This is a genomic window from Cellulomonas sp. Leaf334 (assembly GCF_001424195.1).
In the GTDB taxonomy this organism is placed as follows: Bacteria; Actinomycetota; Actinomycetes; order Actinomycetales; family Cellulomonadaceae; genus Cellulomonas.
Genome location: NZ_LMOO01000001.1, coordinates 1,704,998 through 1,762,668 on the forward strand (window position 1 = coordinate 1,704,998; position 57,671 = coordinate 1,762,668).

Annotated in this window: 50 protein-coding genes and 1 pseudogene (2 of these 51 running past the window's edge); 27 read left to right on the forward strand and 24 right to left on the reverse strand. The window is 70.4% G+C overall.

The window, feature by feature from the left end:
- The 6 genes from yidC to ASF78_RS07735 form a co-directional block, all read left to right on the forward strand.
- A protein-coding gene (yidC, locus tag ASF78_RS07710) for a membrane protein insertase YidC (protein WP_082494848.1) crosses the window boundary here: on the forward strand, nt 1–836 show its 3' portion. 223 nt of this gene lie to the left of the window's left edge; only the last 836 of its 1,059 coding nucleotides appear in the window; its start codon lies off the left edge, out of view; its stop codon occupies nt 834–836.
- A 35-nt stretch (nt 837–871) separates the two neighbouring features.
- A complete protein-coding gene (locus tag ASF78_RS07715) occupies nt 872–1,387 on the forward strand; it encodes a R3H domain-containing nucleic acid-binding protein (protein WP_056586391.1) in 516 nt (171 codons plus the stop codon).
- Between the two features lie 3,247 nt (nt 1,388–4,634).
- Complete coding sequence (locus tag ASF78_RS07720; protein WP_056586394.1) at nt 4,635–4,925, forward strand: hypothetical protein; 291 nt, start codon at nt 4,635–4,637, stop codon at nt 4,923–4,925.
- A gap of 1,071 nt (nt 4,926–5,996) precedes the next feature.
- Nucleotides 5,997–6,671: a 16S rRNA (guanine(527)-N(7))-methyltransferase RsmG gene (gene rsmG / locus ASF78_RS07725; protein WP_056586397.1), complete on the forward strand. Its 675-nt coding sequence runs from the start codon at nt 5,997–5,999 to the stop codon at nt 6,669–6,671.
- A 1,117-nt stretch (nt 6,672–7,788) separates the two neighbouring features.
- Entirely contained in the window at nt 7,789–8,844 is a 1,056-nt protein-coding gene (locus ASF78_RS07730; RefSeq protein WP_082494964.1) for a ParA family protein, read from the forward strand.
- Nucleotides 8,841–10,019, forward strand: a complete 1,179-nt coding sequence (locus ASF78_RS07735; protein WP_056586400.1) for a ParB/RepB/Spo0J family partition protein — start codon at nt 8,841–8,843, stop codon at nt 10,017–10,019. Before ASF78_RS07730 ends, ASF78_RS07735 begins: the two co-directional genes overlap by 4 nt.
- A 50-nt stretch (nt 10,020–10,069) precedes the next feature.
- On the opposite strand, the gene ASF78_RS07740 is transcribed toward ASF78_RS07735, so the two are convergent.
- From ASF78_RS07740 to ASF78_RS07775, 8 genes are all read right to left on the reverse strand, one after another.
- On the reverse strand, nt 10,070–11,020 hold the full coding sequence (locus tag ASF78_RS07740; protein WP_056586403.1) for a D-alanine--D-alanine ligase: 951 nt from the start codon (nt 11,018–11,020) through the stop codon (nt 10,070–10,072).
- 114 nt (nt 11,021–11,134) lie between these two features.
- Complete coding sequence (locus ASF78_RS07745) at nt 11,135–12,481, reverse strand: PLP-dependent aminotransferase family protein (protein ID WP_056586406.1); 1,347 nt, start codon at nt 12,479–12,481, stop codon at nt 11,135–11,137.
- A 97-nt stretch (nt 12,482–12,578) separates the two neighbouring features.
- On the reverse strand, nt 12,579–12,911 hold the full coding sequence (gene trxA / locus ASF78_RS07750) for a thioredoxin (RefSeq protein ID WP_056586409.1): 333 nt from the start codon (nt 12,909–12,911) through the stop codon (nt 12,579–12,581).
- Nucleotides 12,908–13,903 (reverse strand): thioredoxin-disulfide reductase, encoded by a 996-nt coding sequence (trxB, locus tag ASF78_RS07755; protein WP_056586412.1) that lies wholly within the window; start codon nt 13,901–13,903, stop codon nt 12,908–12,910. Before trxB ends, trxA begins: the two co-directional genes overlap by 4 nt.
- A gap of 93 nt (nt 13,904–13,996) precedes the next feature.
- Nucleotides 13,997–15,856 carry a protein kinase family protein gene (locus ASF78_RS07760; protein ID WP_156374061.1) on the reverse strand — a complete coding sequence of 620 codons (1,860 nt, stop codon included), beginning with the start codon at nt 15,854–15,856 and terminating at the stop codon, nt 13,997–13,999.
- A gap of 56 nt (nt 15,857–15,912) precedes the next feature.
- On the reverse strand, nt 15,913–17,559 hold the full coding sequence (gene murJ / locus ASF78_RS07765; protein ID WP_056586418.1) for a murein biosynthesis integral membrane protein MurJ: 1,647 nt from the start codon (nt 17,557–17,559) through the stop codon (nt 15,913–15,915).
- Nucleotides 17,556–19,697, reverse strand: a complete 2,142-nt coding sequence (locus ASF78_RS07770) for a DUF6049 family protein (RefSeq protein WP_156374062.1) — start codon at nt 19,695–19,697, stop codon at nt 17,556–17,558. Before ASF78_RS07770 ends, murJ begins: the two co-directional genes overlap by 4 nt.
- Complete coding sequence (locus ASF78_RS07775; RefSeq protein ID WP_056586424.1) at nt 19,694–20,248, reverse strand: NUDIX hydrolase; 555 nt, start codon at nt 20,246–20,248, stop codon at nt 19,694–19,696. The genes ASF78_RS07770 and ASF78_RS07775 overlap by 4 nt, the downstream gene beginning before the upstream one ends.
- 137 nt (nt 20,249–20,385) lie before the next feature.
- Between ASF78_RS07775 and ASF78_RS07780 the strand changes: the two genes are divergently transcribed.
- Nucleotides 20,386–21,837 carry a CCA tRNA nucleotidyltransferase gene (locus ASF78_RS07780; protein ID WP_235518514.1) on the forward strand — a complete coding sequence of 484 codons (1,452 nt, stop codon included), beginning with the start codon at nt 20,386–20,388 and terminating at the stop codon, nt 21,835–21,837.
- On the opposite strand, the gene ASF78_RS07785 is transcribed toward ASF78_RS07780, so the two are convergent.
- Together ASF78_RS07785 and ASF78_RS07790 are read right to left on the reverse strand one after the other, a co-directional pair.
- A complete protein-coding gene (locus ASF78_RS07785; RefSeq protein ID WP_056586427.1) occupies nt 21,812–23,500 on the reverse strand; it encodes a SpoIIE family protein phosphatase in 1,689 nt (562 codons plus the stop codon). The two genes, ASF78_RS07780 and ASF78_RS07785, sit on opposite strands and share 26 nt — an antisense overlap.
- The gene (locus tag ASF78_RS07790) at nt 23,497–24,801 is read right to left on the reverse strand and encodes an MFS transporter (protein ID WP_056586430.1); all 1,305 of its coding nucleotides are present in this window, start codon (nt 24,799–24,801) and stop codon (nt 23,497–23,499) included. The genes ASF78_RS07785 and ASF78_RS07790 overlap by 4 nt, the downstream gene beginning before the upstream one ends.
- Before the next feature lie 113 nt (nt 24,802–24,914).
- Here ASF78_RS07790 and ASF78_RS07795 point away from each other — a divergent pair, with 113 nt between their 5' ends.
- From ASF78_RS07795 to ASF78_RS07830, 8 genes are all read left to right on the forward strand, one after another.
- Nucleotides 24,915–25,469, forward strand: a complete 555-nt coding sequence (locus ASF78_RS07795) for an RNA polymerase sigma factor (RefSeq protein WP_056586433.1) — start codon at nt 24,915–24,917, stop codon at nt 25,467–25,469.
- Nucleotides 25,459–26,928, forward strand: a complete 1,470-nt coding sequence (locus tag ASF78_RS22755; protein WP_056586438.1) for a hypothetical protein — start codon at nt 25,459–25,461, stop codon at nt 26,926–26,928. The genes ASF78_RS07795 and ASF78_RS22755 overlap by 11 nt, the downstream gene beginning before the upstream one ends.
- Before the next feature lie 79 nt (nt 26,929–27,007).
- On the forward strand, nt 27,008–27,556 hold the full coding sequence (locus ASF78_RS07805) for an RNA polymerase sigma factor (RefSeq protein WP_056586441.1): 549 nt from the start codon (nt 27,008–27,010) through the stop codon (nt 27,554–27,556).
- Nucleotides 27,553–28,935 (forward strand): hypothetical protein, encoded by a 1,383-nt coding sequence (locus ASF78_RS22760; protein ID WP_056586444.1) that lies wholly within the window; start codon nt 27,553–27,555, stop codon nt 28,933–28,935. The genes ASF78_RS07805 and ASF78_RS22760 overlap by 4 nt, the downstream gene beginning before the upstream one ends.
- A gap of 143 nt (nt 28,936–29,078) precedes the next feature.
- Nucleotides 29,079–29,627, forward strand: coding sequence for a sigma-70 family RNA polymerase sigma factor (locus tag ASF78_RS07815; RefSeq protein ID WP_056586447.1), 549 nt, complete (start codon nt 29,079–29,081; stop codon nt 29,625–29,627).
- Entirely contained in the window at nt 29,617–31,020 is a 1,404-nt protein-coding gene (locus ASF78_RS22765) for a hypothetical protein (RefSeq protein ID WP_056586450.1), read from the forward strand. Before ASF78_RS07815 ends, ASF78_RS22765 begins: the two co-directional genes overlap by 11 nt.
- A gap of 130 nt (nt 31,021–31,150) precedes the next feature.
- The gene (locus ASF78_RS07825) at nt 31,151–31,696 is read left to right on the forward strand and encodes an RNA polymerase sigma factor (RefSeq protein WP_056586453.1); all 546 of its coding nucleotides are present in this window, start codon (nt 31,151–31,153) and stop codon (nt 31,694–31,696) included.
- On the forward strand, nt 31,689–33,194 hold the full coding sequence (locus tag ASF78_RS07830; RefSeq protein ID WP_156374064.1) for a hypothetical protein: 1,506 nt from the start codon (nt 31,689–31,691) through the stop codon (nt 33,192–33,194). Before ASF78_RS07825 ends, ASF78_RS07830 begins: the two co-directional genes overlap by 8 nt.
- 166 nt (nt 33,195–33,360) lie before the next feature.
- Here the strand turns inward: ASF78_RS07830 and ASF78_RS07835 are convergent, their stop codons facing one another.
- Together ASF78_RS07835 and ASF78_RS07840 are read right to left on the reverse strand one after the other, a co-directional pair.
- Nucleotides 33,361–34,452, reverse strand: coding sequence for an inositol-3-phosphate synthase (locus tag ASF78_RS07835; RefSeq protein ID WP_056586459.1), 1,092 nt, complete (start codon nt 34,450–34,452; stop codon nt 33,361–33,363).
- Nucleotides 34,449–35,099, reverse strand: coding sequence for a PadR family transcriptional regulator (locus ASF78_RS07840; protein WP_056586462.1), 651 nt, complete (start codon nt 35,097–35,099; stop codon nt 34,449–34,451). Before ASF78_RS07840 ends, ASF78_RS07835 begins: the two co-directional genes overlap by 4 nt.
- A 297-nt stretch (nt 35,100–35,396) precedes the next feature.
- On the opposite strand from ASF78_RS07840, the gene ASF78_RS07845 reads away from it, so the two are divergent.
- The 5 genes from ASF78_RS07845 to rplI all read left to right on the forward strand — a co-directional run bounded on the left by ASF78_RS07845 (nt 35,397) and on the right by rplI (nt 39,661).
- Nucleotides 35,397–37,766, forward strand: a complete 2,370-nt coding sequence (locus ASF78_RS07845) for a transglycosylase domain-containing protein (protein WP_056586465.1) — start codon at nt 35,397–35,399, stop codon at nt 37,764–37,766.
- A 209-nt stretch (nt 37,767–37,975) separates the two neighbouring features.
- A complete protein-coding gene (gene rpsF, locus ASF78_RS07850; RefSeq protein ID WP_055915972.1) occupies nt 37,976–38,269 on the forward strand; it encodes a 30S ribosomal protein S6 in 294 nt (97 codons plus the stop codon).
- Nucleotides 38,270–38,340: 71 nt separating this feature from the next.
- Entirely contained in the window at nt 38,341–38,883 is a 543-nt protein-coding gene (locus tag ASF78_RS07855; RefSeq protein WP_055915969.1) for a single-stranded DNA-binding protein, read from the forward strand.
- Nucleotides 38,884–38,960: 77 nt separating this feature from the next.
- Nucleotides 38,961–39,197, forward strand: coding sequence for a 30S ribosomal protein S18 (gene rpsR, locus ASF78_RS07860; RefSeq protein WP_028051084.1), 237 nt, complete (start codon nt 38,961–38,963; stop codon nt 39,195–39,197).
- A 14-nt stretch (nt 39,198–39,211) separates the two neighbouring features.
- Entirely contained in the window at nt 39,212–39,661 is a 450-nt protein-coding gene (gene rplI, locus ASF78_RS07865; protein ID WP_055915966.1) for a 50S ribosomal protein L9, read from the forward strand.
- 237 nt (nt 39,662–39,898) lie between these two features.
- Here rplI and ASF78_RS07870 read toward each other — a convergent pair whose 3' ends face one another.
- Nucleotides 39,899–41,260: an MATE family efflux transporter gene (locus ASF78_RS07870; RefSeq protein ID WP_056588351.1), complete on the reverse strand. Its 1,362-nt coding sequence runs from the start codon at nt 41,258–41,260 to the stop codon at nt 39,899–39,901.
- A 294-nt stretch (nt 41,261–41,554) separates the two neighbouring features.
- On the opposite strand from ASF78_RS07870, the gene dnaB reads away from it, so the two are divergent.
- From dnaB to ASF78_RS07890, 4 genes are all read left to right on the forward strand, one after another.
- Nucleotides 41,555–44,146: a replicative DNA helicase gene (gene dnaB, locus ASF78_RS07875; protein ID WP_056586468.1), complete on the forward strand. Its 2,592-nt coding sequence runs from the start codon at nt 41,555–41,557 to the stop codon at nt 44,144–44,146.
- A 182-nt stretch (nt 44,147–44,328) separates the two neighbouring features.
- Nucleotides 44,329–45,975, forward strand: coding sequence for an SIR2 family protein (locus ASF78_RS07880; protein WP_056586471.1), 1,647 nt, complete (start codon nt 44,329–44,331; stop codon nt 45,973–45,975).
- A 357-nt stretch (nt 45,976–46,332) separates the two neighbouring features.
- Nucleotides 46,333–46,536, forward strand: coding sequence for a hypothetical protein (locus ASF78_RS22315; RefSeq protein WP_156374065.1), 204 nt, complete (start codon nt 46,333–46,335; stop codon nt 46,534–46,536).
- Nucleotides 46,499–47,038 carry a hypothetical protein gene (locus tag ASF78_RS07890; RefSeq protein WP_156374066.1) on the forward strand — a complete coding sequence of 180 codons (540 nt, stop codon included), beginning with the start codon at nt 46,499–46,501 and terminating at the stop codon, nt 47,036–47,038. The genes ASF78_RS22315 and ASF78_RS07890 overlap by 38 nt, the downstream gene beginning before the upstream one ends.
- Nucleotides 47,039–47,522: 484 nt before the next feature.
- On the opposite strand, the gene ASF78_RS07895 is transcribed toward ASF78_RS07890, so the two are convergent.
- Nucleotides 47,523–48,254, reverse strand: a complete 732-nt coding sequence (locus ASF78_RS07895) for an NYN domain-containing protein (protein ID WP_056588354.1) — start codon at nt 48,252–48,254, stop codon at nt 47,523–47,525.
- 105 nt (nt 48,255–48,359) lie between these two features.
- On the opposite strand from ASF78_RS07895, the gene ASF78_RS07900 reads away from it, so the two are divergent.
- Complete coding sequence (locus tag ASF78_RS07900) at nt 48,360–49,574, forward strand: ImmA/IrrE family metallo-endopeptidase (protein ID WP_162243340.1); 1,215 nt, start codon at nt 48,360–48,362, stop codon at nt 49,572–49,574.
- Between the two features lies 1 nt (nt 49,575).
- Nucleotides 49,576–50,721 (forward strand): hypothetical protein, encoded by a 1,146-nt coding sequence (locus ASF78_RS07905; RefSeq protein WP_056586483.1) that lies wholly within the window; start codon nt 49,576–49,578, stop codon nt 50,719–50,721.
- Here the strand turns inward: ASF78_RS07905 and ASF78_RS07910 are convergent.
- A complete protein-coding gene (locus tag ASF78_RS07910; protein ID WP_056586485.1) occupies nt 50,700–51,335 on the reverse strand; it encodes a hypothetical protein in 636 nt (211 codons plus the stop codon). The two genes, ASF78_RS07905 and ASF78_RS07910, sit on opposite strands and share 22 nt — an antisense overlap.
- Before the next feature lie 255 nt (nt 51,336–51,590).
- Nucleotides 51,591–51,848, reverse strand: coding sequence for a hypothetical protein (locus ASF78_RS22580; RefSeq protein WP_162243333.1), 258 nt, complete (start codon nt 51,846–51,848; stop codon nt 51,591–51,593).
- A 92-nt stretch (nt 51,849–51,940) separates the two neighbouring features.
- On the opposite strand from ASF78_RS22580, the gene ASF78_RS07915 reads away from it, so the two are divergent.
- Nucleotides 51,941–52,732, forward strand: a complete 792-nt coding sequence (locus ASF78_RS07915; RefSeq protein ID WP_369816309.1) for an alkaline phosphatase — start codon at nt 51,941–51,943, stop codon at nt 52,730–52,732.
- Nucleotides 52,733–52,826: 94 nt separating this feature from the next.
- On the opposite strand, the gene ASF78_RS07920 is transcribed toward ASF78_RS07915, so the two are convergent.
- The 8 genes and pseudogenes from ASF78_RS07920 to ASF78_RS07950 form a co-directional block, all read right to left on the reverse strand.
- On the reverse strand, nt 52,827–53,159 hold the full coding sequence (locus ASF78_RS07920; RefSeq protein ID WP_056586488.1) for a YnfA family protein: 333 nt from the start codon (nt 53,157–53,159) through the stop codon (nt 52,827–52,829).
- Nucleotides 53,160–53,178: 19 nt separating this feature from the next.
- On the reverse strand, nt 53,179–53,517 hold the full coding sequence (locus ASF78_RS07925; RefSeq protein WP_056586490.1) for a rhodanese-like domain-containing protein: 339 nt from the start codon (nt 53,515–53,517) through the stop codon (nt 53,179–53,181).
- Nucleotides 53,518–53,542: 25 nt separating this feature from the next.
- Complete coding sequence (locus tag ASF78_RS07930; protein ID WP_056586493.1) at nt 53,543–53,848, reverse strand: hypothetical protein; 306 nt, start codon at nt 53,846–53,848, stop codon at nt 53,543–53,545.
- 79 nt (nt 53,849–53,927) lie between these two features.
- Nucleotides 53,928–54,554, reverse strand: coding sequence for a MerR family DNA-binding protein (locus tag ASF78_RS22585; RefSeq protein WP_255354803.1), 627 nt, complete (start codon nt 54,552–54,554; stop codon nt 53,928–53,930).
- A 7-nt stretch (nt 54,555–54,561) separates the two neighbouring features.
- Nucleotides 54,562–54,705: pseudogene (locus tag ASF78_RS23375) on the reverse strand (MerR family DNA-binding transcriptional regulator); the annotation flags it as partial.
- Between the two features lie 29 nt (nt 54,706–54,734).
- Nucleotides 54,735–55,364, reverse strand: a complete 630-nt coding sequence (locus ASF78_RS07940; RefSeq protein WP_235518440.1) for a flavin reductase family protein — start codon at nt 55,362–55,364, stop codon at nt 54,735–54,737.
- 130 nt (nt 55,365–55,494) lie between these two features.
- Nucleotides 55,495–57,501 (reverse strand): MFS transporter, encoded by a 2,007-nt coding sequence (locus tag ASF78_RS07945; RefSeq protein ID WP_056586497.1) that lies wholly within the window; start codon nt 57,499–57,501, stop codon nt 55,495–55,497.
- A gap of 76 nt (nt 57,502–57,577) precedes the next feature.
- Nucleotides 57,578–57,671: the final stretch of a carboxymuconolactone decarboxylase family protein gene (locus ASF78_RS07950; RefSeq protein ID WP_056586499.1), read on the reverse strand. The gene runs 311 nt beyond the window's last position; 94 of the gene's 405 nt are visible here — the last part of the coding sequence; the start codon falls outside the window, past its right edge; the stop codon is at nt 57,578–57,580.

Genomic DNA, 57,671 nt, shown 5'->3' on the forward strand with positions numbered 1-57,671 from the left:
TGCAGGCCATCCAGAAGAAGTACAAGGGCAAGACGGACCCCGCCTCCCGTGAGGCGATGAGCCGCGAGACGATGGCGCTGTACCGCGAGCACGGCACGAACCCGTTCGCGTCGTGCCTGCCGATCCTGCTCCAGTCCCCCATCTTCTTCGCCCTGTTCCGCGTGCTCATCGAGCTCCCGAACGTCGCGTCCGGCAAGTACCCGCCGATCGGTCCCATGTCGCCCGAGCTCGCGGCGCAGGCCGAGGCAGCGACGATCTTCGGTGCCCCGCTGTCGGGCACCTTCATGCAGGCCGGCTCCGGTCCGGACGCGATGTCCATCCGCATCGTGACCGTGGTCCTGATCATCGCTATGTCCGCCACCACGTTCCTGACACAGCGCCAGCTGACGATGAAGAACATGCCGCCCGCGGCGCTCCAGGGCCCCATGGCGCAGCAGCAGAAGGTGCTGCTCTACGTGCTGCCGCTGATCTTCGCGTTCTCCGGCGTGAACTTCCCCATCGGTGTCCTCATCTACTGGACCACCACCAACCTCTGGTCGATGGGCCAGCAGTTCTACACGATCCGCCGGATGCCGGCGCCCGGTTCCCAGGCAGAGATCGCCATGAAGGAGCGCAAGGCCAAGAAGGCCAAGTCGCACGGCACGATCGAAGAGTCCGCAGCACCGGCGGTCATCATCGAGGAGAAGCCACGCGGACAGCGGGAACAGCCCAAGCGCAAGGACCGCAACAAGCCTCGTCCTGTGATCGACGACGTCAAGGACAAGCCAGTCCCGCCCAAGGACGGCGACGGCCCCAGCACGCCGACGCCCGGCGCACCCACCAAGCCTAAGAAGTAGCGCACTCGCGCGACGATGATCGGAGAGAGAACTCCATGACTTCGACCCAGCCCGACGCCGTCCCCGTCGAGACCACCAGCACGAAGCGTCTCGAGGAGGAAGGCGAGATCGCCGCCGACTACCTCGAGGAGCTGCTGGACATCGCTGACCTCGACGGCGACATCGACATCGACATCGACCACGGCAGGGCCGCCGTGGAGATCGTGTCCGAAGACCCTGCCGACCGGTCGCTCTCACGGCTTGCCGGTCACGACGGCGAGGTTCTCGACGCTCTCCAGGAGCTGACCCGTCTGGCCGTCCAGGCCAAGACCGGGGAGCGCAGCCGCCTCATGCTCGACGTCGCCGGCTACCGGTCCGCTCGGCGTGCGGAGCTGGTGACCGTTGCCGAAGAGGCCATCGCGCGCGTGAAGGAGTCCGGTGCCGCCGTGGCACTCGACTCCATGAACCCGTTCGAGCGCAAGGTCGTGCACGACGCCGTCGCCGCGGCAGGGATGTCGAGCGACTCCGACGGTGTGGAGCCCAACCGGCGCGTGGTGATCCGGCCGGCGTAGTTTGCGATCGAACTGAAGGGGTGGGCCTGCGGGCCCACCCCTTCGTCGTTGTCGGCATGTTTCACGTGAAACTCCTGAAGAGATCGCTCGTCTGCCGCCGGAGTCACTCTCCAGGGTGCCAGGGGCGATCCGAGACTGGCACGCGGACTCTCGTCCACGGTGGCGCGAGAGTTGTCCCCTGCTACCAGCTGCTTGAGCAGATGCCCCAGCAGCCGTGCGCCGATCATGAGCTCCACGAGCCGTGCGCCGATCGTGCGGGTGCGTTGGCGGAGTGGATCCGGCCGTCAGCCAGGATTGATTCATCGCAGGTGGTCCTACATACCGACACGTGTTTCCAGAGAGCGAGGGACTGGTGACCGGTCCCGTTTCACGTGGAACAAGGATGCCGGATCTGACCAATAGCGGATGTGGCTTGATCACCATGCCGCCTGGTCTCACGGGCTGTTGCAGCGCCTACCGACCGATCGCCCGTCCTCAGAAGCTCGGGATGGGGGGCGATCGCCGTCCTGGATTGGCGTCGGCATGCAATGTGGGCGTCCGCGGACTGCGTGGGCAGACTGCCGCAGCCAACGTCGTGCGTCAGGCCATGCCGAGGAGCGCGTGATGAGAGCCCTCTCCCACCAGACTGGGACGCAGCTGCCGGCACGCGGTCGGCTACAGCTGCTTCACACTGATTCGCATTCGAGGGGTATCTGCGCGGTGAGGTCGTGCGGCCTGTACGGCGGCAATGGACATTCGGTCGACCGATCCAACGCGGCGCAGGGTGCCGACGGTGACTGTCGCAATCGGGCGCAGGGTGCCGACGGTGACTGTTGCACTCCGCAGCGGAACTCTGTGTCGTTGTTCCACGTGAAACGACGGATGGGGATGTCGTCGTCATCGGACAGGTCTCGACGTCCACTCTCCCCAGGGTGTTGCGCGGGACCTGGCGGTCTGGACCCGCGGCGCCGTGGATGGCGAGACGCTCGAAGACGTCGCACTGAGCCCATCCATAGGTGCTGGTGAGGTCTTTGCCGACTCGTCACCACCACGGGCGCGGTGGCGCGCGGGGCGTCCTGCTCGTGACCGCCGAAGTCCACGAGGCGGTTTCACGTGAAACAGCGGGGATGCGGCCGATGCGCTAGTGCCTCCGGCTGCTCGGGGCGTGCCCTGGGAGTGCGCATCTGCGCGGACGGCGAGTCTGTCCCACAGGCCAGCGAATGAGACCATCTCGACGGGCGACGGGCGACGGGCGACGGGCGACGGGCGACGGGCGACGGGCGACGGGCGACGGGCGACGGGCGACGGGCGACGGGCGACGGGCGAACGGGTACGCGCTATGGGGTACGCGCCGGGTAGGGGGCCGATCCTCACCATCGGCGGCGTGGCGGGGGACAGCTGTTTCACGTGAAACGACGCCGCGACCTCGCGGCAGCAGGGGGATAGTGCAGGCGGGTCACCACGCGTGCCTGTAGCCCGTCGCAGATGCCGTCGGTCAGGTCGTGAAGCCTCTCCGAGGAGCAGCTACCCGCACCCGCAGAACGTGCTGCACGCCGTTGGCGGTGCGCGCGTGGGTTGAGTGAGCACCCGCTCGTGGGAGTAGATGCGTGCGAGCGTGTGCGTAGGTGCGCGAAGGTGAGGTCTCTGACAGGCGCGTGCGATGGCTGGAGGTGCGGTGCCCGAGCTTGAGCGTGAGGACCCGTGCGTCCGAGCGGGACATCTCGACGTCGGCCGCTCGCACGTCAGCTGTCAGGGGCGATAGACCCACTCGTCCACGGTGACGGGCGACCCCTCGTGGACTCTGTCGGCACCGAGTAGGCGAACGACTCTCCGCTGTTCCCGGTCCCTGCTCGTGCATCTGCTCAGAGCGCGGGGCGGCCGTGGGCGGCCCCCGACGTGACGTGTTCGGTTGCGCCCGGACGAGTCGCCCTTCTCGCGGGGCAACCTCGCCCTCCTGTGCAACCGAAGACCCGCCTCAGCGATCCTCCGGATCGTCCGATCAGATTGGCCACTGCAAAGGTGTGGTCAGTCAGGCGGGGAGCCTCCGGTCTTCTCCCCGGACGACCACCGCGCACAGGACCTCGCCGAACGCTGCTTTGCGCCACCACATGGCGGCCGCACTAGTCACTCGCTACGACAAGCTCGCAGTCGTCAACCGCACGGCGCGGTCGTCCTGCAGATGAGGGTGCAGTGGTTCATCCACCTTCAATGACGGACCTTCGACTACGCGACCTTCGACGAGACGGCGAATGGGAGAGCTAGCACGAGCGCGGTTCGTCATCGCTTCATGGAGATCGTTGGAAGTAGTCGTCGGCTCCACGACGGCGGCGTGGTGATGCCCGTCGACATCATCGGGCCGCGCAACGACCTGTGGTTCGGCTTGGGCAAGGCAGATGTGCAGCTCGAGCAGGTGAGAGGCCCAGCGCCAGATCGTCGACAGGAGGTGGCTGCTCCGTCGCCGTTCTCTGGACGTGCGGGCCCGCCGACGAGATCGCCTCGTCCTCGTGGGGCGCTGGAGTCGAGGTCAGCGACCTACTCGACAGCGCACCCGCACGGGGCGAGGTAGGTGCACCTGGTGCTGCCGTTCGCGCGCCTAGGTGCCCGCCCGTGTTCCACGTGAAACATCGACGACCGAACGTCCCTCGAGCCGACCACTCACGCCAACGGCGCCGAGCGACATCACAGAGGTCGATTCCCTGCGGACTTCATCAATCCTGTGAAGCGCCCGAGCGCAAGGTCCTAGATGGTGCGAGGTGGAGGTCGAGGGGCACACCGACGTGGCGCCGGCTCCCGGACCGACACACGTGGGCAGAGTGACTGAAGTCCTCCGAGACGCCGGTGGTTCGACCGTGTGTCGGTATCGCCCGAGTACAGGGTATGCAGGGGAGGCGGACTTCCAGGGTGGTGCCTGTTGGTGGTGACGTCGTGAATGGTCCGCGCTAAGGCTGGCCAGAGGTCGTCAGCCCTGGGTGGGGGACGGAATGGGCCGAATCACTCGTGCGGCGACGCCGGCGAGAGTGTTGAGGCGAGGGTTGGTCGGCCACGGGCCTGGAGTCGACACGCGGCGTTCGATGAACCCGCGCGTCGGAGCATCACGAACTCTTACGGGTGGCACCAACCTGACCTGCGGGTTCGGGCTTCTGTGGCGGAAAGGTGATGCCAGTGCGGTGGACGGCCACGCTCGCCACCTCGGATGCTCGATGCCCGGTGCGGTCCGCCTCGGGCGTGTCCCACACCGCTCGCGTGAGGCCTGCGGGAGTATCCCCGTGTGACGACCCGGTACTACCAGCGCGTCCGATGGCTCCATGACGATCCTGACGATCCCGTACTGCTCTGGGCCGAGGTCGTAGACGGGTGGGAGGTGCGAAAGGTCGACGAATTCGTTGACGGTCACTTGGTCTGGGCTGACGGCGAGAAGGAGTCGGAATCCACCGTGCTGGGGACAGCGCCCGTTCCCGCTCCTGAAGAGATCGCGCAGAAGCCCCAGTTCCTGATCAAGCTCGTCGATCGAGAGACGTTCGAGCGGGTGTGGCAGCGAGCTCTCGCTAGCGGGAAGTAGGTCGGGCCATCTCGCCGGCGTGCGGAGCAGGCACAGGATGGTGGCAGGGCCAGTGCGCCCAGGCAGATGACTGGTAGGAGCCCAGGTTGGGCGTTCCACGACGCGAGCCTGCTCGATGGCCGTCCGGGCTGGCCGGCCCGGGGTCGAAGCAAGCGCACTTCGGGTGATCCTGCTGCCGAGCCCGGGGCGAGGAGCAGACTGCCAGAACTGAACCGTGTTTCACGTGGAACAGACTGGCAAGAGTGCGCGCACCTCTGGAGCGACTCCCATGAGAAGCCCAGCAGGGCGGGGCCGGCGCGGGAGAGTGGTTCGCCCGAGACCCGCCTGGGTTTCACGTGGAACATGGAAGTGCCTGAGTGACGAGGCGGACAGTGCGCTGAGGACCGGGCGTCTCGCCACGACCCACCCGGCGGGAGGGCGTTGGCCGAGGAGGCGAACCGAAGATGTAGAAGCGTGGTGGGGCTCTGCGCTGGCGAATCGCGCAGTCGCGGAACGGTGATTGCCTCGAGCCTCACGTGCCACCGTTGCGCGGCGTGGACCAGATGGGCACGGTCAGGACAGTGGCCAGAGGTTTCCCTGTTCGACCGATGAGGAGAACGCCCCACGAACGTACCGGGGGCGATCACCTCGCCGAGACCCGGGCTCACGGGGGCATCGAGCACACGGTGCGCAGGCGAGTTGAGTGACGCGAGACGAATGGCGCGAGAGACGCAGGAAGTCACCTCCCATCCGGTTGGACGGCGGAGACTCAACTCGGGTGTGTGGGACCGACAGGTGCGTGACCTGCACCGTTGCTCACGACTGAGGCGGTCCTCGGGACCCATGAGCCCTCCGGACGGATCGACGCCTGGGCTGCGGTACCCCGCACTCGTGTACAGCGTGGGACAGCGGCCGAGCACTGCACTGAGGATCCCGACGTCTGCCCCTGTGGACCGGGGTGCCCTCGGAGCGCGGCACGGTACGGTAGGGCCCGCGACGAGCCGAGAGCGTGCGAGCGCGTAGCTCGGAGCGATGGCTCGTTGGACCGGAATGCATCGCGTTTCACGTGAAACCTGGGGGACCCTGACGGTGATGGAAGCTCAGTCGGCGAGGACCGACGGAGCGGACCCTCTTGACGGGGACGACCGGCTCGAGCCGTTCTTCGGATCCGCGTGGCGAGCGGTCAAAGGGTTCCATGACCTGCTGGTTGACCAGGGAGAGCTCCGCGGTCTCGTCGGGCCTCGGGAGTTCTCTCGTCTGTGGGAGCGGCACCTCCTGAACTCCGCTGCTGTCGTGCCGTTCCTCCCGACAGAGGGTCGGATCATCGACCTGGGGAGTGGTGCTGGTCTTCCCGGGATCGTCGTGGCGGCGATGGTGCCTTCGGCTGAGGTTGTTCTGCTCGAGCCGATGGAACGCCGCACGGACTGGCTGAGCGAGGTCGCCGAGACCCTGGCGCTCGACAACGTCGTCGTTCGGAGGGGTCGGGCACAGGATGAGCACGGCACTCTGGTCGGGGACGCCGTCACGGTGCGTGCTGTCGCAGCTCTGGACAAGCTCTACCGATGGTCCATCCCGCTGCTGAGGCGTGGCGGAACGCTGGTTGCGCTCAAGGGAAGCAGGGCGGAAGAGGAGATCGAAGCGGCCAAGCATGTCGGCCGCAAGCTCGGTGCTGGGGTGGCGTCCGTCGTGGATGCGCCCACGATCGAGGGAGTCGAGGTGACGAGGGTGGTCCGCGTCGTACGGGAGGCAGTGCCTGGTGTTCGGTAGGAAGAAGCGTCGACAAGAAGAGGCAGCGGCCGCACAGGCCTCCGAGGCAGCAGCGAACCAGGTCACAGGGTCCGTCCCGCCTCCGACTTCTGCAGAGTGGACGCCGCAGGCTGCGGTCACTTCGCCGCCCTCAGCGCCTGCCCTTGCGGCTCCGGGACCCCGTGCAGGGGCGTCTTCTGCGGCCCAGCCGCAGCCGCAGACCGGGCAGCCTCCGGCCCAGGCCGCTGGACCGCGACCGGCGTCCGCGCAGCCTCAGCAGGCTGCTCCGCCGGCCGCACCCAGTCAGACACAGCCGATCTCAGCCCCGGCGCCGTCAGTCCCCCTCCAGGCACCCAGTCAGCCGCAGGCGATCTCCGCTCCGCTGCAGCCGGTCGTCGCCGCGCCCGCCCCTGGTCCGTCGCAGGCTGCCACGGCAGCGGCGGTAGCCAGCCAGCCACAGGCAGCCTTGGCTACCACCCAGCCGCAGCCAGCGTCCGCCCAGCCGCAGTCAACGTCCGCCACTCCGGCGGCGGGTCAGCCACAGTCGCCTCCTGCCCCGGCGACGGGCCAGCCCCAGTCGTCTCCGGGTACGCCGCCAGGCAGCCAATCGCGTCCGGCGTCCGCCCAGCCGGTGCCTGTGGCACCCGCATCGGCCCTCCTGGGTGGTGCCGCGGAGAGTCAGCCGGAGGCGCCGGTGGGGAAAGGTGCTGTGAGCACTGGCAGCATCGTGAGCACCCCCGCGGGAGACTCGATGCCGGCGGGCGATGGCGGACCTGGTGACGATCGAGCAACTGCCGACGGGGGCGGGTCGAGCGCCAAGCTGCGCACCGCTGACCGCAAGCCCGTCAGTGCGGGAGAGCCCTACATCCCGATGATGAGCGCACCCGCGACGGAGACCGCGGACGATTCGGTTTCACGTGGAACATCCACGGGAGGCGATGCGGTCCCGTCACTGGCGGAGCTGGCTAGGTCATGGGATGACACCGGTGTGGCTGCAGGTCAGCGGCGCACCGAGGGCGGGCCGTCGACGAGTGCTTCGACGGACGCAGCGTCGAGCGACAACGTCACACCCGACGCGCTCGACCCCGACGGACGTGGCGCCGCGGATGTCGATGGTGAGCGTGACACCATCTCGCCCATGACGCCCCGACATGACCTCGATCCTGAGGAGACGCGTCGTGCGGCGCTGGTGGAGAGCCTTCCGGTGGTCACGGACGAGACCCCGCTGATGGCCGAGCTGAAGCAGGATGCTCGCCGTCGGATCGAGCTGCAGGGGCGTCGGTTCCCGCGCCCGGCGCAGACGCGGGTGATCACGGTCGCGAACCAGAAGGGTGGCGTCGGCAAGACGACGACCACCGTCAACATCGCGGCCGCGCTGGCGCAGGCCGGACTGAACGTGCTCGTGCTCGACAACGACCCGCAGGGCAATGCGTCGACGGCGCTCGGCGTGGAACACCGGGCGGGCACCCCGTCGATCTACGAGGTCCTGGTCGACGGAGCTCCGCTCGCCGAGGCGGTGCAGGAGAGCCCGGACGTCCCGAACCTCTGGTGCCTCCCCGCGACGATCGATCTGTCGGGCGCCGAGATCGAGCTCGTCTCGATGGTCGCCAGGGAGACGCGGTTGCGGAACGCGCTCGACACGTACCTGGAGTGGAGGGTGGCGAACGGGCACGAGCGCATCGACTACGTCTTCGTCGACTGCCCGCCAAGTCTGGGTCTGCTGACCGTGAACGCGTTCGTCGTGGCGCGTGAGGTTCTCATCCCGATCCAGTGCGAGTACTACGCACTGGAAGGGCTGAGCCAGCTGCTGAAGACGATCCAGCTGATCCAGGCGCACCTGAACCCTCGCCTGCACGTCTCGACGATCCTGCTGACGATGTACGACGCACGAACCAACCTTGCGCAGCAAGTGGCGACCGAGGTGCGGACGCACTTCCCGGAGCGGACCCTCCGCACGACGGTTCCACGCTCGGTCCGGATCTCCGAGGCGCCGAGCTACGGCCAGACGGTGATGACCTACGACGCGGGGTCGTCGGGCGCTCTGGCGTACCTCGAGGCTGCCCGCGAGGTGGCCGAGCGGGGAGCGATGGAGTTCGCGGACGACCACGTCGAGGGGCAGTCGCCGAACGGCGACACCCATCAAGCAGAGCACGAGTACCAGGCGGCCTCGGCCGTCTCTCAGGAGGAACAGTGAGCGAGAAGCGACGCGGTCTGGGCCGGGGCCTCGGGGCCCTCATCCCGACGGGCCTGGACGGCCAGCGACCCACCGGAGCCGAGCGCCCCGCGGACGTCTTCTTCGGCGACCCGAAGCGGGAGAACAACGAGGTCGCCGCACCTGCCGGCGCGGTCGCCACGGAGACCGTGACCGAGGCGCCGCCTGCTGAGGTGGAGACTGCCACCGCAACTCCGGCTGCCGGTAGCAACGGCACGCCGTCCGCCGACGTGCTGTCGACCGAGGCCGCGTCACCCGTCGAGCAGGCTCCTGCTGCACCGGCACCGACCGCACCGACGCCTGCGGAGGTGAACGGCAGCGAGACCGGTCTCGTCCCCGTACCGGGCGCTCGTTTCGCCGAGCTTCCCGTGGGGGAGATCCGGCCGAACCCGAAGCAGCCGCGCACCGTCTTCGACGAGGACGCCCTGGAGGAGCTCGTCGGCTCGATCCGTGAGGTCGGCGTGCTCCAGCCGATCGTGGTGCGTGACGCGGGCGACGGCTACGAGCTGATCATGGGCGAGCGACGCTGGCGGGCGACGCAGGCTGCCGGGTTGGCGACGATCCCGGCGATCATCCGGGACACCGACGACTCCGACCTGCTGCGCGACGCTCTCCTGGAGAACCTGCACCGGTCCGAGCTGAACCCGTTGGAGGAGGCTGCGGCCTACCAGCAGCTCCTCGACGACTTCGGGTGCACGCACGAGCAGCTGGCGACGCGGATCCAGCGCTCGCGCCCGCAGATCTCGAACACGCTCCGTCTGCTGAAGCTGCCACCGTTGGTGCAGCGGCGGGTCGCAGCGGGGGTGCTGTCCGCCGGACACGCTCGCGCGCTGCTCGGGCTGAGCGACGGTGCTGCGATCGAGCGTCTGGCACAGCGGATCGTCGCCGAGGGTCTGTCGGTGCGTGCGGTCGAGGAGATCGTCTCGCTCGGAGGCGACGCGGAGCCGACCGCTCGTCGTGCGGCCCCGCGGGCGGGCGTCAAGAACGAGGCGCTCGACCACCTCGCGGCGCGCTTGTCCGACCGGTTCGAGACCCGAGTGAAGGTGAGTCTCGGGAAGTCGCGGGGACGCCTCACGGTCGAGTTCGCCTCGGTCCAGGACCTGAACCGCATCCTCGCCAGCCTCGCTCCTGAGGATCCGGGCCTGCTGAAGGGTTGATCTGTACGGTTCACGGTCGACATATCGTACGAAATGGGCGATCCTGCAGGTCAGCGGCGCAGTGACGCCTCGACGAGAGCCCGGTAGAGGTCGCCGAGCGTCAGCCCGGCGGCCTCTGCAGCTTGCGGCAGGAGCGATGTCTCGGTCATCCCGGGGGCCACGTTGACCTCGAGGAACCACGGGGTGCCGTCGGCGTCGACGATCAGATCGGTGCGCGAGATTCGGTCGAGCCCGAAGGCGCCGTGCGCGGCGACGGCAAGCTCCGCGACCGCCGCCGCCACGTCAGGGGACAGGCGGGCGGGCGTGAAGTACTCCGTGCGTCCGGGGTTGTAGCGGGCGTCGAAGTCGTAGGGCCCGTCGGTGACGATCTCGACGGGGGGCAGCGCGAACGGGCCGGCACCGGTGTCGACGACGCTCACCGCGACCTCGGTCCCGACGACCGCGCGCTCGACGAGCGCGGTGTCGCTGTACGCGAAGCAGTCCACCATGGCCTGCGGGAGCGCGTCGGCGCTGGTCACGAGGGTGACTCCCAGCGCAGAGCCACCGCGGGAGGGCTTCACGACGACGGGGAGCCCGAGCGTGCCGACGATCGCGTCGAGGACGTGACGCGCACCGAGCTCTCGGAACAGCGACTGCGGGAGTGTCACGAAGTCGGGCGTCGCGAAGCCGGCACGCGCGGCCACCGTCTTGGCGCTCGGTTTGCTCCAGGCGATCCGGCTCTCGCGCGGACCAGTCCCCAGGAGGCGCAGCCCGAGCAGCTGGACGACGTCGCGCACCGAACCGTCCTCCCCGCTGGTCCCGTGCAGGAGCGGCCAGACCAGGTCGGGCTGGAGCTGGACGAGCGCCGGCACCAGGTCGGCATCGACGTCGTGGATCGAGACGTCCACCCCGACGGACCGCAGGGCGTCGGCGACGCGTCGACCGGACCGTAGGGAGACGTCGCGCTCGTGCGACAGGCCCCCGGCGAGGACGACGACCCGGGGTGACGGTGAGGTGCTCACAGCAACAGGACTCCGATGGAGGAACGAGCTACGGCGGGAACGGGACGTGCAACGACGAGAGGTGAACGGGGTACAGCGCGGACGAGACCGGAGAAGGGCGGGCGATACCGCAGGTCAGGCGACATCCGGGCCGGGCTGCTGCACGTCCGTGTGACCGATCGACCCGGTGGTGCCGAACAGCTCCACGAGCTCACGTTCCCCGGCGACGACCCCGGCCAGCCGACGCACACCCTCCCGGATGCGCTCGGGGGTTGGGTAGCAGAACGAGAGACGCATGTGGTCGGCGCCGGAGCCGTCGAAGTAGAAGGCGGTCCCGGGGACGTAGGCGACCCGGGCGGTGACGGCGCGCGGCAGCATGTCCTTGGCGTCGAGACCGTCGGGCAGCCGGACCCAGGTGTAGAAGCCGCCGTCGGGAACGTTCCACGACGCCTCGGGCAGGTGCTCGGTCAGCGCGGAGACCATGGCGTCGCGTCGTTCGCGGTACTGCTCGCGGTACGACTTGATCTGACCACGCCAGTCGCACGTGGACAGGTAGGTGGAGATCGCGATCTGCGAGGCGTTCGACGGGCAGAGGATCGCGGACTCGCTGGCGAGGACGAGCTTCTCGCGGACGGCGTGCGGTGCGACGACCCAGCCGACGCGGTAGCCGGGGGCGAACGTCTTGGAGAACGAGCCGAGGTAGAGGACTCCCTCGTCGTCGAGCGACCGCAGCGCGGGGAGCGGCTCGGAGGAGAAGCCGAGGAGCCCGTACGGGTTGTCCTCGAGCACCAGCACGCCGTAGCGACGCGCGATCTCCAGGATCTGCGGGCGACGCTCGACGGACAGCGAGACGCCTGCGGGGTTGTGGAAGTTCGGCACGGTGTAGAGGAACTTGACGCGGCGGCCCTCGCGGGACAGCGAGGCGAGGGTCGTCTCGAGCGCTGCGGGGATCAGCCCGTCGGCGTCGATGGGGGCGTGCACGACGTCGGCCTGGTAGGCCCGGAACACGCCGAGCGCACCGACGTATGAAGGGGCCTCCGCGACGACGACGTCGCCCGGGTCGATGAAGATGCGGGTGACCAGGTCGAGCGCCTGCTGGGAGCCGGTGGTCACGACGACGTCGTCCGGGTGCGCGTCGATCCCTTCGAGCGCCATGACCTCGAGGATCTGCTCGCGCAGGGTCTCGTCGCCCTGGCCGGACCCGTACTGGAGCGCCTGGAGGCCACGGGTGGCGACGACACGTTGGGCCAGGTCACCGAGGATGTCGAGGGGCAAGCCTTCGAGGAACGGCATGCCGCCGGCGAGCGAGACGACCTCGGGCCGGTTGGCGACCGCGAACAGGGCGCGGATCTCGCTGGACCGCATCCCGTGGGTGCGTTCGGCGTACGAGCCGAGCCAGCGGTCGAGGCGCGTTCCGGTGCCGGCGGCGGAGGACGTGGGGGGGCCCGACGTCTCGCCGTCGGGAACCGGGTGCGTGGTCATGCACCCGAGTTTCGCACGCTGACGACGGTGGCCCGTGCACCGTCCCAGCGACACGAGAGCCCCCGGCCGCGTGGCAGGGGGCTCTCGGGACGAGCGATCAGACGGTGGTGAGCACCGTCTCGATGTCCTCGGCGATCATCGACTTCGGCCGCGCGCCGATGACGGACTTCACCAGCTCACCGCCGGAGTAGAAGTTGAGCGTCGGGATGGACACGATGCCGTAGTCGCCGGTGACCTTGGGGTTCTCGTCGGAGTTGAGCTTGACGATCTTCACGCGGCCCTCGTACTGCTTCGCGAGCTCTTCGAGGACCGGTGCGACCATCCGGCACGGTCCGCACCAGGGCGCCCAGAAGTCGACGATGACGGGGACCTCCGACTCGAGGACCTCGACCTGGAACGTGTCGTCGGTGACGGCGGTGGTGGTGCTCATGAGATCTCCTCGCCGTACGTCTCGATCGGCGGGATCGGGTGCACGAGGTCACCGAGGGAGGCCAGGAAGTGCTGGGCGTCCAGCGCGGCTGCGCAGCCGGAGCCGGCGGCGGTGATGGCCTGCCGGTAGGTGTGGTCGACGAGGTCGCCGCAGGCGAACACGCCGGAGAGGTTGGTGGCGGTCGACCGGCCGACGACCTGCACGTAGCCCTCGTCGTCGAGGTCGACCTGCCCGACGAGCAGCTCGGAGCGTGGCACGTGGCCGATCGCGACGAACACGCCGGTCGCGGGGTGCTCGCGCGTCTCGCCGGTGACGGTGTCCCGCAGGGTGACGCCGGTGACCTTGTTCTCCCCGTGGATGGCGACGACCTCGCTGTTCCACGCGAACTCGATCTTCGGGTCGTTCGCGGCGCGGTCGGCCATGATCTTGGAGGCGCGCAGGTGGTCGCGACGGTGCACGAGGGTGACGCGCTTGCCGAACCGGGTCAGGAAGGTCGCCTCCTCGACGGCGGAGTCGCCGCCGCCGACCACGATGATCTCCTGGTCGCGGAAGAAGAACCCGTCACAGGTGGCACACCAGGAGACACCGCGTCCCGACATCCGCTTCTCGTCGTCCAGGCCGAGCTCGCGGTACGCGGAGCCGGTGGCCAGGATGACGGCGCGGGCCTGGAACGTCTCGCCGCCGAGCGTCTGGATGGTCTTGATGTCACCGTCCAGGTCGAGCACGGACGCGTCGTCCCACAGCACCTCGGCACCGAACTTCTCGGCCTGCTTCTGCAGACCTTCCATCAGCTCGGGGCCCTGGACTCCGTCGGGGAAACCGGGGAAGTTCTCGACCTCGGTGGTGTTCATCAACGCACCGCCGGCGGTCACCGACCCTGCGATGACCAGGGGCGTCAGGCCGGCGCGGGCCGCATAGATCGCGGCGGTGTAGCCGGCAGGACCCGATCCGACGATGACGAGATCGCGGACGGTGGTGGACTGGTCGGTCACGTGAGGTCCTTGCGTGTTCGGCGTGCCGGAGACGGTCCGGCGGGGGCTGACGGGATCAACCGATCCTAGGCGGGTTCTGTTCCGGGACCCGCGTCAGGACAGGGCGATCTCGGTGACCTCCACCCGGAAGCCACCGTCCGGGGCGGGTGGCAGCTGGGTGATCCACAGGACGAGCGACTGGGTCTCGGTGGCCGGGTCGAGCGTGAGGACGGTCTCCGGACCGAACGGACCCGATGCGAGCACGGGGCCGCCGGTCGGGTTCGACGCGTCGGTGGCCCTGACCTCGACGTTCCCACCGGTGCTGTTGGTCCGCAGGGTGACCGTGCTGACGGTGGTCTTCTGGGTCAGGGTGATGGCGTAGCCGACGGCGTCCTTGAACCCGGCGAAGTCGTCCCGCTTGTACGTCTGGGTGTACCAGTACGTCGACGGGTCGCCGTCGTACGCCTTGGCGACGTCCTCCTGGTGCTCGCCGTCGGCGTCGGACGGGTCGATCGAGGTGGTCGAGGCGATCACCGGCGGGCCGCCGGCCGGGGCGACCGGCGTCTCTGCTGCGGTCGGCTCGGCAGACGGCTCGGCGACGACGGCCGGGGCCGACGCGCTCGGTGACGGGTCCGGGTCCGCTGAGGAGTCCCCGGGGTCGAGCGACGAGAAGAGGGCCCGGAAGGCGAAGATGACCCCGATGACCACGGCGACGACGACGAGGATGAGGATCAGCGCGGTCGGGTCGAACCGGCGGGTGGTGGGCGGAGTGGTGTCCGCTCCGATCACGTCGCTGAAGCCGAACGTCCCCAGGGTCTCTTCCGGTGGGGCGGGAGGGGCGGTCGCCTGCGCGACCGGCCGGCGCACGACGGGCGGCGGGGGCGCTGCCTGCGCGTAGGCGGGAGGCGTGATGAGGGGGAGCCCGGTCGGCGGCGTCTCGGTGTCGGACGGGACCGGGCCGAGGCCCGTCGCCCGGGAGGGTGTGGCCGGCGGGGGCGTGCCGGGCCGGTTGGCGCCCGGCGGGTCCTGCTGCGCGAACGCGGTCCGCACGGACTGGCGCTGCACCGTCACCGGCGCGGTGTCCTGGTCGTCGTGATCGGCCGGGACCGGGATCCCGCCACCGGGTGCGGCGGCGCCCGTCGGGGGGAACTGCGCGGTCATGGGTGCTCCTAGGGTGGCGGTCTCGGCGACGGACGCCCGGATCTCGCCCCACGGCTCGAGCTCGCGGACCAGCTCTCCTGGGCTGTGGGGGCCGTCGTCGTTGGGGCCGAGCGTCACGACGCAGAGCGTGTCGAGGTCGTTCGGCACACCGGGGACCAGGTCGGCGGGTGCGACGGGTGAGCCGTTGACGATGGGTGCGGGTGGCAGCGTCTCGCCGCCCGGCGTCTGCGGTGCGCGCGGGTCGGCCGGCCACAGTCCGGTGAGGGCGGCGTACAGGAGCCGGACGAGGCCGACGGCGTCGGCACGCGTGGTGGAGCGGGCGTCGCCGCCGGAGTCGCCGAGCAGGGCGGCGTCGAGCGCGAGGCCGCCGAGGAGCACGCGGCCGTCGGGGCTCACGTGCAGGACGGACGGGCGCAGGGCGAGGTGGTGCACGCCGCGACGCCGGGCGATCTCCAGCGCGGACGCGGCCTCGCCGACGACGGCGCGGGCCTGGTCGGCGGTCAGGGGCCCCTGCGCGACCAGTCGCGCGAGGGACTGTCCGACGAGCTGCTCGGACACGACGTAGCCGTAGCCCTCGTGCGTGCCGACGTCGAGCACCCGCACCAGCCGGGCGTCGGTGACGAGGGCGGCGCGACGGGCGGCGTCGAGCGCCGGCGCGACGGCACCGTGCTCGAGGATGCGCACCCGGACGGGGCGGTCGAGGATCTGGTCCGTGGCCTGCCAGGCGCTGGCACCCGCGAGATCGGAGACGACTGGGGACAGCACGCGGTAGCGGCCCGCGAGCACCGTGCCCCGTCCGACGACCTCGCTCACCAGCACCTCCATGTCGACAACCCGGACCAGAACACCTGCATGCTAGATGAGCACGATCAGCGCCGTCCCCCGGGAAGGCGCCGGAGCAGCGGAAGGAGCAGGTTGTCCAGCTCCCGCACGCGCAGCAGCCGCAGGATGCCGGCGTACGCGAGGCCCATCAGGGTACCGACGACGGCGCACTGGATGATCGAGGCGACGAGACCTGTGGACAGCCAGAGCCGGAGCAGCAGCAGCACGCCGAAGCCGACAGCCCCCGACACCACCGCAGCGAGGGTCGCACGTGCGATGACCTTGAGGATGCGGGAGCCGTCGATGCCCCCGAGCCGCCGACGCAGCCGCCACTGCGCGATGCCGGCGCCGACGACGTAGGAGACGGTCATGGCGGCACCGGCACCTGCGACCCACAGGGTCGGTCGCAGGAGCATCTGGGACGCCCAGGCGCCGAGGATGACGACGGCCGCCATCGCGACCTGGATCGGCACCATCGAGCGCGCGTCCTCGTACGCGTAGTACGCGCGCTGGAACATCGACCAGGCCCCGAACGCGGGCAGGCCGAGGATCATCGTGAGCACCACGGTGGCCACGGCGTCGGCCGAGCCCTCGGACGAGGTGGCGAGGACGACCCGGGTCAGCGGGAGGACGAGCACGACGACGGCGGCCGTCGCGAAGACGGTGAACACCCCGACGACGCGCAGCCCCGACGAGAGCGTGGCCCGGACGGCCGCGACGTCGCCGTCGTGCGCCTGGCCGGAGAGCCGCGTGAACAGGGCGGTCGCCAGGGAGACCGTCACCAGCGAGTGCGGCAGCATGAAGATGAGGAACGCGACGGAGTACGCGCCGGGGCCAGCCACGGAGGCTCTCGCCACCCCCTCGGCGACCGCGGCGTCCGGTGCGGCCGATGCCACGCGGGTCACGACGAGGAAGCCGAGCTGGCCGATCGCCAGCCCTGCGAGCGTCCACGTCGCGACGCCCCCGGCGGTCCGCAGGCCCGACCCGCGCAGCCCCCAGCGCGGGCGGTAGTGGACGCCCGACCGGCGCAGGGCCGGCACGAGCACGAGGGCCTGCGCGACGACCCCGAGCGTCGCGGAGCCCGCCAGCAGGACGACCTGCCCGGTGGTCCACGTGCCGGCGTCGACGACCCCGGAGGTCTCCCACGTGCCGAACACGACGATGAAGACGCCGAACCCGACGATCGCGACGACGTTGTTGACGACGGGCGCCCACATGTACGGACCGAACGACCCGCGCGCGTTGAGGACCTGGCCGAGCAGCGCGTACGCGCCGTAGAAGAACAGCTGCGGGATGCACCAGTAGGCGAACGTGATCGCGAGCGCTTCCTGGGTCGGGTCACCGAACTTCGTGTACAGGCCGACGAGGACCGGGGCGAGGAGCGTGAGGACGACGGTCGCCCCGGCCAGCATCGCGAACCCGAACGTGAGCAGCCGGTCGACGTACTCCTGGCCGGCCTTGCGCTTGTAGGCGCGGACCACCTGGGGGACGAGGATCGCGTTCAGCACTCCGCCGGCGAGGAGCATGTAGAGCACGTTCGGCAGGTTGTTGGCCACCGCGAAGGCGTCCGCCGCCTGGCCGGTCGCGCCGATCGCGCTGACCATGACCATGGCGCGCAGCAGCCCCAGCATGCGCGAGACGGCGGTGCCCGAGGCCATGAGAGCAGCGCCGCGGCGCGCTCCGTCGTCGGTCATCGGGTCTCCTGCTCGCTGGGTTCGTCCTCGGGCGCGGTGCCGCCGAGGACCGGCAGCGACGTCGACGTGCCGGCCTCCGCCTCGGTGCGGGCGCCGCGGCGGGCGCTCTGCCCGCGACGGACGGTGCGGACGATACCGAGCACCAGGCCGATGGCGAGCAGGACGCCGACGACGATCGTGCCGATGCTCTCGATCGTGGGCGCGACCTGGGCGGTGAAGCGGACGGCGGGAGACACCGACAGACCGTCGGTCGCGGTGAGCTCTGCGGTGACGACGACCGAGCAGTTGGCGCGGGCGTGCAGGGGGACGCGGACGCTGGTCTCGCTCTGCGCCTCGACGACGACGGGCTCGATCTCACCGACCTCGAGGCAGGCCTTGCGCGGGGTGACGGCGAGCATCACGGTCGCGGGGACGGTCAGCCGGTTGCGCACGACGATCGGCAGCGGGCTGTCCGCGGCGGTCACGACGAGGTCGCTGACCGGGGCGATGCTCAGGCCGGTCGTGCGCGCGTCGACGTCGGCGACCGCCGACGACACCAGGGCGTCGCGCCCGGCGGGGGCGACCCGCCACGCGACGGACAGGGGCGCGAGGACCTGGTTGTCGACGCCGTCGAGCAGGACGGCGGGCTCGCTGGTCACGCCCGCGAACGCCACGGCGCGCCCGCGGGCGTCGGCGAGTGCGCGCACGCTGGTCGGCGCGAGCTCGTCGGGGCTCACGGCTTCCGCGGGAAGGCTGCCGCGAGCGTCCGGCGCATCGCCGTCCAGGAGGGTGGACACGGCGCTCAGACGCACCCAGGGGGCGTCGTCGAAGGCGGTCGTCAGCGCCGCGACGGTCGGCACGTCGGGATCCCAGCCACGCCCGGGGGCGATCAGGAGGTGCGGCTGGTCGTCCTCGGTCTCGCGCGTGATGACGGCGAGCTCCGCGAGCGCGCGCTGGACGGTGGTGGCCGTCGTCGCCCCCTCGTCGACACCCTGCGGCGCCGTGAACAGGCGGGTGAGCAGCGCGTCCGGCGCGAACGCGGTCACGGGACCGTCGGTGGTCTGCACCCGCTGGGCGGCACCCGCGGTGTCGTCGTCGGGATCGTCGGGCGTCGTCGGTGGGAGCACGATCCCGTCCGCGCCGACGGCGGAGGCCACCCCGGCGGTGGTCTCGTCCGGGAGCCCGGCACCCGGCGCCCACAACAGCCCCGACGGTGCTGTGAGGCCCGGGACGCCGACCTCCGCGGCGCGCTCCACCGCGAGCCCGACGAGGCCCGGCTGTCCGGCGTGCGCTGCCGCGGCCAGGTCGGGGTCGGCCCACGGCAGCGCGACGACGTCATGGCCGCGGAGCTCGTCCGTGAGGTCCGCCGCCCAGTCACGCGTGCCCGGCGTCCCGGCGGATGCCGCGGCGAGCAGGGCAGGGTCGACGGCGACACCGATCTGCGGCGTGACCGCGACAGCCGCCGCGAGCTCCCGCAGGCGTCCCCCGGTGCGCGTCAGCTCGTCGAGCCCGGCGACGGTGGCCGCGCTGGGTCCGGTACCGCCCTCCGCCGTCGCCGACGGCGGGCCGACCATCGGGACCAGCACGGAGAGCGGGGTCTGCGGGACGTCCTCCGAGGGGAGCCACAGTAGGAACGTGCGCTGGACGCCGACGCGGCGTGAACCGTCGAGCGCCTCGACCACGAGCCCGCGCGGACCCCACGTGTCAGCGCCGTCGCGCAGGCGGACCTGCGCCGCTGGGATCTCGAGCTCGACCTCGACGCTCCCGCCCGGCAGCAGCGGACCGTCGACCTGGGTGGTGACGTCGCGATTCGTCCGGCTCAGGCCTTCTGTCCCCGCGGAGGCAAAGGTGTCCATCTCGGCCCGGGAGACGGGTCGGAACCGGTTGATCCGCAGGGCGGCGGCGGGCCGCTCGACCGTCTCGTCGCCGTCGTTGCGCAGCGTGGCCCGCACCTGCAGGTTCTCGCCGGGACGCAGGACGCTCGGCGCGACCTCGGTGATCTGGACGGTGACCGGGAGATCCGGGTCCGCGCCGGGGCTGGGGCTGGGGCTCGGGGTCGTCGCGGCGGCGGACCCGCTGACGGGGACGGCGAGCGCGAGGGCGCCGACGAGAGCCAGGGCCGCACTGAGCACCCGGCGTCGTCGCGAGGGGGCGCTCATCCCTCGCCGACGAGCACGACGAGTGCTGCCTCGGCGAGACGCCGTTCGTTCGGGTACGCGAGCACGCCGTTCAGCTCCGCCACGGGGATCCACGCGGCGTCCTCCGCCTCACCGTCCGGGTCGCCCTCGACCGTGAGGAAGCCCCCGGTCGCGCCCAGCAGGAAGTGGTGGACGACCTTGTGCACGCGGCGGTCGTCGCCGCTGAACCAGTAGTCGATGACCCCGAGCCGACGCAGGACCTGCCCGGTGATGCCGGTCTCCTCGGCGATCTCGCGGACGGCGGCCTCCTCGGGCGTCTCGTCGCCCTCGAGGTGACCCTTCGGCAGGCACCACTCGAGACGGCCCGCCCGGTTGCGGCGCGCGATGACGGCCGCGTGGTCGACGCCTTCGCGCCGGCTGACGACGATGCCGCCCGCGGAGGTCTCGTCGACGACCGGCAGAGGTGCGGCAGGAACCCGCGTGAGGCTGTGGCGGGGGTCGATGCGCAGCGGGTGACCGCCCGGCGGCGCGGGAACGCCCCCGGGGACGGGTGGACGCGCCGGGCTCGACATATCGACACTGTAACGACTTGGCGACCCCCGGCCGGCCCGCAGCCGCCGAGTCCGCACCATCATCTGGCAGGCTTGGACGAGTGCCCTCCCTCGATCCGCCCGTCGGCCACGACTCCCCCGACCTGAGCGCCGCCCTCGTGGCGTTGCAGAAGCGTGCGCTGGGCGTGCTGGCCGGGCTGCCCACCGACGCCCTCGAGCTGGGGGACCTGTTCCGCGCGGCCGGGCACGAGCTCGCACTCGTCGGCGGGCCGGTGCGCGACGCCTTCCTCGGCCGGGCGTCGGCGGACCTCGACTTCACGACGTCGGCGACCCCCGACGAGACGCAGGCGATCCTGGCCCGCTGGGGTGACGCGCACTGGGACATCGGCAAGGAGTTCGGCACCATCGGGGCCCGTCGGTTCGCCGGTCGACGGTCGTCGCTCGCGGACGACGTCGTCGTCGAGGTGACCACCTACCGGTCCGACGAGTACGACCCGACGTCGCGCAAGCCGCAGGTCGCGTTCGGGGACTCGCTGGAGGGCGACCTGTCCCGGCGCGACTTCACGGTCAACTCCATGGCGGTCCGCGTCCCGGACCTGACGTTCGTCGACCCGTTCGACGGCCTCACCGACCTGGCCGCGGGGGTGCTGCGGACCCCGGTGGACCCGCGGCAGTCGTTCGACGACGACCCGCTGCGGATGATGCGCGCCGCGCGGTTCGCGGCCCAGCTCGGCTTCGGGGTGGACCCCGCCGCGCACGCCGCGATCGTGGACATGGCCGACCGGATCACGATCGTGTCCGCGGAGCGGGTGCGCGACGAGCTGAGCAAGCTGCTGGTCTCGGCGAACCCGCGACTCGGGCTGGAGGTGCTGGTGGACACCGGCCTCGCGGGCCACGTGCTGCCCGAGCTGCCGGCGCTGCGGCTGGAGATCGACGAGCACCACCGTCACAAGGACGTCTACGAGCACTCGCTGATGGTGCTCGACAAGGCGATCGCCCTGGAGACCGGACCCGACGGCGCGGTGCCCGGCCCGGACCTGGTGCTCCGGCTCGCGGCGCTGCTGCACGACATCGGCAAGCCGCGCACGCGCCGGTTCGAGGAGGGCGGCGGCGTCAGCTTCCACCACCACGAGATGGTCGGCGCGAAGCTCGTCGCCAAGCGGCTCAAGGAGCTGCGGTTCGACAAGGCGACCGTGCAGGCGGTCGCGCGGCTCACGGAGCTGCACCTGCGGTTCCACGGGTACGGCGAGGGCGGCTGGACCGACTCCGCGGTGCGTCGCTACGTCACGGACGCGGGGCCGCTGCTGGAGCGGCTGCACCGGCTGACCCGGTCCGACTGCACCACACGGAACCTGCGCAAGGCGGCCCGGCTGTCGGCGGCGTACGACGACCTCGAGGAGCGGATCGCGCGGCTGCGGGAGCAGGAGGAGCTCAGCTCGATCCGGCCCGACCTGGACGGCACCCAGATCATGGAGATCCTCGGGCTGGCGCCGGGGCGCGAGGTGGGCGAGGCCTACAAGCACCTGCTGGAGCTGCGGATGGAACGCGGTCCGCTGGGCGCGGACGTCGCCCGCGACGAGCTGCTCACGTGGTGGGCAGCGCGCGCCTGACGACGAGCAGGCACACGTCGTCCTCCTGGTGGGTGACGATGAAGGTCTCGACGAGCCGGTCGCGGACGGCCTTGGCGTCCGCGTCGTCGGGGACGCCGCTGAGCTCGGCGGTGAGCGCCGCGATGCCGTCGCGCAGGCCGCGGTCGCGCCGCTCGACCAGACCGTCCGTGTACAGGACGAGCGTCGCGCCGACGGGCACGTCGATCGTGGCCTCGTCCCGTCCGGACCCCTCGAGACCGATCGGTGTCGACAACCCGCCGTCCAGCGGTCGGACCTCGCCACCGGGCAGCCGCAGCAGCGGGGGCGGGTGGCCGGCACGCGCGTAGGTGACGTGGGCGCCGTCGTCGGTCGACCGCCAGCGCAGGTACGCGCACGTGGCGATGTCGGCGATGTCGAGGCCCCGGACCAGCTCGTCGGCACGGCCCAGCACCCGCCCGGGCGACGACCCCTCCCACGCGTACGAGCGGAGCAGGGACCGGAGCTGACCCATCACGGCGGCGGCGCGCAGGTCGTGGCCGACGACGTCCCCGACGGTGAGCCCGATGGCGCCGTCGGGCAGCGGGAGCACGTCGAACCAGTCGCCACCGACCTCGGCGCTGCGGCTCGACGGGATGTACGCGGCGGCGACGTCGAGGCCGGGGATCTGCGGGATCTCGGGGAGCAGGCTGCGCTGCAGGGTCAGGGCCGCGGTCCGCTCGGCGAGGAACAGGCGGACGTTGTCGAGCGCCAGACCGGCACGACGACCGAGGTGCGCGGCGGTGACCACCGCGTCGGCGGTGAACCCGTCGACGGCCACCAGGGTGAGCACGCCGAGGACCCGGTCGCGCGCTCGCAGCGGGACGACCATCGCGCTGCCCAGACCGAGCCGGCGCAGCAGGTCGAGCTGCACGGGGGTCGTCCGGCCCGGCAGGCCGGCCTCGTCGATCGCGTAGGGCGTCGCGACGAACCCGGGGCCGCTCGTGAGCGCCTCGGTGATCTTCGGTGCCCGGGACAGCCAGGAGATGTCCTGGTCCGCCAGCGCGCGTGCGGTCTCCCGGTCGTCCGGGTCGGCGACGACCAGGTGGATGCGGTCGAACCGCCCCCGGTCGTCGGTGACCGCGACGAACCCCCACGTGGCCAGTGCGGGGACGGCGATCTCTGCGAGGGTGTCGACCGCGTCGTCGTACTCGAGGTGCTGCGCGAGCTCGTCGCTGATCCGGGCCAGCAGGTCCAGCCGGGCGGTCGCCTGGTGGGGGACGTCGATCTCGAGGTCGCGGACACGCTCGGACTCCACCCGGTCGGTGACGTCGACCTGGATCCCGATGTGGTGGGTGACCCGGCCGGCCTCGTCGACGACCGGGCTGATCACCACCTGGTTCCAGAACGGGGTGCCGTCGCGCCGGTAGTTGCGGATGACGGTCGCCACCGCACGCTGCTGGTCCAGGGCCGTCCGGATGCGCGCCACGGCGACCGGGTCGGTGTCCGCACCCTGCAGGAACCGGCAGTTGCGCCCGAGGACGTCCTCGGGCGGGTAGCCGGTGAGCCGGGTGAACGCGCCGTTGACCCAGACGAGGGGGTCGTCGTCACGCAGCGCGTCCGAGATGGACAGCGCGAGGTCGCTGCCGAGCACCGCGTTCAGCGGCAGGTCGTCCTGCCGCCCGACCACCTTGTCGTCGCTGCTCACACGGCGACCTCGGTGACCTGGGCGGCGGGTACCCGCCGGGACGCGGAGCCGTAGAGCGCGGCGAACCCGGCGTACGCGACGGCGAGCACGAGGAACAGTCCCTGGGAGTAACCGGTGTCCGGCAGGGTCACCGCGCCGAGGGCGGCCGCGCCGACGAACGCGGCGTTGTAGAGGACGTCGTACAGAGCGAACGCACGGCCGCGGAAGGCGTCGTCGGTGTCGCGCTGCACGATGGTGTCGACGGCGATCTTGGCGCCCTGCGCGGCCAGGCCGAGGGAGCCGGCGGCGACGAGCACCGCGGTCCTGCTGTCCGACGCGACGAGGAGCAGCTGGCTGACGGCCGCGAGCGACAGGCACAGCACGATCCACACGTGCGGACCGGTGCGCGGCGACAGCACCGGGGTGAGCACGACGGCGAGGACGAAGCCGGCCGCCGACGCCCCCAGCACCATCCCGAACGTCCGCAGGCCCTCGTCGGCGTCCGCCGGGTCCGAGAGCAGGTTGCGGGCGATGAGGATGCTCGCGATGAACGTGACGCCGTACAGGAACCGGTGCGCCGCCATGATGCCGAGGGCACGGGCGGGGGTCCGGCGCTCGACCAGGTGGCGAGCGCCCGCGACCAGTCCGCGCCCGAGGATGCCGAGGGCGGCACGCAGCTGGGCGGCGTCGGCGCGCTCGTCGGGACCCAACCGGTCCTTGCCCAGCCGGGTGGCCAGCGCGGCCGCGGTCGCCATGACCGCCGCGGCCAGGAACAGCGCCGTCGCGTCCCGCCCCCGGCCGGCGGGCAGCACGAGACTGAGCACCAGCCCGATCGCCCCACCCACACCCGCCGCCGCCGCGCCCAGCGTCGGAGTCAGGGAGTTCGCGGTGAGCAGCAGCGGACCGTCGACCGTGCGCGGCAACGACGCACTGAGCGCCGACAGCAGGAACCGGTTGATCGACAGGTTCACCAGCGCGAGCACGTAGACCGCGGGGCCGATGCCGTCCGTGAGCATGAGCAGCGCGATGACGACCGTGATCCCGACGCGCACGAGGTTGCCGACGAACAGCACCTGCCGCCGCCGCCAGCGGTCCAGCAGCACCCCGGCCCACGGGCCCACGATCGTGAACGGCAGCAGCAGGACCGCGAACGCCGTGGCGACCCCCGCCGCGGTGCTGGCGTTCTCCGGCGAGAAGAAGAACAGGGTGGCGAGTCCGACCTGGAACATCCCGTCGGCCGTCTGGCTCACGAGCCGGACGGCGAACAGCTTGCGGAAGTCCCGCAAAGGCCACAGGGCCTTGAGGTCGGCGATCACCTGCACCGTGCCATCCTCGCAGGCTTCAGTGGCGCCGACCGACGACCGATGGACCAGGAACCCCAACCTGACGAGGCCGCTGCGTCGTGTAAGGAGTAGAGGCACGACGAGGGAGACGAATGGGCCGGTACTGGGAACCGCTGCTCGAGACGGTGGTGCGCGAGCGGTACCCCGCCCTGCTGGCGCGGGCGACGCTGCTGGTCCGGGATCGGCACGCCGCCGAGGACCTGGTCCAGGACGCCGTGGTGTCAGCGTTCGCGGGTCGCGCGAGGTTCACGTCCGCCGACCACGCCGAGGCCTACGTCCGCCGCGCGATCGTCTCCCGGTTCATCGACGGCTCCCGCCGCCGCGGACGCGAGTCGGCTGCGCTCGCGCGGGTGGCCGCCGAACCGGTCCCCGACGGCGCCGACCCGGCCGATCGCGGGCTCGCGTTCGAGCTTGAGTGCGCGCTCGCCGCCCTCGCGCCCCGCGAGCGGGCGTGCGTGGTGCTCCGGCACCTCGATGACCTGTCCGTCCGCGAGACGGCCGAGGTGCTCGGGCTCAGCGAGGGGGCCGTGAAGCGGTACGTCTCCGACGGCGTCCGGACCTTGTCCGCCCACCTCGACGTGAGCGTCCCGAGCGACGACGCCACAACCGTCCTGCTGACCGTGAACGAGGTGCCCCGTGACGCGTGACCTGCACGAGCTCATGAGCGACGCCCTCGCGCAGGGCACGAGAGCGCTCGCGGACACCGCCGACGACGGCGACCGGGTGTCGCGCATGCGCGCCGCGGTCCGCCGCCGCCGCACCGTCCGCGCCACGGTTCGTGGGACGTCCGTCGCGTGCGTCGCGGTGGTCGTCGGTGCCGTCGGGTGGCTCGTCGCGCCACGGCAGGACCCTGCGCCCGCGCACACGCCGACGCCTGCCCCGAGCGTGTCGCGGAGCACCTCGACGCCCACGCCCACACCGACGCCCACCCCGACGTCGACCCCGACCCTGACCAGCAGCCCCGACACGGTTCTGATCCCAGGGCTGCCGGCGATGCCCGAGGCGACCCCGGAGATCATCGCCGCTGCCACGCCGGGATGGGTCCTGCTCCGGTACGCCGGCCCGGCACCGATCTCGTCCGACGACGGCCTCGAGAACGCGGCGATCGAGCAGCTGCCCAAGTTCAACGCGCTCGTCCTGGTCTCGCCCGACGGCGAGCGGTTCCACGTGGCCGACCTCCCGTCCGAGGTCCACATCGCGATCGACCGATGGGTGGCGGGCTCGACGGAGGCGGACGTGTCGGTGTGGGACGAGGCCGTCTTGGCGTGGTCATGGGGGAGGTTGGACCTGCTCTCGGGCACCGTCACGTCTGGACTCCCCGGCGCACAGACGGCGCGGACGGTCGGGTGGTCGCGCATCGGGGAGCGCGTGGTCGTGACGGGAGGCGTCCACGACGACGCCCCAGGGATCGTGAGTGTGGTCGGCCGGTCCGGCGAATCTCGCACCTACGGGGCAGAGCACGGGGTCATCGACGCGTGGAAGGTCACAGTCGACCCGACGGGCGTCCGCGTGATCCTCCAGGATCGCGGGCGGGACGGGATGCTGGTGATCCTCGAGCTGACGACGGGCGTGATGCGTCAGGTCGGCGGGTTCTCGCGGCCGGGGTGCGCGGTCGTCTCGTGGATCGACGATCGGCGCGTCCTCATCGAGTGCCGCACGAGCGTCGACGGTCGACCGGAGTACTGGCGCGTCGACACTGCAGAAGACGAGCACGCGGTGATGGTGCTCGGCACGGCCGGCGACGCCGTCGCCCTTCCGCTGCACGGGCACGGCGTGGCGACGGGGGACGGCAGGGTGGCCTTCGAGGCGAGACCCGCGAGCGACGCGGATGAGTTGTGCGGCGGAAGCCTGTACGTGTGGCGGAGCGCGACCGACACGATCGAGGGCCTGGCCGACGTCGGTGGCGCCGACCACGTCCTGACGCCGATGGCAGGTCTCGATGGCGACGTCTACGCCTCGAGGATGCCCGTGTGCGCCGACATCGCCATGCCGGAACTGATCCGTGTCGCCGCCGCTACCGGCGCGCTCACGACCCTCGTCCCGGTCGACTGGACCGCACCCGCCAGCGGGGCGATGGAGTCCTTCACCGTGGGCGTCGCCGGCTGACCCAACTTTCCAGCACCCCACCGTCGTTCTTCTTGACGAGACCTGCACGCTGGTGCAATGGGGGGATGAGAGGGCGGCCGTGAGCGCTCAGTGGGAGTCGTTGCTCGAGCAGCTGGTGCGCGAGCGGTACACACGTCTGGTCGGGCACGCCATGCTCGTGTGCGGTTCGAGGCACGACGCGCAGGACCTGGTGCAGGAGGCGCTGATCGCCACGTTCTCCGGCCGGGCGCGGTTCACGACCGTGCCGCAGGCCGAGCAGTACGTGCGGCGCGCGATCGTGACGCGTTCGATCGACGAGTCGCGACGACGGACCCGTGAACGGGCCACGGCCGCCAGGCTCGGCGGGCTGGCGACGGCGCCGGTCGAGATCCAGCCGCGGGGGCTCGGGGCCGACGTGCAGCGGGCGCTGCAGGCGCTGCCCCCGCGGGAGCGCGCGTGCGTCGTGCTCCGCCAGGTCGAGGACCTGTCCATCCGGGAGACGGCGACGGCGCTCGGCCTGAGCGAGGGTGCGGTCAAGAGGTACACAGCAGACGGGACCGCGCGGCTCGACGCCGCGCTCGGGACGACGACGACCGAGAAGGAGACCGCCCAGGTGCGGCTCCTCGACGGCATGGGAGGTGCGGCATGAACGAGCTGGGAGAGCTGCTGGGACAGGCAGCCGAGGAGCTGTCGCCCACCGAGACCCTCGACGACCTCGGGCTGGGCCGGCTGGTGCGCTCCGTGCGGCGGCGCCGGGTGCAGCGGCACACGATGGAGTCGGTGGTCGGCGTCGCCGCGGCCGGCGCCATCGGCACCGCGGCCTGGGCGGGGATGAGGTACACGGCTCCGGCCCCGGCGGACACGCCGGCACCGACGGTGAGCGTGACGCCCACCCCGACGCCGACGCCCACCCCGACACCGACACCGACGCCCACGCCGACCCCGACCGCCACGGCGGACCCGGTCGTCCTGCCGGTGCCGCCGACGTTCGGTCAGGTGCCGGCCCAGCCTGCGACCGCCGCCACCATCTCCGGCGCCCGCGCCGGGTGGGTGCTCGCCGTCGAGCAGCCGACCTACGTCGTCGCCGGGTCCTCGGACTGGTCGTTCAGTCAGAAGCGGCTGCTCCTGGTCTCGCCCACGGGCGACCGGTTCAGCGTCCTCGACCTGCCGTCCGGCGCGATGGACGAGGTGTCGAGCGTGCTGCACTGGACGGCGGGACAGCGCCGCGCCCTCGTCCAGGTCATGTCCGGCGAGTACCGCTGGATCGACCTGCGGACCGGCGACCTGAGCGCCGTCGCCGGTGTGCCTACCCTGGCCCGGTTCGTCGGTGTCGCGTCGACCGGGAACCTGATCTGGCAGACGGAGTACGAGCTCTACGCCGTGACACCGGACGGCGTCGCGACGATCCTCGCCTACACGCTCCCGCAGGCCGAGGGTCAGCTGAGCCCGGGTCGCAACTTCGTGTACGCGGGCGGTGTCATCGTCGACCTGCGGACCGGGGGCAAGCAGTTCTTCTCGACGCCGCAGATCTGCAGCGCGGGCGGTTGGCTGTCGGACTCGGTCGTCGTCGTGTCCTGCGCGTCGGCGTCCGGCGGCACCGAGCTGTGGTCCAGCACGTTCACCCCGGTCTGGGACCCGCCGACGATGCCGACGGCGACCCGGCTCTACGCCGACCAGCCCTGGAGCTCGGCCACCGGGGTGACCCTGCTCGACGACGGACGTCAGGTCGTCTCCGCGATCGACGGCTCCGGGTGGGGTCTGTGGGTGGTGTCCGGTGGCTCGGTCACGCCGCTGGTCCCACCGCAGGAGGGCGTCGCCGCGTACTCCGTCGAGGCGTCGGGCACCCTCGTCGTGTCCCGGCCGGTCGGCGGCGGCGAAGCGTCGCAGTTCGACCTCACCGCCCAGGACGTGTCCCGCGGGACGTCGACCGTCCTGCTGCCCATGCCGGACGAGTCGGGCGAGCCGTACGGGCTCGACGTCACGTGGATGACCGGGCTGGCGGACTACGCGGTGGGCACGGCGTACTGAGGACCAGGACGGCCCGGCGACCGGAGGGGGTCGTCGGGCCGTCCTGTGTCCGTCGTCTCCCGCCGTGACCTCGCCCCAACCGATCCGGGTGCCGATGCGTTCTAGGGCGTGACGGAGGTTCGAGACGATGGGAGGGGGGTCGGATGAGCCGGCAGTGGGAACCGATGCTCGAGCAGGTGGCGCGTGAGCGCTATCCGCGGCTCGTGGCGAGAGCCATGCTGCTCGTCGCGTCACGCGCGGATGCCGAGGACCTGGTGCAGGAGGCGCTGGTCGCGACGTTCTCGTCGCGGGCGCGCTTCGAGTCGCCGGGGCAGGCCGAGCAGTACGTGCGGCGGGCGATCGTGTCGCGGTTCGTGGACCGCACCCGCAAGCGCGAGTACGAGAAGCTGGCCCAGCAGCGCGTCGCCGCTCGGCCTGCGCCGGCCGACCTCACCGGTGAGGTCCTCTCGACCGAGCTCGAGGTCGCGCTCCGGGCGTTGAGCCCACGCCAGCGGGCCTGCGTCGTGCTGCGGCACCTGGAGGACATGTCCGTCCGGGAGACCGCCGCGGCGCTGGGCCTGAGCGAGGGCGCAGTGAAGAGGTACGTGTCCGACGGGGTGGCGGCCCTGAACGCGGCGCTGGGCACGACGAGCCCTGCCGACCGTGACCCCGTGGTGCTGGTGCCGACAGAGGAGGTGCGTCGTGGAGCGTGACCTGACCGACTTCATGCACGCGAACGTGCAGGCCCGCGAGGAGTCGATCGCCGGGCTGGCGCCGAGCGCGGGTGCGCTCTCGGGGACGGTGCGACGGGTGAAGCGTCGTCGAGCCGTGCGTCACTCGGTCCAGGGTGTCGGCGCGGGCGCTGCTGTCGCCGTCGTGGCCGGCGCCTCGTGGTTCGGGCTCCGGTCGCAGGATCCCGTGCCGCCCGCGATCAGCCCGTCGCCGACGGTGACGACACCGACTCCGACGCCATCGCCCACACCCACGCCGACGCCGTCCGAGACGGCCGTGACCCCGCCGCCCGTGCCGGCGTCCTTCGGCCAGCCCGACTCCGAGCCGATCACGCGGTCGGTCCTGGCGCAGGCGGAGCCGGGATGGGTGCTGGCGATGTACACGCCGTCGTACGTCACGGCCGGGTCGGACGAGTGGGTCGCCGGGTCGTCGGTGCTCTACGCCGCCTCGCCGTCGGGCGACCGCTACAAGGTGCTCGACCTGCCCGCCGGACCGGACGAGATCGCCCGGGTGGTCCACTGGAAGGCTGGCGAGTCCCGCGCGATCGTCCAGCTCATCGCCGGTCCGCACCGGTACCTCGACCTGCTGACCGGCGTCCTGACTCCGGTGCCCGGTGCACCGGAGAACGCCTTCTGGATCGGTGTCGCCTCCACCGGGAGCACCGTGTGGCAGACCTACGAGGAGAATCTGAGCGGGAGCGGCTACCTCGTCTCGGTGACGCCGGACGGGGTCACGACCACCTTCGCCGGGCTCTGGCCCCAGCTCGTGGGACCCATGAGCCCCGACCGCAACTACATGAGCATCGGGAGCGCGCTGATCGACCTCCGGACCGGTCACACGAACTTCTTCCAGCCGGCCGAGGCCAACAGGGAGTGCCCCGTGAGCGGCTGGCTCTCGGACTCCGTCGCCGTCGTGTGGTGCGAGGGCGACGCTGACGGGGGCCGCGTCTACCGGACCACGTTCGTCCCCGAGTGGGATCCGCCGACCATGCCCAAGCCTGAGCCCTTGTACGACGGGATGGGATGGCAGAACGTCGCCGGTGTCTTCCCGCTCGACGACGGCCGGCACGTCGTCTCCGCGCAGGCTGAGTCGGGGACGTGGGGGGCGTGGCTCGTCGACGGTGGCGACGCCTCGCAGATCACGCAGGCGTCCGACGAGGCGTTCGACTACCTCGTCGACGTGGTGGGAGACGTCGTCCTAGCCACCGACGTGGTCGGAGACGGTGCCACGACCGCACTCACCGCGCACGACCTGCGGACCGGCACGGACGCCGTGCTGATGCCCCGGCCCACCGAGACCGGGGAGGAGTACGGCCTCGGTCCGATCCAGTGGGTGGGCGGGCTGTCCTGGTGGATCCCGGGCACGTCGTCCTGAGCATGCGGGGAACGCCTGCGGGAGAGGACACGAAACTCGTCCGGTCGAGCAACAACCCCAGGCCGGTCGAGGATCGTTCTTCTCTCGCAGGCGCCGCACGGGCGCCTCGGACACCGGACCGGAGGTCGGCGTGACTCGGTGGGAGCCGCTGCTCGAGCAGCTGGTCGACGGGCGCTACACGCAGCTCGTCGCCCGGGCGATGCTCCTGTGCTCGTCGCGCACGGACGCGGAGGACCTGGTGCAGGACGCGCTGCTCTCCACGTTCTCCGGCCGTGCGCGGTTCGCGTCGGTGGCAGAGGCGGAGCAGTACGTGCGGCGCGCCATCGTCTCCCGGTTCATCGACGGCACCCGCAAGCGCGGCCGCGAGCGGGCCCTGGCCGAGCAGGTCGGCCAGGTGCCGCTCGGGGCGATCCCGTCGTCGGGCGGTGTCGCGGACCGGCTGGAGGCGGCGCTCGCGCAGCTCAGCCCACGCCAGCGCGCGTGTGTCGTCCTGCGCTACCTCGACGACGCCCCCGTCCGGGACACCGCCGCGCTGCTCGGGGTGAGCGACGGTGCCGTCAAGCGGTACACCGCCGACGGCCTCCGGACGCTGAACGCCCTGCTGGGGACGCAGGCCACGGTCGACGACCACACGGTGCAGGTCCTGACCTCGCAGAGGAGTGTGCACGGTGCGTGAACTGGCAGATCTCATGAACGACGCGCTCGCGGAACGCTCCGGTTCGTTGACCGACCTCCCCGTCGCGCAGGTCGGCGACCGGCTGCACCGCAAGGTCCGGTTCCGACGCGCCCGTCGGCACACGCTCGAGGCCGGCGGCGCGACGGCGGCCGTCGCCGTGCTGGGCACGACGACCTGGCTCGGCCTGAACGGCACCCGGGACGAGCCCGCGCCGGCGGTCAGCCCCACGGCCTCGTCGACACCGGTCCCGTCGCCCTCGCTCACGCCGACGCCGGCGCCGACGTCGACACCGACGCCCGTCGCCGACGACATCCTCGGCCTGCCGCCGACCTACGCCCTGCCGGCGGGCCTCCTCGAGCAGACGACACCCGGGTGGGTGCTCGGGATCTACCGCTCCGTCTCGACGGACTTCCTGGAGCTCGAACCGGGCCTCGACGGCGTCCCGAACGGCGCCGTCAACACCGTGGTCCTCGCGTCCCCGACGGGAGACCTCTACCGCGTCGTCGACCTGCCGGAGGACATGGGGGTCTCGTTGCTGCGCTGGGAGGCGGGGGCGACCACCGCAGTCGTGCGCATCGACTGGGACGGCGACCTGGGACAGGGGGTCGAGCCGCGCGCCGTCCTCGACCTCGTCACGGGCGAGCTGACGCCGACCGCGCTCGGGCTCGAAGGGTCCGACCTGTTTCCCAACGAGTACGTCGGTCAGGCGGCAGACGGAGTCGAGCTCTGGACCGAGGGCGCCAGCACCGACTCCATCGTCTCGGAGCTGTACCGGGTGCCGGGTGCCGGCAGTGCGCCGCAGTCCGTCGGTCTGGTCGGGTTCCGGTGGTTGCTCGACCCCACCGGTCGCTGGTTGGTCACCAACGTTCCCTCGGGGATCAGCGCCGCCGAGCCGTTCGCGCTGGTCGACGTGGTCGACGGCGGCCGCACCGAGGTCGACTACGGCGTCCCGGGTCAGTCGTGCGAGGTGGTCGGGTGGCTCGACCCCGGCGAGCTCCTGGCGTACTGCCTGGACGCCGGGGACCCCGGGTACGAGCCCGACGAGGTCCAGGACCCGGCCTCGCTGAACGCCGCGTACTACCGGGTCGAGGTCTCACCTGCGGGGTCCACCACCACGCTCCTGTCCCGGCCGGCGGCGGGAGAGCCTCGACCGTGGACGTGGGAGGGCGGCTGGGCCGGACCGGGGACGCTGGCCGTCGTCGGCACCCTCAGCGGTGTCAACGACCCCAGCAGCTGCGCGGCGGACGCGTACGTCTGGACGGGCACGAGCCTGCGGCCGACGGGCATCGATCCGGGCGAGACGATGTTCACGTTCCGGTCCGGTCAGCCGCTGCTCGTCGCGTCGCAGTCCGGCTGCACGGAGATGTCGACGCCCGTCGAGCTCCGCTCCTACGCCGCCGCCTCCGGGACGACGACGCTGCTGGCGCCCGCCCCGCCGCCGACCGCCGAGGTGCCCGAGTGGCTGAGCGGCCTCGAGTCGTGGGTGCCGGCCGGCTAGCGGCACGACGAAGGCGCGCACCCCGGTGGGATGCGCGCCTTCGGTCGTGCCGGATCAGCGCTCGTTGTTGATGGTCGCGCTGGTCCTGCGTTCCGCTACGGGCGAGTGCGCTGGCGCGCCCTCACCCTTCGCTGCACTCCGGATCAGCGCTCGTTGTTACTCCGGATCAGCGCTCGTTCTCGCCGCGGATGAAGGACTCCAGCTCGGCGCGGCCGAGGGTGTCCTCCATCTGGACCGGCGGGGACTTCATGAAGTACGTCGACGCCGACAGGATCGGGCCGCCGATGCCGCGGTCCTTGGCGATCTTCGCGGCGCGCAGGGCGTCGATGATGATGCCGGCGGAGTTGGGCGAGTCCCAGACCTCGAGCTTGTACTCGAGGTTCAGGGGCACCTCGCCGAACGCGCGACCCTCGAGGCGGACGTAGGCCCACTTGCGGTCGTCGAGCCAGGCGACGTAGTCCGACGGGCCGATGTGGACGTTGCGGTCCTCCTTCTTGCCGCCCAGGGGGCCGGTCAGGTTGGAGGTGACGGCCTGGGTCTTGGAGAGCTTCTTGGACTCCAGGCGCTCGCGCTCGAGCATGTTCTTGAAGTCCATGTTGCCGCCGACGTTCAGCTGGTACGTGCGGTCCAGCACGACGCCGCGGTCCTCGAAGAGCTTCGCGAGGACGCGGTGGGTGATGGTGGCGCCGACCTGCGACTTGATGTCGTCGCCGACGATCGGGACGCCGGCAGCCTCGAACTTCGCGGCCCAGACCGGGTCGGACGCGATGAAGACGGGGAGGGCGTTGACGAACGCGACGCCGGCGTCGATGGCGCACTGCGCGTAGTACTTCGCAGCGATCTCGGACCCGACGGGCAGGTAGCAGATGAGGACGTCGGCCTCGGCCTCGCGCAGGGCGGCGACGATGTCGACCGGCTCGGCGTCGGACTCGGTGATCGTCTCGCGGTAGTACTTGCCGAGACCGTCGTTGGTCACGCCACGCTGCACGGTCACGCCGAGCGGGGGCACGTCGGCGATCTTGATGGTGTTGTTCTCCGAGGCACCGATGGCCTCGGACAGGTCGAAGCCGACCTTCTTCGCGTCGACGTCGAACGCTGCGACGAACTCGATGTCGCGGACGTGGTAGTCGCCGAACTGCACGTGCATCAGACCGGGCACGGTGCTGCTCGGGTCGGCGTCGGCGTAGTAGTGCACGCCCTGGACGAGCGACGCGGCGCAGTTGCCGACGCCGACGATGGCGACGCGGATGGAGGTCATCCTCGCTCCTTCTCGGTGGTTCGCGCGGGGGCGACGTCGTCGTCCTCCGCGGGTGTGTCAGCAGCGGTCGGACGACCGGTGCCTGCAGGACGGGTGCGACGAAGGCCGCGCTCGTTGTCGATCAGTCCGTCGAGCCAGCGGACCTCACGCTCGACCTGTTCGAGGCCGTGCCGCTGGAGCTCGAGGGTGTACTCGTCCATGCGCTCGCGGGTGCGGGCGAAGGACTGGCGGATCGTCTCGAGACGCTCTGTCAGGCGCGTGCGCCGACCCTCGAGGATCCGAAGCCTGGTCTCGGCGTCGGTCTGCCCGAAGAAGGCGAACCGGACGTCGAAGTTCTCGTCCTCCCAGGTGGCCGGCCCGGACGACGCGAGCACCTGCTGGAGGTGCTCCTTGCCGTCGGCGGTCAGCTGGTAGACGATGCGTGCTCGCTTGGAGGCCACGGCCTGCGGTGCCACCAGCGACTCGGTGCCCTGGATCCAGTTGCGCTCGACCAGCGACTTCAGGCACGGGTAGAGCGAGCCGTAGGAGAGTGCGCGGAACGAGCCGAGCACGAGGTTGAGGCGCTTGCGCAGCTCGTACCCATGCATCGGGGACTCGTGGAGCAACCCGAGGATGGCCGGCTCGAGCACGTCGGAACGACCGCGCACAGGGGCACCTCCTCAGGGTGTTGGGCTTCTCGATGTATCAACTCGATACATCCGGAGAGTATGTCGAATACGACGAACCAAGCAAGTCGGTGACCTGGGACACACGGCGTGTGTGCGTCGAGGCGTGGCTGCGTCGGCGGTTCGCGCGCGCCGTGCCGATCGTGTGAAGGCTCGCCGGATCCAGGCTCGGGCACACCGCGCGCGCTCAGCGAGGTCCCCCATACTGGCTTCCGCGGCTGACGCCTGCCCGAAACCGGGTGCGACGGCCGGACCAGTCGTCGGACGGAAGGCAGAGCGTTGGCACGCACGAATCGGAGGGCACCCGCCCGGGGCAAGCGCACCGCGCCCCGCGGCACGGCAGCCTCGTCGGGCAGCAGCGCCCCCAAGCGACGCTTCTTCGACTACCCGCGGTCCGGCTACGAGGGCCTGCACCGCTGGCTGCCGTCCTGGCGGTTCTCCGTCGGCACGATCCTCGCGGTCGGCTTCCTCGGCGCCGGCGCGATGGTCGCGGCGTACGCGAGCACGACGATCCCGGACCCGGCGGACGACACCCGGGCGCAGACGACGACGGTCTACTACGCCAACAACGCCGACGGCTCCCAGGGCTCGGTGATGGGCACGTTCGCGGCGCAGAAGCGGACGCTCGTCGAGTACGCCACGCTCCCCGAGTACGTGGGCCAGGCGGTGGCCGCCGCCGAGGACAAGACGTTCTTCACCAACAGCAGCGGCATCTCGATCACCGGCATGGGCCGCGCGCTGATCAACAACCTGCGCGGCGGGCCCACGCAGGGTGGGTCGACCCTCACGCAGCAGTACGTCGAGCGGTACTACGTCGCCGAGACGACGACCGACTACGTCGGCAAGTTCCGGGAGACCCTCCTGGCGATGAAGATCGCCCGGGAGGAGACCAAGCCGGAGATCATGGAGCGGTACCTGAACACGATCTACTTCGGTCGTGACTCGTACGGCATCCAGGCCGCGTCGCAGTCCTACTTCGCCAAGGACGCCAAGGACCTGACGGTCGCGGAGGCCGCCCTCCTGGCCGGCATCATCCCGTCGCCCAACAACTGGGACCCGGCCAAGGCCCCCGACAAGGCCGAGGCGCGCTGGAACATCGTGCTCGACTCCATGGAGGAGGAGGGCTGGCTGACCGCCGCCGACCGCGCGACGCTGACCTTCCCGCCGACCGTCGAGTACAAGCGGCAGGACTCGATGGGCGGACCCGTCGGCTTCCTGCTCGAGATGGTGCGCGACGAGCTCAAGCTCGAGCCGTTGGCGCTCACCGACGACGAGATCTACCGCAAGGGGCTCTCGATAGTCACGACCATCCAGGAGCCGTTGCAGTCCGCCGCCGTGGCACATGTCGACGCGTTCCGCGCCGGCACGCTCCCCGAGCAGGACGGAGCCGTGCCCGACCCGATCACCCGCATCTCCCTGAGCTCGGTGGACCCGAGGGACGGCGCGATCGTCGCCCTGTACGGCGGCGCCGACTTCCTGACGGACCAGACGAACACCGTCACGTTCGACAACGTACAGCCCGGCTCGACGTTCAAGCCGTTCACCCTCATCGCCGGCCTCGAGCAGGGGGTGAGCCTCGACACTCGGTTCGACGGGAAGACACCGCAGACGTTCGGTGACTGGAAGGTCAACAACTTCCCGGGCGGCAAGTTCGGCAGCATCGACCTCGTCGAGGCGACCGCGCAGTCGGTGAACACGGTGTACGCCCAGCTGAACCTGCAGGTCAGTCCTGAGAAGACGGCCGAGGTGGCGGCGCGCGCGGGTGTCCCCGAACCCGTGGACACCAACCGGTCCAACGTGCTGGGCACGGAGTCCCTCCAGCCCATCGACATGGTGGGTGCCTACGCCACGATCGCCTCGGGCGGTATCCGCGTCGACCCGTACATCGTCCGCACCGTGATCAACTCCGACGACTCGGTCGCGTTCCAGCACAAGGACCCCACGGAGCGTGTCTTCGCCCCGGACGTCATCGCCGACGCCACGTTCGCGATGACACAGGTGGTGGAGGAGGGGTCGGGCAAGCAGTGGATCAAGCCGCTCGACCGCCCGATCGCCGGCAAGACAGGCACTACGCAGGAGAACAAGGCCGCCTGGTTCATCGGCTTCACACCCAACATCGTCACCGAGGTCTCGTTCAGCCAGCTCGGTGAGGGGAACGCCCAGGTGACGATCTCGCCGATCGGTAGGACCGAGAACATCACCGGCGGCAGCTGGCCCGCATTCCTGTGGCAGTCGTACATGAAGGACGTCTTCGCGCAGCCCCAGTACGCGCCCGTGCTCGACTTCCCGGCCCGTGCGAACGTCGGCGGCAAGCCGACGCCGAGCGCCACCGTGCCGACGGAGACGGTCGCGCCCACGGAGGAGCCCACGCAGGAGGCGCCGACGGAGGTCGCCGTCCCGGGTGGCCTCGAGGGCAAGCTCGAGGGTGATGCGACCGCGGCGGTCGTCAACGCCGGGTTGTCCGCCAGCGTGGTCGTGGAACCGTCCGACACCGTGACGTCCGGTCGTGTCATCCGGGTGGAGCCGAGGAGCGGCACCCTGCTCCCGGCCGGAGGATCGGTGACGCTCGTCGTCTCCAGCGGACCGAAGCCGGTCCCGACCCAGGAGCCGGAGCCGACGCCCGCACCGACGCCCACGCCCACCCCCTGATCCATCGCGAGGGGCGGACATCCGCCCCTCGCGAGCTTCCAGGTCCGTCCCTGTCCACAGCCGATTTCGGCGGTGGCTCCAGGCCGGGTAGCCTAGGAGATTGCTGTGCCCTCGTCGGCTCGTCGTCATGGACGGATCGGCGGGGCCAGCGACGCACACACCCTCCTGCCACGGATCGACCGTGGCCGCGAAGACCAGAGGAGGTGGGTATGAGCCTGCGTCAGTACGAACTCATGATCATCCTTGACCCCGAGATCGAAGAGCGCACCGTTGCTCCGTCGCTCGACAAGTACCTGACGGTCATCAAGACCGACGGTGGCACTGTCGACAAGGTCGACATCTGGGGTCGTCGTCGGCTTGCCTACGACATCCAGAAGAAGTCCGAGGGCATCTACGCCGTCATCGACTTCCACGCGACGCCCGCGACCGCCAAGGAGCTCGACCGTCAGCTCGGCCTCAACGAGGTCGTCCTGCGGACCAAGGTCCTGCGCGCCGACGCCTGATCTCTGTGGGTGGCCGCACCTAGTGTGCGGTCCCATACCTTCCGACTGATCGAACGAACGAGGAGCTGGGCATGAGCGGTGAGACCGTCATCACGGTGATCGGGAACCTGACCGGGGATCCCGAGCTGCGCTTCACCCCTTCGGGGGCCGCTGTCGCGAACTTCACCGTCGCGTCCACCCCCCGTACGTTCGACCGCCAGAGCAACGAGTGGAAGGACGGCGACACGCTGTTCCTCCGCTGCTCGATCTGGCGGGAGGCGGCCGAGTCGGTCGCCGAGTCGCTCACCAAGGGCACCCGCGTCATCGTGACCGGCCGGCTCGTGCAGCGCTCGTATGAGACCCGTGAGGGCGAGAAGCGCACCGTGTACGAGCTCCAGGTCGACGAGGTCGGCCCGTCCCTGCGCTACGCCACGGCCAAGGTCACCCGGACCCAGCGTTCGGGTGGCGGCGGCGGTGGCTTCGGCGGCGGGGGCGGCGGCGGCTTCAACAACGGTGGCGGTGGCGGCGGATTCGGTGGCTCCGGCGGCGGTGGCGGCAACCAGCAGGACGACCCGTGGGCGACGCCCGCAGGTGGTGCTGGCGGTGCCGGCTACTCCGACGAGCCTCCGTTCTGATCGGCGCCTGACACTCAGACACTCCCCATCCCTGGGCACGGCAACGCCCAGGGCTCCAGCAGACAAGGAGCACCACGATGGCCAAGGCCGTGGTCCGCAAGCCGAAGAAGAAGCAGAACCCGCTCAAGGCGGCGAAGATCGATGTCGTCGACTACAAGGACACTGCGCTGCTGCGCAAGTTCATCTCCGACCGCGGGAAGATCCGCGCTCGCCGGGTGACCGGTGTGTCCGTCCAGGAGCAGCGCGCGATCGCGCGTGCCGTCAAGAACGCCCGCGAGATGGCTCTCCTGCCGTACTCGTCGTCGGCGCGCTGAGAAAGGGGACCATCATGGCGAAGATCATCCTGACCCACGAGGTCACCGGTCTCGGTGAGCCCGGCGACGTGGTCGAGGTGAAGGACGGGTACGCCCGGAACTTCCTCGTCCCGCGCAACCTGGCGACGCCCTGGACCAAGGGCGCCGAGAAGGACGTCACCGCGATCCGCAAGGCCCGCAAGGCCCGTGAGATCGCGACGCTCGACGACGCCAAGGCGATCCGCGACTCGCTGCAGAGCAAGCCGGTCGTCGTGTCGGCCAAGGCCGGCGAGTCGGGCCGTCTGTTCGGTGCCGTCACGACCGCCGAGATCGCCGACGCGGTCAAGAAGTCCGGCGCGCCGCAGATCGACAAGCGGAAGGTCGAGATCGGTCAGCCGATCAAGGCCCTCGGCGAGTACCAGGTGTCGGTCCGTCTGCACGCAGGCGTGTCCGCGACGGTGACCGTCAAGGTCGTCGCAGCCTGACCTGAGCAGTCCTGGAGCGCCCCGATCCCCTGGTGGGACCGGGGCGCTCCTGCGTCCAGGACCGCCACGTCCGAGCATCTGGTCGCCCGGACGACCACGTGCTCGGACGTCCCCCACGCAGTCCCGTTGCGTCCGAGGAAGCGGCTGGCCCGACGCTCACTTCCTCGGACGTCCCACCGGGGCGTCCGCACATTCGGTCGTCGGGACGCTCGAAGGTGCGGACGTTCGGGGTGGCCGTCAGGCGCCCGTGACCATCCATGACGTGCCGCGGGCACGCCAGCCCGTCGTGACCGCGCGGGAGAGCATGAACACGCCCGCGAACGCCGCCCACAGCCACGCCAGGCCTGCGGCGCCCGGTGGGGCGGCCCCCCGGACCGCCAGCGCGAACGGCACGTAGACCACGAGCGTGGCCATGCCCGCCCACGCGAGGAAGCGGCCGTCGCCGGCGCCGATGAGGACGCCGTCGAGCACGAACACCCAGCCGGCCATCGGCATGGTCACAGCGGCGACGACGAGCGCGGCGACGGCGGCTGCTCGGACGTCGTCGGCCGTCGTGAAGAGCGGGACGTAGACCCACGAGAGCCCGCCCACGACGAGGCCGAGAGCGGCACCGGCGCCGACTCCCCACTGGAGGGTGCGTCGCAGGATCGCGCGGACGCGTGGCACGTCGGCGGCACCCAGGGCGTGGCCGACGAGCGCCTGCGCGGCGATGGCGAGGGCGTCGAGCGCGAACGCGGCGAGCCCCCAGACGGCGGCGACGACCTGGTGCCCGGCGAGCTCCACCGCGCCGAGCCCGGTGGCGACCCACACGGTCAGCAGGATGGCGAGCCGCAGGGACAGCGTGCGGACGAACAGCGGGGTGCCGGCGCGCGCGTTGGCCCAGATGCCCCCGGCAGCCGGACGGAGCTGCGCACCCGAGCCCCGGGCGCCGCGGACGACGACGACGGTGAGCGCGACGGCCATGGCCAGCTGGGTCACGGCGGTGCCGAGCCCGGAGCCGGCGATCCCCATCCCGACGCCGTAGACGAGCACCACGTTGAGCACGGCGTTGACGACGGCACCGGCTGCGGCGACGACCAGGGGCGTGCGGGTGTCCAGCAGCCCGCGCAGGGCGCCGGTCGACGCGAGGACGAGGAGCATGCCGGGCAGGCCCGGTGCCGACCAGCGAAGGTAGGTCACGGCTTGCTGGGCGACCTCGTCGGACGCCCCGAGGGCCTCGATCAGCCACGGGGCGCTCAGCCAGGTGGCTGCAGCCAGCACGATGCCGAGCCCGAGCGCGAGCCACATCCCGTCGACCCCGACCTGGAGCGCACCCACGCGGTCGCCGGATCCGAGGCGCCGGGCGACGGCCGCCGTCGTCGCGTAGGCCAGGAAGACGCACAGCCCGATGACCGTCATCAGGACGGTCGAGGCGAGCGCCAGACCGGCCAGCGGGGCGGTGCCGAGGTGGCCCACAACGGCGGAGTCGACGAGCACGAAGAGCGGCTCGGCGACCAGGGCGCCGAGCGCCGGGACGGCGAGGGCCAGTATCTGGCGGTCGATGCCGGGGGGTCGATGTCCGACAGATGAAATCGTGGCCAACCTTTCTCGAATCCACAGCACGTGCACAGCGTTCCTGCGGGTGACGAGCGGATCTGAAGCGATATCCATTCGTCTGTCCACACCCCTGTCCACGGACTGTGGACAGAATCGGACGTGATCCACAGCCTCGCTCACAGTAGGTGAGGGCTCGCTCCACAGAAGTCTGCACGTTGCCCACAGGGGCGCGGAGGGGCGTTTGGAGGACGGGCTCGGACCCCCTAACGTCGCGAGTGCGACGACCCGGTGACCGTCCTCCGGGCAGTGTGGGTGCCCCCATGGAGCATGTGTTCGAACGATGACGATGGGGATGGCATGACGATCGAGGAGCTCGAGTACGGCGCGCCGTCGGGCACCAACCGCGGTGGCGGCGGCTACGACCGCACCCCGCCGCAGGACCTCGACGCCGAGCGCAGCGTCCTCGGCGGCATGATGATCTCCAAGGACGCCATCGCCGACGTCGTCGAGCAGATCCGCGGCACCGACTTCTACCGCCCGGCGCACGAGGTCGTGTACGACGCGATCATCGACCTCTACGGCCGCGGTGAGCCCGCCGACGCCATCACCGTCGCCGACGAGCTGACCAAGCGCGGCGAGATCCAGCGCATCGGCGGCGCCCCCTACCTCCACACCCTCATCTCGTCTGTCCCCACCGCCGCGAACGCCGGCTACTACGCGCGGATCGTGCGCGAGCGGTCCGTCCTGCGCAAGCTCGTCGAGGCCGGCACCCGCATCGTGCAGCTCGGCTACGGCACCGACGGTGGCGACGTCGACGAGATCGTGAACAACGCGCAGGCCGAGGTCTACGCCGTCACCGAGCGGCGGTCGTCGGAGGACTACCTGATCCTCGGTGACATCATCGGCGGTGCGGTCGACGAGATCGAGGCCGCCGGCCACCGCGGCGAGGGCATGATCGGCGTGCCGACGGGCTTCTCGGACCTGGACCGGCTGACCAACGGGCTGCACCCGGGCCAGATGATCGTGCTCGCCGCCCGACCCGCCATCGGCAAGGCTCTCGCCCTCGACACCCCGCTGCCCACGCCGACGGGCTGGACGACGATGCGCGACGTCCAGGTCGGCGACCAGCTCCTGGCGGCCGACGGCACGCCGACCCGCGTCGTTGCCGCCACCGATGTGCTCGTCGGTCGGCCGACCTACCGCGTGACCTTCGACGACGGCAGCCAGATCGTTGCGGACGCCCTGCACCAGTGGGCCACCAGCACTCGCGCTGAGCGGCGTCGGAACGCGGGCCTCTCCGCGATCCGCACGACCGAGGAGATCCACGCCAGTGTCCGGTGCGCGACCGCCGACGGCCGCGCCAACCACTCCGTCGCCACGGCCGCCGCCCTGCGTCTGCCCACGGCGGACCTCCCGATCGACCCGTACGCACTCGGCGTGTGGCTCGGCGACGGCCACTCGGCCTCGGCGCGCTTCACCAGCGCAGACCCCGAGATCGCGATGCTGATCGAGGGGCGTGGCCTCGTCGCACGCGCCTCTGCGTCAGGTTCTGGTCCCGCGCGGTTGTACTCCATCCAGCTTCCGGTCGACCTGATCGCCGAGCGCTGCTGCGAGGTTTGCGGGACCTCCTTCGTGCCGAAGCGCTCGAACGTGCGCACCTGCGGACGGTCCTGCGGCGGCCAGGTGAAGACGCTCACCGGTCCGGTTCCCGTGCCGACGTGCCCGGACTGCGGTAACGAGACGACCGGGCTCCTGCGGTGTCAGCCGTGCCATGACGCGAACGGAACCGTCCACGGCCGGCTCCGCACGCTCGGTGTCCTGGGGAACAAGCACATCCCGTCGACCTATCTGCGTGCTAGCGAGCAGCAGCGGCGAGACCTGCTCGCGGGGCTGCTCGACACGGACGGCACGGTCAATCCGACAGGCTCGCCGCAGATCGCACTCACGAGCCGGCGGTTGGCCGAGGACGTGCGCGAGCTCGTGCACTCGCTCGGGTACCGGACCGGGTGGTCGACCAAGCGCGTCGCCGGTCGGACCGAGGCATCGTCCGTCGCCTACACCTTGACATTCACGACCGACGATGAGGTGTTCGGCCTCGAGCGCAAGCGGCTGGTGCACAAGGAGCGTCGTCGCCCGTCGACCGCGCGTCTGACCCAACGGTTCATCGTGTCCGTCGAGCCGATCGAGAGCGTGCCGGTCCGGTGCGTGGAGATCGCGCACGCGACGCACCTGTACCTGGCCGGGCAGTCGATGATCCCGACCCACAACTCGACCATGGGCATCGACATCGCCCGGTCGGCATCGATCAAGCACAACATGACGTCCGTCGTCTTCTCGCTCGAGATGAGCCGCAACGAGATCACCATGCGTCTGCTGTCGGCCGAGGCGCGTGTGCACCTGCAGAAGCTCCGCAACGGCCAGATGGGCGAGGACGACTGGGCCAAGATCGCCGCGACCATGGGCAAGATCTCCGAGGCGCCGCTGTTCATCGACGACTCGCCGAACATGTCGCTGATGGAGATCCGCGCCAAGTGCCGCCGGCTCAAGCAGAAGCACGACCTCAAGCTCGTCGTCATCGACTACCTGCAGCTGATGTCCTCCGGCAAGCGCGTCGAGTCGCGCCAGCAGGAGGTCTCCGAGTTCTCCCGTGCGCTCAAGCTGCTGGCCAAGGAGCTCGAGGTCCCCGTCATCGCCATCTCCCAGCTGAACCGTGGCGCCGAGCAGCGCACCGACAAGCGGCCCCAGATGAGCGACCTTCGTGAATCAGGGTCGATCGAGCAGGACGCCGACATCGTGATCCTGCTGCACCGCGAGGACGCCTACGAGAAGGAATCGCCCCGCGCCGGGGAGGCCGACGTGATCGTGGCAAAGCACCGAAACGGCCCCACGGACACGCTCGTGGTGGCGTTCCAGGGGCACTACTCGCGTTTTGTGGACATGCAGGCCTGACCTGCTGCAATCGAGTCTCACGTGCCTGAATCTCGGCCGATGATCTGAACCCATCTGAAAGCTGAGGAGGCAGGCACCGCGGATCTGAATCTCGTAACCGATATCGTGTGCGGCTTCCACCTGAGTGTTGTGGATCCCGCCCCGTGGGTAGGCAGTCCGTTGACATCGGCTAAGGGGGAGCAGTGGACGTTGCGGAGTTTGAGGACGCGCTCTATGAGCAGATCCGGCCGCGTGCCACTGGTGGACCCAACGCACTGCCCTACCTGTTCGCCGGGAGCGGGTTGTCGCTCCGTTATCTTGGCCTGCCGACGTGGGATGCGCTGCTAGAGCGGTTCGCGCTTGAGGCGGGTCTGAACTACTTCGAGCTCTTGTCGCGCGCTGACGGTGACCGCCCCGCGGTGGCGTCCCAGATCGCCGATGCGTTCCATAGCGTCTGGTTCAACGCACCCCAGTACGAGGCGCAGCGTGGTCACGTCGGTGTGACGTCTTCCCACGAGCTGCCATTGAAGATCGCCATCTCGCAGTTCCTCCGGGAGCGATCGGTCCTTGCGGCCGGCGTACCGGGCGTTGACGACCCGGCGCTCGCTGAGGAAATCGTCCTAGCCGGTCGCGCGGTGCTCGACGGCGTCATCACCACGAACTACGACCCGCTCATCTCGTCGATCTTCAAGCCGCTACCGGTGTTCGTCGGCCAGGACGAGCTCATTCTGAGCGATGCGCAGTTCGTGTCCGAGGTGTACCTCATCCACGGGTCGGTCGACGACCCCGAGTCACTCGTCCTCACGTCTTCCGACTACTCCAAAATCACGAAACAGAGCCCGTACCTCGTCGCCAAGCTGCTGACGATCTTCGTGGAGCATCCCGTCGTGTTCATGGGCTACAGCATTGCCGACACCTATATCCAGGACATCCTTCGAAAGGTGGCTGAAGCCGTCACGCCCGGACGGCTGGCCCAGTTGGCCGGGCGGCTCGTATTTGTGGAATGGAGTCACGACTCCGCGGCGGAACCGACGATCGTTCGACGTGACATCGCGCTCGACTCCGGTGGGTTCCTCACCGTTACGCAGGTTGTCACACCCTCGTTCGCCCCGGTTTTTCGTGCCCTCTCGCGTCTCGAGCGTCCGTTCCCGCGCCAGCTGCTCCGCCAGCTCTCGGCGCAGGTGTACGACCTCTTCAGCGACCCCAGCGTCACCAAGACACCGGTTTCGGTCGTCCCGATCGACTCGCCGAATGCCGAAGGCCTGAGCGTCGTTTTCGGCGTTGGGCAGTTTCGCCCGAGCGATGGGCGAACGATTAGCCTGATCGGCCTTCGGACCGTGCCACGCGAGCACCTCGCCAGAGACGTGCTGGCCATGTCGAAGTCTGAGTACGCAGACGACGACTGGCTCAGGTCTGGCCTGCCTTCGATGAACCAGCAGTGGTCTACGGCGTACATGCCCGTCTATAAGTACCTACGCGGCGCGGGGCGGATCGAGGGCGGAGAGGTCAACTTCGACAGTCTCGGCCCAGAGATCAAGGAGATCGCCGACCGTGTGGACGGCGTAGCCGCCGTGGATTCGAATCGTCGTCGGTTCGAAAAGGGCGGGTACGCCGGCATGTCCCCCGTGGAGATCGTGAAGGGCCGGGATGCTGAGTACTTCAAGCTTGAGTGCCTGATGCTCGTGGACGTCGCGCGGTTCGGTGCCGAGTCACTTCGAGAAGCCCTCATGTTTATGCTGATTGAGTTCGAACGCCGCGGGGAGCGACTCAGCACGAGTTTCTGGCGCGCGCTGTGCTGGTATGACCGAGTCGCTTTCGGTCCGGACGTGGACCTCGCTCCGGTCGAATAGCAGGCCGAAGGGCGGAACGAGGGTGGTGTTCCGCTTTCAAGCGGCGTTCACGGCTTCGAGCAGTTGAGGTGCCGTCCGAGGGTGCGCTTCTGTTCGGCAGGGTTCGATCGCTACCCACAACCGACAGTTAGCCCCTGGGGGCAAGAAGAAGTTCCCGACGGCCGCCTTCGGCGCACCAAGCGTGTACGAGGCCCAGTCGATCGCGGGGTGCCTTGGTTCCGTCGTTGCGGATCGGGATGACGAAGTAGCCGGCTGCAGACAGCTCGAGAGCCGCACCGAGAATCGCGTTCATGCGACCTCACCGGCCGCTACGGTGGCGAGACGCAAGCGCGCGAGCGCCCGACACAGGAGGTCCCGATGGGTGAGGATCCGGAGCTTGCCGCACTGCAGAGGCTGAGTGCTGCGGTTCTGCTGCAAGGGCGACTTGCCGAGGGTCTGAAGCCTGAACTGGGCCCCCGGGACCCCGGAAACCTCCTGGTCCTCGCCGACATTCTCGCCGCGCAGAGTGAGGCCCGGGCCGCGCATGCCGCGCTCGTGGACATGGGCGCGATCGAGTCCTGACGTGGAGGATCCGCAGTGGGCCGCCGTGTTCGTTGCTGGCGGTGCGTTACTCGTCTCGATCCTCGCGGCCTTGTTTACCGGGGTCTCGCTCGGGTACACGCGGGGGCAACGCGACGCGACCGTTCGGCAGGCTGACGCCGCCGAGGCACAGGTCGTCGTCATGCAGCGGCAGGTCGACCTCATGGAGCAAGGCGCCGGCGGAGCCTCGGTGTCGCAGGTGCCGTACGTGCCACCGTGGTCGGTGATTCACAGCGCGAACCGCAACGGCCTGCGGCTGATCAACGGCGGCGACGAGACGGCGCACGAGGTCGAGGTGACGTTCAACCCGTCACCACCGGAGAACAACGCCTCGGCAATGGCGTGGGACAAGATCGAACCACACGCCAGCGTCGAGTTCGTCGTCATGCGGTCGTTCGCCTGGGTACCCGACACCGTCAACGTGCGGTGGCGGCGGGTGCCGGGCGGCGAGGACTTGTACTGGACGACTCCGCCACCGCTGTGACGCTTGCGGGTCGGGCTCGCGCGGCGCGACCGCGGGGACGGGTGAAATCCTCGAGGCGTAGCGCTGGACGCGTGTCTCGAACCACGGAGAACGACTTGGCTACCGTGACGGCACACCACGAGGCCGGTCCCGCAGTGGCCGCTGTGCTGCTCTCCCCGTCGACCGGTCACGTCGAGATTGTGAGCGCGTCCGGGACCTGGATCGACGACGGCACCGGTAGGCGCGGCGGGTAGAGCGTGCATAGACGCACGTCTCCGGACTCTCCGTCGCTGTCTCGCCGAGCAGAGGCTGGTAGGACAGTCAGTGCGGGAGGCCGTTGAGCGACCTCCGGGCCACGGAGAGGACGTTGCCGGACGGGAGCGGGGACGGGCCAAAAAATAAACCCGCCCCCAGAGGGGACGGGCGGTATGGAGCAAGTATGGGGGAAGCGAGCCCGCGATTCAAACTCTTGACCGTGTTGCGAGTTTGATCCGTCTCACACCCACTACCACGGCTGCGGCTTGCTCACCGCGCCGATCGTCGTCGGCAGCTGGCACGCGTACAAGTCGGTGGCCTTGAGTTGAAACCACCAGTGCGAGCCGGCGCCCGAGTTCGGATCCCCGTTGAGCCGCCCTGCCGGAAAACCTCTCTGTGGGTTCACCAGGCCAACGGGAACGATGCCACGAGCGTGAGCGATCGGGAACTCGAGGTCGGAGTCGTTGCTGATGACGACGGCGGCATCGATGGCACCCGTGAGAACGTCGATCAGGAGGTGCGAGGCGACGTTGACGTCCGAACCCTTCTCCTCACGACGCGCGACCGAGACCATGAAGACGGCGTCCGAGACGCGCGCTCCGGTGGAGTCCTTCACCATGACCGGCCAGTTCGGGTGAGTGATGACAGGACGGGACTTCGCGTCCTTCGTTGCGAGGGGCGCAGTTGTCACCCGCGTGACGTACACGCCCATGGCGATCTCATCCGCGGATCGTGTTGCCTTCAGCGCCCGCAGGTAGGCGTCCTGCTCGCGCTGCCCGACAGGGTTGTCGGCGCCACTGATGCGCGCCGTGCAGTACACAACTCTCGTCACGGTCGCACCGGTCCACCCGGAGTTGGCCGCAACGATGCGGTCTGCGAGCGCGCGAACGTCGAGCCACCGCCAGCCGGCCGTCCCCTGACCGCACAGTCCCTTGGCCCCGTAGTACAGATTGAACCCGTCGACGTACACACCTACGCGCATGCCGTGCACCGTATCGGCTGGCGCGGCTTGAGGGATGTCACTCCGTATGTGGTCTGAGCCAGACGGGCTCGTCGTCGGTGGGGATCGGCTGGCTAGTCGATGGCGGTGCCCGGCGACCTGACAGGCGCGATCGGCAAGTACTTCGAATGGATGCGCCCGGCAAATATGCGCCATATGATTCCTGAGCGATGCTCCGGGTGCTATGGTTTGGACATGGAGGCCACGCGGAGCGAACCTGACGGGCTCGGAGCGAGCGCCGATCGGCGCTCCCTCGTCCTCGTGCGGGAAGCGAAGGGCTGGACCCAGCGTGACCTCGCCGGACAGGCGCAGGTGAACCAGTCCACGATCTCCAAGGCGGAGAACGGGCTCACAGAGCTCAAGGGCCAGACCTTGCAGGCGGTGGCCGACGCGCTCGAGTGCCCCGTGGCCCTACTCACGAATCCGGCGCCGCGCTCGGCTCTTGACGTCTCGTGCCTGCACCACCGCCGACGGGCCTCGCGGTTGACCGCGACGGCGAAGAACAAGATCGGTGCGGTCGCCCACCTGTCGCGCCTCTCCGTCGAGAACCTGCTGGCTGGCTACTACGACATGCCCGTCCTGGTCCCGCGAGTGGCCGAGCTCGACCCGCCCGACCCGGTGACGATGGCCGCTCAGGTGCGCGATCGGCTCGGTGTGGCCCCCGGTCCGGTGCCGAACCTGGTTGCCTCCCTGGAGGCCGCAGGTGTCGTCGTGTTCGAGCGTCCCCTCGGATCGACCGCGCAGGACGCCGTGTCGTCCTGGCCGCACGGTCCCGGCCAGCTCCCGTTGCTCATCGTGAACAGCGGGCTGAGCGGTGACCGGCAGCGGTTCACCATCGCGCACGAGCTGGGCCACGTCGTCATGCACCGTCTGCCTGGCGAGGACCAGGAGGCGCAGGCCGACCTGTTCGCCGCGTCGCTCCTGGCCCCGCCCGAGGAGATCCGTCCCGCTCTGACGGTGCTGACGACGGCGCAGTTCCGCCGCCTCATCGAGCTCAAGCCGGTGTGGGGCATGTCCGTGGCGGCCCTGGTGCGTCGCGCCTACGACCTGGACGAGATCTCCGACAGGCAGTACCGCGAGTTCCAGTTGCGCCTCACGAACCTCGGCTGGAAGACGTCCGAGCCAGTCGACATCCCTGCCGAGCACCCGACCACGCTGCGTGCCGTCCTCGAGCGCCGCCTGGCAGCCGGCGAGAGCGTCGCGGACATGGCGCGGACCGCCCTTATGACAGAACACAGCTTCCGGCGCTACTTCCCGATCCCCTCGCGCCCAGGCGCGCTGACCGCACAGAACGGTGGCTGAGATGGCGGAGGTCGCGACGTCGGGGAACCCGGGCCCGCTGAGTGCGGTGCACCCGGCGAGGCTGGTCCCGCCCCGCGAGTTGTACGCCGGTCGCCCGGCGCTGGCCGTGCAGATGGCCGCCAACTCGAACGAGATCGTGGCCGCCGCCAGCATCTGCAACGGCTCCGGCCTCGGCGCGGTCATCACGATGCCACCTGGTCGCGCGCACCGCCACGAGAGCGTCAGCGCAGCACTCACGGCGTTCGGGTCCGTGACCGGCGACGTGAGCGACGTGCTCGTCGACGCCAACCGGTACGCCGGCAAGAACCGGACCGTCGGTGCGGGTCCTCTCGACGTCACGTGGGTCGACGCCCAGCTCGACAAGGGTCAGCGGTTCGCGCTCACCGACTCGCCGTACATCCCGGACGGCGACTTCGCCGCCCTGGACAGCACGCTCAAGCAGGGCCGGGACATGCGTCGCCCCGTGATCGTCAACCTGCCGATCAGCCACCTGTGGCTCAGGAACAGGTCGACAGAGCTGCGCGAGGCGATCAACCGCGCCGGCGTGCCGGTCGCGCTCACGGTCGAGCACCGCGGCGACCCGATGGGCGGGCAGGGCGTTGTTCGGGGACTCGTGCACGCGCTCGGTGCCGAGCAGCCGGTGTTCCTGCTGCGGTGCGACGCGTCCGCGATAGTGGCGATCCCGTACGGCGCCGCGGGCGGCGCGATCGGCACGTCTACGAGACTGCGGCACCTGTACCCGCTGCCCGCACCGGGCTCGAAGAGTGGTGGCCGACCCTCGCGTGTGGCGGTGTGGGTGCCGCGGTTGCTCGCGTACATGTCCCTCGAGACCGTGGCGGACCTCGTGCAGTACCCGGACGTCGACCAGCACTTCGTGTGCGACTGCACGCAGTGCCTTGGGCTCGGACTCGACCGGATCACGAACGAGGCGCAGGCGTACGAGCACTCCCTGCGCGCCCTGACCGACTTCGCGACGCTCCGGCTCGGCTCGCAGCGGTCGCCCGAACTGCAGCGGAAGGCGTTCTACGCCGCAGGCGAGTCGGCGCAGTTCCTGCACTTCGACATCGAGTCCTCGACCGGCGTGCGGCTGGAGCCGCCGAGCTTCCTCGGGGCGTGGAAGCGGGCTTACGAGCAGCTGAACAGCTGAGCGGTTCGCAACGCGACGTCGAAGATCTGCTCCTCACGGAGCTTACGCTGAAAGTGGACATGCCCCTCAGGGGGTCGCCACGGCGCCGCGGTCACGAGCACCTCGACCGATTGCTCGCGAGCTGCCACCACGTTGTACCCGTAGTAGTCGCACCGCATGAGTTCAACCGCGTCCAGCGACTCCGGACTTGGGACGAGCGCCGCTACGGGTGCGGTCGTGCGCAACCGTGCCAGGGCGGTGCGCAGCCGACGCGGTGAACCCAGGACTAGGAAGCCCTCGATGTCCAGCGCTCGCAGGGGTGCGGTCGAGTAGCAAGCATCAGACGCGGCTAACCACCACGTCCGATCGACGATCGGTCCGAGGCCGCTGGCGACCCGCGTGTGCCATGCGGTCTTGTGAATCGAGACCACCGGGATCACGTGGGTGTCGGCGAGCCAAACGGCGGGAAGCGCGCTGCCGCGCCAGCCGAGCATCCGTACGGCGTCTGACGTGGCGTCTTCCAGCTCGGCGCGAGACCACGGGCGAACGGGCGCGGTGGCGGGACGGAGCCTCTCGCGCCCTGTGCTGGCGTCGACCAGTGCGTCACGCACCGTACGTTCGACGGTGAGCGTCATCGTGCGGCGCGGGCGGTCGGCGTTCCCATGGTCGGCACGGTACCTGCAGCCGTGTACGCGCACGCGTCGAGGGAGTCGCGCTGGACGCCCTTGGTAGGGCGTTCAGCCGGACGATGCGGCGGGCGGACGATCGTCACACCTGGTCATCGGCACCCTCCACGTCTCACGTGAGCTGTCGGCGGACCGCTCACATGCGAGTGACGCCACGCAACCACACCGGGCGTGTCTGCGCGTATCGACGCAGGAGAACATGGGCTACGTGTTGGTGACGGTGCGTTCGAGCGCGTCGCAGAATGCGCCGAAGTCGTCGCGGAGCGTTTCCGGGATGCGTCCGAGGTGCGCGCGCAGCGCGTCCACGACCGCTGCGGGTTGGACAGGTGTGCTGCCCCGCCACGAGTCGATCCAGGTGCCGCCGGTGACCTGTGCTCGCATTTCATCGAGCGCGTCCCTCGCGATGCGTTCCGGAAGGGTCACCAGTAGCGATACCCAGCGGTCGGTCTGGAAGTCGGTCAAGCCGATCAGTCCGTACCCGCTGGGTCGGCCCGCTCGCGACGCACACCGGCGGCACCGAGCCCGCCGTCACCTGTACGCCGAACCCCGCCTACGTGGCAACGACCCCGACGCTCGCCGCGATGACGACCAAGGCGATCGACCTCCTCAAGGGCGACAGGAAGGGTTTCTTCCTGCAGGTCGAGGGCGCCAGCATCGACAAGCAGGACCACGCCGCCAACCCCTGCGGGCAGATCGGCGAGACCGTCGACCTGGACGAGGCCGTGCAGGCCGCGCTGACCTTCGCGAAGAAGGACGGCAACACCCTGGTCATCGTCACAGCGGACCACGCGCACTCGAGCCAGATCGTCTACCCGAACACCACGACGCCCGGCCTGACCCGGACGCTGCTCACGGCCGACGGCAAGCCGATGACCGTCGGCTACGGCACCGGGGACACGGGCGAGTCGCAGGACCACACCGGCTCCCAGGTGCGCGTCGCCGCCTACGGCCCCCGGGCAGCGAACGTCTCCGGGCTCACGGACCAGACCGACCTGTTCTTCACCATCCGTGACGCCCTCCGGCTCGACCCGGCAGCGCCGTCACCGGCCGCGCCGGCGATCCAGAACGTCAACGTCACCGAGGGAGCGGTCCTCAAGGGTCGCCAGACCGTCAAGGTCACGCTCGACACCGAGCCGCGCTACACGTACATCGAGCTCAACCAGGGCGGCACCTGGATCACCGACAACACCAAGGCACCCGGCAGCAGCCAGGCCGGCAAGAAGCCCACGCTCGTGCTGGACACCCGCGACTACCCCAACGGGTCCTACACGCTCAAGATCGACGCCGTCGGCATCGATGGTCAGACGACCGAGAAGCTGGTCGCGATCACCATCGCCAACCGCTGAGCCTGCACCGTGCGAACGACGCACCCGAGACCTGGGTGCGTCGTTAGCGTGAGGGAACTGATCCGCGGACGTCATCGACGATCCCTCGGCACGGTCAGGAGCGGGGCGCGTACATGATGACGGCGACGCCCAGCAGGCAGATGGCGGCGCCGATGATGTCCCAGCGGTCGGGCTGGAACTTGTCGACGGCCATGCCCCAGGCCAGGGAGCCCGCGACGAAGATCCCGCCGTAAGCGGCCAGGATGCGTCCGAAGTTCGCGTCGGGCTGCAGGGTGGCGAAGAACCCGTAGGCACCGAGCGCGAGGACGCCGGCGCCGACCCAGAGCACGCCGCGGTGCTCGCGCACTCCTTGCCAGATGAGCCAGGCGCCACCGATCTCGGCGACGGCCGCGACGGCGAACAGGAGCAGGGATCGCAGCAGGGTCATGGGAGCAGTCTCGCGCGGGTCATCTCGCGGCCGCGGCACGCTCCATCGGCAGACCGGCGGCGAACCAGTCGGCCTTCCCACCGACGTAGACGCGCACGTCGGTGTAGCCGGCTCGGCTCAGCGCCGCGGCGGTGACCGTGGAGCGACTACAGCCAGGCCCGGAGCAGTAGACGACGACGGTGCGGTGAGGGTCGGGTGCGATGCGGGCTGCGTCGTTGGCGGTCAGCTCGCCGGGGATGTTGATCGCTCCGGGCAGGTGTTCGGCGGCGTAGTGGGCCGCGGGCAAGGCCTCGAGGAGGGTGACGGTGTCTGCGCTCATCGCGCGCAGCAGGTGCTCGCGGGAGATGACGGTGGGCATGTCCTGCTCCTCTGGGGTGGTCGCGTCAGCAGCCGCCGCCGCACCCGCAGCCGGTGTCGCATGCGGTCGACGCCGCGGCAGCTCGGCGCCGGCGCACCCACACCGCGGCCCCGACCAGCGCCCCGACGAGGAGAACGACTCCGAGGGCGACCGCCTCTCCGCCGGCAAGGAATGCCCCGACTCCTGCGGCGAGTCCGCCGGCGGCGATCAGCGGCAGCGAGCACGCGACCGCGCAGGCCACGGCGATGCCGATCCCGGCCAGGAGACCCTTCTTCTTGGCACCGGTCGCGGGGGTGCTTGTCGTCTCATCGTGCGTGGTCGGGGTGCTCATGGGTTTCTCCTTGGTGGTGTTGGGCACGGGTGATCGCGGCCGGAACCCGTTCGGGTGCCGGTCGAGCGCTGGGGCAGGTTCAGGCGGCGGTGCCGAACATGGCCGCGACGACGTCGGCGGCGTCCTGCGGTGCCTGGACCTCGAGGCGGACCTGGCCGGTGGTCATCGTCAGGGTGAAGGTGAAGAAGGTGCAGCAGTCCTGCTCGGCGGCGGCAAGCCGGGCGACCTCCGCGACCAGCTCGGGCGAGGCCGCGAACTGCAGGGCAACTCCGCCGGTGATCGACTCACGGCTCACTGCCCGGGCGACCAGCGCCTGCCACTCGGAGATGCGGTCCGGCACCGAGCCGGCGTCCAGGGAGCACGCGATCACCGGCCCGTCCGGCGCAGCCACGACCGGAGCGCGAGTCAGCGGGACGAACGTGCGTCGGTCGGCCAGCGGCTCAGGCGCCGCGGTCGCGCACGGGCACCCGTCCCGGCAGGGGCCCGAGGTCGGTGCGCCCGCGAGTCGGACGGAGACGGTCTGCAGCTCAGCCGCCAGCGCGACCAGTTCCCCGATGCGGGTCTGGGTCTCGGCCAGGCGCACGGCGACCATCTCGACGACGTGGTGTGCAACGACGGAGCAGTCCTCGACGTCGTAGGCCTTCACGAGCTCGGCGACGTCGGCCAGCGGGATGCCGAGGTTCTTGGTCGCGGTGATGAACCGCAGCCGGGCGAGGTTGGTCGATCAGACCGATGTCCTCGTAGTAGCGCAAAGTCGTGGCCGGCACCCCGACCAGCTCTGCGACCTCAGCGATGCGGTAGCTCATGCCGTGACGGTAAACCTTCGATCCGAGTCGAAGGTCAAGCCCTACGAGCATCCGGTGCTAGGAGACGTCCGGCGCGGGGGTCAGCGATACCACTTCTCGGCGATCGACGAGAGGGTGGACGGGAACGCGCGGTCTCCGAGCCCGTAGAACTGCTGGAAGCTCATGATCAGGGGACGCCAGCGGTCGGGGTCGATGCGGTTCGCAGTGCCCGCGAGCTTCAAGGACTCATCGACGTGCACGCGCGTTACTGCGAGTTCGACGGCGGCGGCGCCTCCCTCATCGCCGCCCAGCATGTAGATGTCGGCGACCGTCGCTTCGAGGTGAACGGGGCATTCTGCGACTCGGGAGGGGGCCACGGTCGTCGACGAGACGGCAGTGAGTCCAGCGCGGCCGAACTTGTCGGGCTCGTAGCGGTAGCCCACGGCAAGCTTGCGGTCCGAGACGGGGCTCTGCCCAGTGGTGAGCGCCAGGCGGTCGACGGCGGCGACCTGATCTACCGAGGGCAGGTTGAGCACGCACTCCCGGGTGTCGGTGAGGTTCTGCATCGTGCGTGAGCGGCGGCCGATGCCTATCACCGCGGTGTGTCCCAGCCAGAAGATCGAGGAGATCGGCGCAAGGTTGGGCCGACCGTCTGCGCCGACCGTGCTGACCAGGACTACGGGCGTGCCGAAGTAGAGGATCGACGGGTCGATCGAGACGTGAGTGGTCACAGTGCCTCCGATTTCCAGGTGCGGGCGCGAATGCGCCCGCACCTGGAAGACGCCTCGGCTGGCTCGATTGTGAGGAGCGGGTACGCCCGGCGCCGTCGAAGGACGTGCTCCCTAGCTGGGCAGGACGTCGTCAGGCATGCAGGCCGGCTGGTGTGGGGTCTTCGCGCCATAGTCGGGCGGTCAGCTGGTCGACGAGCTGGTCGAGGGCGGGCTCGTCGCCGCCGCTCCACTGGTCGATGATGCGGCGGAGCTCGACGCGCTCGTGCTCCCGGACCTGGTCCGCGACCGCGTGGCCGGCGTCGGTCGGGCGCACGGTCCCGGTGTCGATGGTGACCAGGTCCCGGTCGCGCAGCGCCTCGGCCGCTGCGACCACGCGGTCGCGCTCGACGCCGGACCTCTCGGTCATCGCGTCGATCGTGCGTGAGCCCTCGGCGGTCACGCGGGCGAGCATCCAGCACTGCCCCGGGGTGAGGCCGATGTCGAGGTCGCGGGTGAGGATCGTGTACGCGCGCAGCGGGTCCTGGTGGCCGACCTCGCGCCACAGCAGCAGCCGGAGCTCCTCGAACGACGTCCGGCTGGACGGGAGCGCGAAGACCTCGCCCTGCTCGGGGCGGCTGGCGGCGGTGCGCAGGGTGACCTCGGGGATGAGCCAGGCCAGCACGAACGCGAGCGCGCCTACCGGGACGGCGTACAGGAAGATCGTGTGGATGGCGTCGGAGTAGCCGTCGAGGAACCAGTTCTGCACGTCGGGCGGGCACGACGCCAGCGCCGCGGACGTCGCACTGAGCGCAGGACCCGCGCACTCGCCGACGGCGCCGGCCGGTGGTGCCGCGGCCAGGTTGGACGTGAGGTTGGCGTTGAAGACCGTGCCGAACACGGCGACCCCGACGCAGCTGCCGATGGTCCGGAAGAACGTCGCGCCGCTCGTACCGACCCCCAGGTCGCGGTACTCGACGGCGTTCTGCACGGCGAGCACGAGCACCTGCATGACCATGCCGAGCCCGGCGCCGAGCACGAACATGGACAGGCCGGACTGCACCGACGTGGTCTCCCGTCCCATGAGGGAGAGCAGGTAGAGGCCGACGGTGAAGATGGCGGAGCCGAGGATCGGGAAGACCTTGTACCGGCCGGTGCGGCTGATGATCTGGCCGCTGGCGATCGACGTGATGAGCAGCCCGACCATCATCGGGATCATCTGCAGCCCGGAGCCCGTGGGTGTCGCGCCCTGCACCTGCTGGAGGTAGAGCGGGAGGTAGGTGATGGAGCCGAACATCGCGAAGCCGACGACGAACCCGACGACCGCGGTGGTGGAGAACACCCTGTTGGTGAAGAGCCGCAGCGGCATGACCGGCTCGGGGACGCGCGCCTCGACGAACCCGAACGCGACCACGGCCACGACGGCGAGCACCGACAGCCCGATGACCTGGACCGAGCCCCAGTCCCAGCTGGTCCCGCCCAGGCTGGTGACGAGCACGATGCAGGTGGCGACGGTGGCCAGCAGCGTGATTCCCCAGACGTCGATCTTCGGTGACGTCCGAGCCTTCGTCACCGGGAGGACCGCCGCCACCACGACCAGGGCGAGCGCGCCGATCGGGAGGTTCACGTAGAAGACCCAGCGCCAGGACAGGTGGTCGACGAAGAAGCCGCCGAGCAACGGCCCAGCCACGCTGGACAGCCCGAAGACCGCGCCGAACGCGCCCTGGTACCGGCCGCGGTCCCGGGGCGGGACCACGTCGCCGATGATCGCCTGCGCCAGGACCATCAGCCCGCCGCCGCCTACCCCCTGGACCGCACGCCAGGCGATGAGCTGCCCCATCGTCTGCGACGTGCCGGCGAGCGCGGAGCCGACGAGGAAGATGACGATGCAGGTGATGAAGAGGATCTTGCGGCCGTAGAGGTCGCCGAGCTTGCCCCACAGCGGCGTCGTGGCCGTGGACGCGAGCATGTACGCGGTGACCACCCAGGACAGGTGCTCGGCGCCGCCCAGGTCCCGGACGATGGTCGGCAGGGCGGTCGCGACGATCGTCTGGTCGAGCGCGGCCAGGAGCATCGCGAGCATCAGCCCGCCGAAGATCGCCCAGATCGCACGCTTCGACAGGTCCTGCTCGACCGGTGGTGCCCCCTGCTGCGCGGCCATGAGCCCCCCTCGCCCCACTCGGCATCGTCGACCCGTTGCCCGAGGCGCGCAAGATGAGGCGACCGCGTCGGGTTGGTTACGACAGCGGCAGGAGGCCGCGCTGCCCGAACACCTTCTTTGCGACGAACGTGGCGTTCAGTGCGCGAGGGAATCCGCAGTAGACCGCCGAG

Bases quoted from the DNA above. Each gene is read 5' to 3' on its own strand.
- ASF78_RS07715 (WP_056586391.1), top strand. From the start codon at position 872: ATGACTTCGACCCAGCCCGACGCCGTCCCCGTCGAGACCACCAGCACG.
- rsmG (WP_056586397.1), top strand. From the start codon at position 5,997: ATGGAAGCTCAGTCGGCGAGGACCGACGGAGCGGACCCTCTTGACGGG.
- ASF78_RS07730 (WP_082494964.1), top strand. From the start codon at position 7,789: ATGACGCCCCGACATGACCTCGATCCTGAGGAGACGCGTCGTGCGGCG.
- ASF78_RS07745 (WP_056586406.1), bottom strand. From the start codon at position 12,481: ATGACCACGCACCCGGTTCCCGACGGCGAGACGTCGGGCCCCCCCACG.
- trxA (WP_056586409.1), bottom strand. From the start codon at position 12,911: ATGAGCACCACCACCGCCGTCACCGACGACACGTTCCAGGTCGAGGTC.
- murJ (WP_056586418.1), bottom strand. From the start codon at position 17,559: ATGACCGACGACGGAGCGCGCCGCGGCGCTGCTCTCATGGCCTCGGGC.
- ASF78_RS07770 (WP_156374062.1), bottom strand. From the start codon at position 19,697: ATGAGCGCCCCCTCGCGACGACGCCGGGTGCTCAGTGCGGCCCTGGCT.
- ASF78_RS07775 (WP_056586424.1), bottom strand. From the start codon at position 20,248: ATGTCGAGCCCGGCGCGTCCACCCGTCCCCGGGGGCGTTCCCGCGCCG.
- ASF78_RS07795 (WP_056586433.1), top strand. From the start codon at position 24,915: ATGGGCCGGTACTGGGAACCGCTGCTCGAGACGGTGGTGCGCGAGCGG.
- ASF78_RS22760 (WP_056586444.1), top strand. From the start codon at position 27,553: ATGAACGAGCTGGGAGAGCTGCTGGGACAGGCAGCCGAGGAGCTGTCG.
- ASF78_RS07815 (WP_056586447.1), top strand. From the start codon at position 29,079: ATGAGCCGGCAGTGGGAACCGATGCTCGAGCAGGTGGCGCGTGAGCGC.
- ASF78_RS07835 (WP_056586459.1), bottom strand. From the start codon at position 34,452: ATGACCTCCATCCGCGTCGCCATCGTCGGCGTCGGCAACTGCGCCGCG.
- rpsF (WP_055915972.1), top strand. From the start codon at position 37,976: ATGAGCCTGCGTCAGTACGAACTCATGATCATCCTTGACCCCGAGATC.
- ASF78_RS07855 (WP_055915969.1), top strand. From the start codon at position 38,341: ATGAGCGGTGAGACCGTCATCACGGTGATCGGGAACCTGACCGGGGAT.
- rpsR (WP_028051084.1), top strand. From the start codon at position 38,961: ATGGCCAAGGCCGTGGTCCGCAAGCCGAAGAAGAAGCAGAACCCGCTC.
- rplI (WP_055915966.1), top strand. From the start codon at position 39,212: ATGGCGAAGATCATCCTGACCCACGAGGTCACCGGTCTCGGTGAGCCC.
- dnaB (WP_056586468.1), top strand. From the start codon at position 41,555: ATGACGATCGAGGAGCTCGAGTACGGCGCGCCGTCGGGCACCAACCGC.
- ASF78_RS22315 (WP_156374065.1), top strand. From the start codon at position 46,333: ATGGGTGAGGATCCGGAGCTTGCCGCACTGCAGAGGCTGAGTGCTGCG.
- ASF78_RS07890 (WP_156374066.1), top strand. From the start codon at position 46,499: ATGCCGCGCTCGTGGACATGGGCGCGATCGAGTCCTGACGTGGAGGAT.
- ASF78_RS07895 (WP_056588354.1), bottom strand. From the start codon at position 48,254: ATGCGCGTAGGTGTGTACGTCGACGGGTTCAATCTGTACTACGGGGCC.
- ASF78_RS07905 (WP_056586483.1), top strand. From the start codon at position 49,576: ATGGCGGAGGTCGCGACGTCGGGGAACCCGGGCCCGCTGAGTGCGGTG.
- ASF78_RS07910 (WP_056586485.1), bottom strand. From the start codon at position 51,335: ATGACGCTCACCGTCGAACGTACGGTGCGTGACGCACTGGTCGACGCC.
- ASF78_RS07920 (WP_056586488.1), bottom strand. From the start codon at position 53,159: ATGACCCTGCTGCGATCCCTGCTCCTGTTCGCCGTCGCGGCCGTCGCC.
- ASF78_RS07925 (WP_056586490.1), bottom strand. From the start codon at position 53,517: ATGCCCACCGTCATCTCCCGCGAGCACCTGCTGCGCGCGATGAGCGCA.
- ASF78_RS07930 (WP_056586493.1), bottom strand. From the start codon at position 53,848: ATGAGCACCCCGACCACGCACGATGAGACGACAAGCACCCCCGCGACC.
- ASF78_RS07945 (WP_056586497.1), bottom strand. From the start codon at position 57,501: ATGGCCGCGCAGCAGGGGGCACCACCGGTCGAGCAGGACCTGTCGAAG.